General features: G+C 58.3%; 53 protein-coding genes, 2 tRNA genes and 1 riboswitch (1 of these 56 only partly in view). Of the genes, 23 read left to right on the top strand and 32 right to left on the bottom strand.

Annotated elements, in window-relative coordinates:
- Nucleotides 1-577: 577 nt before the first annotated feature.
- The 3 genes from gap to ACKXF9_RS07605 form a co-directional block, all read right to left on the bottom strand.
- Nucleotides 578-1,609, bottom strand: coding sequence for a type I glyceraldehyde-3-phosphate dehydrogenase (gene gap, locus ACKXF9_RS07615; protein ID WP_005945602.1), 1,032 nt, complete (start codon nt 1,607-1,609; stop codon nt 578-580).
- A gap of 198 nt (nt 1,610-1,807) precedes the next feature.
- Nucleotides 1,808-2,590 carry a hypothetical protein gene (locus ACKXF9_RS07610; protein ID WP_418265748.1) on the bottom strand — a complete coding sequence of 261 codons (783 nt, stop codon included), beginning with the start codon at nt 2,588-2,590 and terminating at the stop codon, nt 1,808-1,810.
- On the bottom strand, nt 2,590-3,960 hold the full coding sequence (locus ACKXF9_RS07605; protein ID WP_418265747.1) for a citrate synthase: 1,371 nt from the start codon (nt 3,958-3,960) through the stop codon (nt 2,590-2,592). The genes ACKXF9_RS07610 and ACKXF9_RS07605 overlap by 1 nt, the downstream gene beginning before the upstream one ends.
- Before the next feature lie 246 nt (nt 3,961-4,206).
- Between ACKXF9_RS07605 and ACKXF9_RS07600 the strand changes: the two genes are divergently transcribed.
- Nucleotides 4,207-5,220 carry a SpoIID/LytB domain-containing protein gene (locus ACKXF9_RS07600; RefSeq protein ID WP_418265746.1) on the top strand — a complete coding sequence of 338 codons (1,014 nt, stop codon included), beginning with the start codon at nt 4,207-4,209 and terminating at the stop codon, nt 5,218-5,220.
- 155 nt (nt 5,221-5,375) lie between these two features.
- Here ACKXF9_RS07600 and ACKXF9_RS07595 read toward each other — a convergent pair whose 3' ends face one another.
- On the bottom strand, nt 5,376-6,395 hold the full coding sequence (locus tag ACKXF9_RS07595; RefSeq protein ID WP_339395567.1) for an alpha-hydroxy-acid oxidizing protein: 1,020 nt from the start codon (nt 6,393-6,395) through the stop codon (nt 5,376-5,378).
- Nucleotides 6,396-6,642: 247 nt separating this feature from the next.
- Here ACKXF9_RS07595 and ACKXF9_RS07590 point away from each other — a divergent pair.
- The 3 genes from ACKXF9_RS07590 to ACKXF9_RS07580 all read left to right on the top strand — a co-directional run bounded on the left by ACKXF9_RS07590 (nt 6,643) and on the right by ACKXF9_RS07580 (nt 7,943).
- Nucleotides 6,643-6,734 (top strand) — tRNA-Ser (locus ACKXF9_RS07590).
- Between the two features lie 127 nt (nt 6,735-6,861).
- Nucleotides 6,862-6,953, top strand: a tRNA-Ser gene (locus tag ACKXF9_RS07585).
- 114 nt (nt 6,954-7,067) lie between these two features.
- On the top strand, nt 7,068-7,943 hold the full coding sequence (locus ACKXF9_RS07580) for a hypothetical protein (protein ID WP_418265745.1): 876 nt from the start codon (nt 7,068-7,070) through the stop codon (nt 7,941-7,943).
- Between the two features lie 118 nt (nt 7,944-8,061).
- Here ACKXF9_RS07580 and ACKXF9_RS07575 read toward each other — a convergent pair whose 3' ends face one another.
- The gene (locus ACKXF9_RS07575; protein WP_418265744.1) at nt 8,062-8,871 is read right to left on the bottom strand and encodes an RICIN domain-containing protein; all 810 of its coding nucleotides are present in this window, start codon (nt 8,869-8,871) and stop codon (nt 8,062-8,064) included.
- Between the two features lie 367 nt (nt 8,872-9,238).
- Here ACKXF9_RS07575 and ACKXF9_RS07570 point away from each other — a divergent pair, with 367 nt between their 5' ends.
- From ACKXF9_RS07570 to ACKXF9_RS07555, 4 genes are all read left to right on the top strand, one after another.
- A complete protein-coding gene (locus ACKXF9_RS07570) occupies nt 9,239-10,621 on the top strand; it encodes an MATE family efflux transporter (RefSeq protein WP_418265743.1) in 1,383 nt (460 codons plus the stop codon).
- Nucleotides 10,622-10,768: 147 nt separating this feature from the next.
- A complete protein-coding gene (locus ACKXF9_RS07565; RefSeq protein ID WP_418265742.1) occupies nt 10,769-12,388 on the top strand; it encodes a DUF5046 domain-containing protein in 1,620 nt (539 codons plus the stop codon).
- A 20-nt stretch (nt 12,389-12,408) separates the two neighbouring features.
- Nucleotides 12,409-13,410: a substrate-binding domain-containing protein gene (locus ACKXF9_RS07560; protein ID WP_418265741.1), complete on the top strand. Its 1,002-nt coding sequence runs from the start codon at nt 12,409-12,411 to the stop codon at nt 13,408-13,410.
- Nucleotides 13,411-13,495: 85 nt separating this feature from the next.
- Nucleotides 13,496-14,083: a transporter gene (locus ACKXF9_RS07555; RefSeq protein ID WP_418265740.1), complete on the top strand. Its 588-nt coding sequence runs from the start codon at nt 13,496-13,498 to the stop codon at nt 14,081-14,083.
- 65 nt (nt 14,084-14,148) lie between these two features.
- Here the strand turns inward: ACKXF9_RS07555 and plsY are convergent, their stop codons facing one another.
- The 8 genes from plsY to ACKXF9_RS07515 all read right to left on the bottom strand — a co-directional run bounded on the left by plsY (nt 14,149) and on the right by ACKXF9_RS07515 (nt 21,904).
- Nucleotides 14,149-14,811, bottom strand: coding sequence for a glycerol-3-phosphate 1-O-acyltransferase PlsY (gene plsY, locus ACKXF9_RS07550; protein WP_249238378.1), 663 nt, complete (start codon nt 14,809-14,811; stop codon nt 14,149-14,151).
- Nucleotides 14,812-14,838: 27 nt separating this feature from the next.
- A complete protein-coding gene (gene der / locus ACKXF9_RS07545; protein ID WP_249238377.1) occupies nt 14,839-16,182 on the bottom strand; it encodes a ribosome biogenesis GTPase Der in 1,344 nt (447 codons plus the stop codon).
- A 156-nt stretch (nt 16,183-16,338) separates the two neighbouring features.
- Nucleotides 16,339-17,664, bottom strand: coding sequence for a DUF512 domain-containing protein (locus tag ACKXF9_RS07540; RefSeq protein ID WP_418265873.1), 1,326 nt, complete (start codon nt 17,662-17,664; stop codon nt 16,339-16,341).
- A gap of 149 nt (nt 17,665-17,813) precedes the next feature.
- On the bottom strand, nt 17,814-17,993 hold the full coding sequence (gene rpmF / locus ACKXF9_RS07535; RefSeq protein ID WP_005920250.1) for a 50S ribosomal protein L32: 180 nt from the start codon (nt 17,991-17,993) through the stop codon (nt 17,814-17,816).
- Between the two features lie 26 nt (nt 17,994-18,019).
- Entirely contained in the window at nt 18,020-18,520 is a 501-nt protein-coding gene (locus tag ACKXF9_RS07530) for a YceD family protein (protein ID WP_339395576.1), read from the bottom strand.
- A gap of 144 nt (nt 18,521-18,664) precedes the next feature.
- Nucleotides 18,665-19,069, bottom strand: a complete 405-nt coding sequence (locus tag ACKXF9_RS07525) for an ATP-binding protein (RefSeq protein WP_249238374.1) — start codon at nt 19,067-19,069, stop codon at nt 18,665-18,667.
- A 51-nt stretch (nt 19,070-19,120) separates the two neighbouring features.
- Nucleotides 19,121-20,452, bottom strand: coding sequence for a glucose-6-phosphate isomerase (locus ACKXF9_RS07520; RefSeq protein ID WP_418265739.1), 1,332 nt, complete (start codon nt 20,450-20,452; stop codon nt 19,121-19,123).
- A 213-nt stretch (nt 20,453-20,665) separates the two neighbouring features.
- The gene (locus tag ACKXF9_RS07515) at nt 20,666-21,904 is read right to left on the bottom strand and encodes a D-alanyl-D-alanine carboxypeptidase family protein (RefSeq protein WP_418265738.1); all 1,239 of its coding nucleotides are present in this window, start codon (nt 21,902-21,904) and stop codon (nt 20,666-20,668) included.
- Between the two features lie 281 nt (nt 21,905-22,185).
- Between ACKXF9_RS07515 and ACKXF9_RS07510 the strand changes: the two genes are divergently transcribed.
- The 6 genes from ACKXF9_RS07510 to ACKXF9_RS07485 all read left to right on the top strand — a co-directional run bounded on the left by ACKXF9_RS07510 (nt 22,186) and on the right by ACKXF9_RS07485 (nt 27,680).
- Nucleotides 22,186-22,323 (top strand): hypothetical protein, encoded by a 138-nt coding sequence (locus ACKXF9_RS07510; protein ID WP_418265737.1) that lies wholly within the window; start codon nt 22,186-22,188, stop codon nt 22,321-22,323.
- 318 nt (nt 22,324-22,641) lie between these two features.
- Nucleotides 22,642-23,073, top strand: a complete 432-nt coding sequence (locus ACKXF9_RS07505) for a twin-arginine translocation signal domain-containing protein (RefSeq protein WP_418265736.1) — start codon at nt 22,642-22,644, stop codon at nt 23,071-23,073.
- Between the two features lie 187 nt (nt 23,074-23,260).
- The gene (locus ACKXF9_RS07500) at nt 23,261-23,686 is read left to right on the top strand and encodes a twin-arginine translocation signal domain-containing protein (RefSeq protein ID WP_418265735.1); all 426 of its coding nucleotides are present in this window, start codon (nt 23,261-23,263) and stop codon (nt 23,684-23,686) included.
- Nucleotides 23,687-23,842: 156 nt separating this feature from the next.
- Complete coding sequence (gene mtaB / locus ACKXF9_RS07495; protein ID WP_348583790.1) at nt 23,843-25,138, top strand: tRNA (N(6)-L-threonylcarbamoyladenosine(37)-C(2))-methylthiotransferase MtaB; 1,296 nt, start codon at nt 23,843-23,845, stop codon at nt 25,136-25,138.
- Nucleotides 25,139-25,388: 250 nt separating this feature from the next.
- Complete coding sequence (locus ACKXF9_RS07490; protein ID WP_418265734.1) at nt 25,389-26,942, top strand: 4Fe-4S dicluster domain-containing protein; 1,554 nt, start codon at nt 25,389-25,391, stop codon at nt 26,940-26,942.
- 264 nt (nt 26,943-27,206) lie between these two features.
- On the top strand, nt 27,207-27,680 hold the full coding sequence (locus ACKXF9_RS07485) for a pilin (RefSeq protein WP_339395584.1): 474 nt from the start codon (nt 27,207-27,209) through the stop codon (nt 27,678-27,680).
- A 51-nt stretch (nt 27,681-27,731) separates the two neighbouring features.
- Here ACKXF9_RS07485 and ACKXF9_RS07480 read toward each other — a convergent pair whose 3' ends face one another.
- Nucleotides 27,732-27,938: a hypothetical protein gene (locus ACKXF9_RS07480; RefSeq protein ID WP_339395585.1), complete on the bottom strand. Its 207-nt coding sequence runs from the start codon at nt 27,936-27,938 to the stop codon at nt 27,732-27,734.
- Nucleotides 27,939-28,124: 186 nt separating this feature from the next.
- Between ACKXF9_RS07480 and ACKXF9_RS07475 the strand changes: the two genes are divergently transcribed.
- From ACKXF9_RS07475 to ACKXF9_RS07445, 7 genes are all read left to right on the top strand, one after another.
- Entirely contained in the window at nt 28,125-28,961 is an 837-nt protein-coding gene (locus ACKXF9_RS07475; RefSeq protein ID WP_418265733.1) for a bifunctional hydroxymethylpyrimidine kinase/phosphomethylpyrimidine kinase, read from the top strand.
- A 12-nt stretch (nt 28,962-28,973) separates the two neighbouring features.
- Nucleotides 28,974-29,480 carry a tRNA (cytidine(34)-2'-O)-methyltransferase gene (locus ACKXF9_RS07470; protein ID WP_249238364.1) on the top strand — a complete coding sequence of 169 codons (507 nt, stop codon included), beginning with the start codon at nt 28,974-28,976 and terminating at the stop codon, nt 29,478-29,480.
- Nucleotides 29,471-30,361: a DegV family protein gene (locus tag ACKXF9_RS07465; RefSeq protein ID WP_418265732.1), complete on the top strand. Its 891-nt coding sequence runs from the start codon at nt 29,471-29,473 to the stop codon at nt 30,359-30,361. Before ACKXF9_RS07470 ends, ACKXF9_RS07465 begins: the two co-directional genes overlap by 10 nt.
- A gap of 328 nt (nt 30,362-30,689) precedes the next feature.
- Nucleotides 30,690-30,790: riboswitch (PreQ1-III riboswitch) on the top strand.
- Between the two features lie 9 nt (nt 30,791-30,799).
- Nucleotides 30,800-31,327 (top strand): QueT transporter family protein, encoded by a 528-nt coding sequence (locus ACKXF9_RS07460; RefSeq protein WP_249238362.1) that lies wholly within the window; start codon nt 30,800-30,802, stop codon nt 31,325-31,327.
- Nucleotides 31,328-31,392: 65 nt separating this feature from the next.
- Nucleotides 31,393-32,043, top strand: coding sequence for an HAD family hydrolase (locus tag ACKXF9_RS07455; protein ID WP_418265731.1), 651 nt, complete (start codon nt 31,393-31,395; stop codon nt 32,041-32,043).
- Nucleotides 32,044-32,252: 209 nt separating this feature from the next.
- On the top strand, nt 32,253-35,093 hold the full coding sequence (gene secA / locus ACKXF9_RS07450) for a preprotein translocase subunit SecA (RefSeq protein WP_249238360.1): 2,841 nt from the start codon (nt 32,253-32,255) through the stop codon (nt 35,091-35,093).
- A 77-nt stretch (nt 35,094-35,170) separates the two neighbouring features.
- Nucleotides 35,171-36,391 carry a M20 metallopeptidase family protein gene (locus ACKXF9_RS07445; RefSeq protein WP_418265730.1) on the top strand — a complete coding sequence of 407 codons (1,221 nt, stop codon included), beginning with the start codon at nt 35,171-35,173 and terminating at the stop codon, nt 36,389-36,391.
- A 159-nt stretch (nt 36,392-36,550) separates the two neighbouring features.
- Here the strand turns inward: ACKXF9_RS07445 and ACKXF9_RS07440 are convergent, their stop codons facing one another.
- The 4 genes from ACKXF9_RS07440 to ACKXF9_RS07425 all read right to left on the bottom strand — a co-directional run bounded on the left by ACKXF9_RS07440 (nt 36,551) and on the right by ACKXF9_RS07425 (nt 41,474).
- Nucleotides 36,551-37,474 carry a hypothetical protein gene (locus ACKXF9_RS07440; protein WP_418265729.1) on the bottom strand — a complete coding sequence of 308 codons (924 nt, stop codon included), beginning with the start codon at nt 37,472-37,474 and terminating at the stop codon, nt 36,551-36,553.
- Between the two features lie 24 nt (nt 37,475-37,498).
- A complete protein-coding gene (locus ACKXF9_RS07435; RefSeq protein WP_418265728.1) occupies nt 37,499-38,818 on the bottom strand; it encodes a competence/damage-inducible protein A in 1,320 nt (439 codons plus the stop codon).
- 7 nt (nt 38,819-38,825) lie between these two features.
- Nucleotides 38,826-40,025, bottom strand: a complete 1,200-nt coding sequence (gene thiI, locus ACKXF9_RS07430) for a tRNA uracil 4-sulfurtransferase ThiI (protein WP_207698639.1) — start codon at nt 40,023-40,025, stop codon at nt 38,826-38,828.
- 297 nt (nt 40,026-40,322) lie between these two features.
- Complete coding sequence (locus tag ACKXF9_RS07425; RefSeq protein ID WP_418265727.1) at nt 40,323-41,474, bottom strand: cysteine desulfurase family protein; 1,152 nt, start codon at nt 41,472-41,474, stop codon at nt 40,323-40,325.
- A gap of 432 nt (nt 41,475-41,906) precedes the next feature.
- Between ACKXF9_RS07425 and ACKXF9_RS07420 the strand changes: the two genes are divergently transcribed.
- Complete coding sequence (locus ACKXF9_RS07420) at nt 41,907-43,568, top strand: formate--tetrahydrofolate ligase (RefSeq protein WP_418265726.1); 1,662 nt, start codon at nt 41,907-41,909, stop codon at nt 43,566-43,568.
- A gap of 266 nt (nt 43,569-43,834) precedes the next feature.
- Here ACKXF9_RS07420 and ACKXF9_RS07415 read toward each other — a convergent pair whose 3' ends face one another.
- Nucleotides 43,835-44,749 carry a GDSL-type esterase/lipase family protein gene (locus tag ACKXF9_RS07415; protein ID WP_418265725.1) on the bottom strand — a complete coding sequence of 305 codons (915 nt, stop codon included), beginning with the start codon at nt 44,747-44,749 and terminating at the stop codon, nt 43,835-43,837.
- Between the two features lie 225 nt (nt 44,750-44,974).
- Here ACKXF9_RS07415 and ACKXF9_RS07410 point away from each other — a divergent pair, with 225 nt between their 5' ends.
- Nucleotides 44,975-45,259: a hypothetical protein gene (locus ACKXF9_RS07410; protein WP_118526302.1), complete on the top strand. Its 285-nt coding sequence runs from the start codon at nt 44,975-44,977 to the stop codon at nt 45,257-45,259.
- 63 nt (nt 45,260-45,322) lie between these two features.
- On the opposite strand, the gene ACKXF9_RS07405 is transcribed toward ACKXF9_RS07410, so the two are convergent.
- The 13 genes from ACKXF9_RS07405 to ftsY all read right to left on the bottom strand — a co-directional run.
- Complete coding sequence (locus ACKXF9_RS07405; RefSeq protein WP_418265724.1) at nt 45,323-45,910, bottom strand: CD1247 N-terminal domain-containing protein; 588 nt, start codon at nt 45,908-45,910, stop codon at nt 45,323-45,325.
- Between the two features lie 86 nt (nt 45,911-45,996).
- On the bottom strand, nt 45,997-46,554 hold the full coding sequence (gene efp / locus ACKXF9_RS07400) for an elongation factor P (RefSeq protein ID WP_005928281.1): 558 nt from the start codon (nt 46,552-46,554) through the stop codon (nt 45,997-45,999).
- A gap of 119 nt (nt 46,555-46,673) precedes the next feature.
- Nucleotides 46,674-47,540 carry a TIM barrel protein gene (locus tag ACKXF9_RS07395; RefSeq protein ID WP_418265723.1) on the bottom strand — a complete coding sequence of 289 codons (867 nt, stop codon included), beginning with the start codon at nt 47,538-47,540 and terminating at the stop codon, nt 46,674-46,676.
- Entirely contained in the window at nt 47,537-48,040 is a 504-nt protein-coding gene (locus tag ACKXF9_RS07390; protein WP_418265722.1) for a YqeG family HAD IIIA-type phosphatase, read from the bottom strand. Before ACKXF9_RS07390 ends, ACKXF9_RS07395 begins: the two co-directional genes overlap by 4 nt.
- Before the next feature lie 342 nt (nt 48,041-48,382).
- On the bottom strand, nt 48,383-48,559 hold the full coding sequence (gene rpsU, locus ACKXF9_RS07385; protein ID WP_005928271.1) for a 30S ribosomal protein S21: 177 nt from the start codon (nt 48,557-48,559) through the stop codon (nt 48,383-48,385).
- A 219-nt stretch (nt 48,560-48,778) separates the two neighbouring features.
- The gene (gene leuS / locus ACKXF9_RS07380) at nt 48,779-51,328 is read right to left on the bottom strand and encodes a leucine--tRNA ligase (protein WP_371290443.1); all 2,550 of its coding nucleotides are present in this window, start codon (nt 51,326-51,328) and stop codon (nt 48,779-48,781) included.
- A 248-nt stretch (nt 51,329-51,576) separates the two neighbouring features.
- The gene (gene rsfS / locus ACKXF9_RS07375) at nt 51,577-51,960 is read right to left on the bottom strand and encodes a ribosome silencing factor (RefSeq protein WP_005944348.1); all 384 of its coding nucleotides are present in this window, start codon (nt 51,958-51,960) and stop codon (nt 51,577-51,579) included.
- Between the two features lie 22 nt (nt 51,961-51,982).
- Nucleotides 51,983-53,356: an LCP family protein gene (locus ACKXF9_RS07370; protein WP_418265721.1), complete on the bottom strand. Its 1,374-nt coding sequence runs from the start codon at nt 53,354-53,356 to the stop codon at nt 51,983-51,985.
- 137 nt (nt 53,357-53,493) lie between these two features.
- Complete coding sequence (gene yqeK, locus ACKXF9_RS07365) at nt 53,494-54,072, bottom strand: bis(5'-nucleosyl)-tetraphosphatase (symmetrical) YqeK (protein ID WP_418265720.1); 579 nt, start codon at nt 54,070-54,072, stop codon at nt 53,494-53,496.
- Entirely contained in the window at nt 54,023-54,706 is a 684-nt protein-coding gene (gene nadD / locus ACKXF9_RS07360; RefSeq protein WP_418265719.1) for a nicotinate (nicotinamide) nucleotide adenylyltransferase, read from the bottom strand. The genes yqeK and nadD overlap by 50 nt, the downstream gene beginning before the upstream one ends.
- Before the next feature lie 2 nt (nt 54,707-54,708).
- Nucleotides 54,709-55,005 (bottom strand): YhbY family RNA-binding protein, encoded by a 297-nt coding sequence (locus ACKXF9_RS07355; protein WP_005944364.1) that lies wholly within the window; start codon nt 55,003-55,005, stop codon nt 54,709-54,711.
- A gap of 13 nt (nt 55,006-55,018) precedes the next feature.
- Nucleotides 55,019-55,651 carry an RdgB/HAM1 family non-canonical purine NTP pyrophosphatase gene (rdgB, locus tag ACKXF9_RS07350; protein WP_348583813.1) on the bottom strand — a complete coding sequence of 211 codons (633 nt, stop codon included), beginning with the start codon at nt 55,649-55,651 and terminating at the stop codon, nt 55,019-55,021.
- Nucleotides 55,652-55,664: 13 nt separating this feature from the next.
- Nucleotides 55,665-55,865, bottom strand: the final stretch of a protein-coding gene (gene ftsY / locus ACKXF9_RS07345) for a signal recognition particle-docking protein FtsY (RefSeq protein ID WP_418265718.1). 750 nt of this gene lie beyond the right edge of the window; 201 of the gene's 951 nt are visible here — the last part of the coding sequence; the start codon falls outside the window, past its right edge — the gene reads right to left on this strand; it ends in the stop codon at nt 55,665-55,667.

Below are 55,865 nucleotides of genomic sequence, written 5' to 3'. Positions count from 1 at the left end.
AACTCAGGAGATTTCGTTCTTTGAGTAACCTTTCGATACCAACTTTCCACCAATTTCAGCCTGTTGTTATCAGTATTATTTTAGCATGTTTTCTTCTTGCATACAATACTTCGTTGCACTATCGTTGCTCATTTTACGGATAAGATTTCAGTCTATTTTACGCATTTTCTTGCTAAAACCCCCAATTCGTCAAGAAATTTCCTTTTTCATCTATTGCCTGTTCCAATTTTTCAATAGAACCTCTTTCCCTTTGACTGAAAAATAACGTTATCACTCATTTTTTCATTCTTTATGTATTTGCCTTTTCACCGTCATTACTACGCGAATTTATCCATCCAGCCTGAAAAAATGCATATTTTCTCGCATAAACAAATCAACCATTGTCCAGACAAAAAAGCAGCAATCCAGAATTCCGCAAGCAAAAAAACACCCTTCCTCTCACGGAAACCCGCAAAAGGAAGGGTGTTGAACTCGTTATCCTGTTGTCGTACCAATCACAGCATGTTCGCACCAGCAAAGCCGGTGCCAGCCGTCATTCAGCACGGTACCTCAAGCACTTTTGAGCGTGGAGCTGTGATTAGCAGTTCTCAGCGAAGTACTTAATGGTACGGACCATCTGAGAGGTGTAGGAGTTCTCGTTGTCGTACCAAGACACGACCTGAACCTGATAGGTGTCGTCGTCGATCTTAGCGACCATGGTCTGGGTAGCATCGAACAGAGAGCCATAACGCATGCCGATGACATCAGAAGAAACGATCTGATCCTCGTTGTAGCCGAAGGACTCAGAGGTAGCAGCCTTCATAGCAGCATTGATGGACTCCTTGGTGACGTCCTTGCCCTTGACGACAGCAACCAGAATGGTGGTAGAGCCGGTAGGAACAGGCACACGCTGAGCAGAGCCGATCAGCTTGCCGTTCAGCTCGGGGATGACCAGGCCGATAGCCTTAGCAGCACCGGTGGTGTTGGGAACGATGTTCTGTGCGCCAGCACGAGCACGGCGCAGATCGCCCTTGCGCTGAGGACCATCCAGGATCATCTGGTCGCCGGTGTAAGCATGAACAGTGGTCATGATACCGGAGACGATGGGGTAGGTCTTGTTCAGGGTGTTAGCCATGGGAGCCAGGCAGTTGGTGGTGCAGGAAGCAGCAGAAATGACCTGATCCTCAGCGGTCAGGGTCTTCTCGTTGACGGAGAAGACAATAGTCTTCAGATCGTTGCCTGCGGGAGCAGAGATAACGACCTTCTTTGCGCCAGCCTGGATGTGAGCCATGCTCTTCTCCTTGCTGGTGTAGAAGCCGGTGCACTCCAGAACGACGTCAACGTTCAGTTCGCCCCAGGGAGCATCCTTTGCATCCTTAACAGCGTAGATCTTGATCTCCTTGCCGTCAACAATGATGGAGTCCTCAGTAGCCTCGACAGTGTGCTTGCCTTCGCCGATCTTGCCGCAGAAAGAACCCTGAGCAGTATCGTACTTCAGCAGGTGAGCCAGCATCTTGGGGCTGGTCAGGTCGTTGATTGCGACGACCTCGTAACCCTCAGCATCAAACATCTGACGGAAAGCCAGACGACCAATACGACCGAAACCATTGATAGCAACTCTAACAGCCATGTTAATAGTACCTCCTAATTATTTTACCCATAATCGGATAAATCACGGTATCTTTATTTTAGACCAAAACGCAGAAAGTTTCAAGTGTCTGCCAAAAAATTAACAAGACATTTCTATCATTTTTTGCTTTTGTACGATTTTGCTTCCTTTCACTCGCCAGTTTTAGGCAATTGCGCCAACAGCGTGCCAGCACTTTTGTCAGCTCTGTCTGTTCAGGCAGGCTGCAGCGCACACTCCTCCAATGCTGCCCACACAGCAAAGGCCCAGCCCTGCAAAAAAGTCAGGCATCACAGCAAGGCCCATACCATTGCCTGCCAGCAGCGCAAAGCACTGGGGCAGCTGCCAGCACAGGCCCAGCGCAAAGGCGGCAAGCCCGGCTGCGCACAGTGTTTTGCCATTGTCCGGCTGCGGGATATGCAGTGCCCGAGCCAGCGCCGCCAGAAACACCAGCACTGCCAGCACCTGCCACACTGCAGCTGTCGGCTGCACCCGGTGCCAGCTGGAGCTGTTCTCCATAAAGCGCATCAGTACGTTCCAATAGAACAGCAGGCTTCCTGCAACGGCAAGGTACAGCCCGCCAAAGGGCTTCTTCCACGCGTCAGGGCTCAGCCAGCAGCGGCCCATCGTACTGAGCCACACAGAGCACACGCATTCCAGAATACACCGCACAAAGCCGCCCAGACCGGAAGCTGCACCCAGCGCGATCTGTGCACCCGCTGCAGCCAGAAAGCATACTGCACCGGCAAACGCCAGCACACCGGCCAGCGGCCTGCGGCTGCGCACTGCCTCCGAGCGGGAAGGCTGTGTACGGCCCACGAGCACTGCAGCCAGCACCACAATGCCCAGTGCCAGATAGCGCCACCACACCGAGCCCACCAGACACAGGCCGGTAACGGCATCGGTGCCAAAGGCCAGATCTGCCGCGCGCAGCACGCCCAGCAGAGCACTCAAGATAAAAACGAACAAAACAGAAGGATTCATCAGCGTTCCTCGATCGGCTTATATTTCTGGCGCACGCCCAGATACTTGTAAGCGGGGCGAATGATGCGGTTGGCGAATACCACCTCTTCCACGCGGTGTGCACACCAGCCGGGCACACGGGCAATGGCAAACAGCGGGGTGTAGATATCCTCGGAAATGCCCAGCATGTTGTAGATCAGGCCGCTGAACAGGTCCACGTTGGCGCACACCGGCTTGGTGCTGCCCTTTTCCTCGGCAAAGATGCCGGGGGCCAGCCGCTCGATGCTGCACAGCATGTTGTACTCTTCCTCAAAGCCCTTCTCGTAAGCCAGATGGCGGGCACGCTGCTTCAGGACCACCTCACGGGGGTCGCTGATGGTATACACCGCGTGGCCCATGCCGTAGATCAGGCCGGAGCCATCGCCCGCCTGCTTGCGCAGGATGCGGCGCAGATACTCGCGAACTTCATCGTCGTCTTCGGGGTTTTCCACATGCTTGAGGATATCCTTCAGCTGACGGTTCACCATCAGGTTGGCACCGCCGTGCTTAGGGCCCTTCAGTGCGCCGATGGCCGCCGCGATCGCAGAGTAGGTATCGGTGCCGGAGGAGGACAGCACGCGGGTGGTAAAGGTGGAGCAGTTGCCGCCGCCGTGGTCGGCGTGCACCAGCAGGCACATATCCAGCAGCTTTGCTTCCTCGTGGGTGAACTTCTGATCCGGACGGTAGGTGCTCAGGATGTGCTCCGCCGTGCTCTGGCCGGGCTTGGGCAGATGGAAGAACATGCTCTGCTTATCGTAGTAGCGGCGCTTCATCTGGTATGCGTTCACCATCATGGTGGGCATGCTGGCGATCAGATTGATGCTCTGGTTCAGGATATTCTCCAGGCTCAGATCCTCGGCGTGCTCATCATAAGAGTAAAGGCCCAGCACGCAGCGCTGCAGCTTATTCATGATATTGGGCGAGGGGGCGTTCATGGTGTCCATGAAGCCTTCCGGCAGGGCGCGGTGCTCTGCCAGGATCTCACAGAAATCATCCAGCTGCTCCCGGTTGGGCAGGCTGCCGAACAGCAGCAGCCAGATCACCTCTTCAAACACAAAGCGGTCGTTGCGGTAGGCTTCGTCCACGATCTCGTTGATGTTGACGCCGCGGTAGATCAGCTTGCCGGGAGTGGGGATCACATGGCCTTCCTGATCCTTCTTATAACCCACAACGTCACAGACATTGGTCAGGCCAGCCAGAACGCCGGTGCCGTCCGGGTTGCGCAGGCCGCGCTTGACGCCCAGACGCTCACTCGTCTCCGGGTCGATGTAGTTATTGGCCACATATTCCTCACACAACGTCCGCATCGTGTTCTGGTCCAGTGCAGCCACTTCTGAATGTGCAAAATTCATAAGGGGATTCTCCTTTCATCCTATTTCTTATACTTTCCCGCCCATCCTCTGTGATGGGTATAATTCTATGATATCGCTTTTGAAGAGTAAATTCAAGCATCAAGTGCATCATCTGGCACACAAACTGCCCTCTCATCACCTTTTTTGGCTTGCGCTGCAAAAGACGTTCTCCCTGTTTCGCATCTTTTTTCAGGGTGTATCCGGTATTCTGATTTAAAAAACACCGCTGTCGGAGGGGCTTGGACTATGAAAAAGTTATTTCTGCTGATCTTTGCAGTCCTGCTGGTTCTGGGCAGTGCTCTGCCTCTGGCTGCCTACCGGGTCACGCGGGCTGTGCTGGGCCATACAGCGTCTCTGCCCGCAGCATCTTCTGTGCCTGAGTTGCCCACATCGCAGCCCAACGCCCTTTCTTCCGCAGACGCCGAGACCTTTCCGGTGGAGGATCAGTCCGCCGGAAAGGTAGTGCAGCTCTCCCGCCGGGAATACGTTCTGGGGGCTGTCGCCGCCGAAATGCCGGTCAGCTGGCCGGACGAAGCACTCAAGGCACAGGCTGTTGCCGCCCACACCTACGCGCTCTACTGCCGGGATCATGCCGCCCTGCAAAGCGGTGCATGGCTCACCGTTGATCCTGCCCGGCGTCAGGGCTGTCTGACCGAACCGGTGCTGCGCAGTTACTGGGGCACCGCCTACGAGCAGAACTATGCCCGGCTCTCGGCCCTTGTGGACGAGGTTCTGAACGATCTTCTTTTTTACGATAACGCCCCTGCCTGCACCAGCTACTTTGCCATTTCCAACGGCCGGACAGAGGCCAGCGAAAATGTGTGGGGCACCGCCCTGCCCTATCTGATCCCGGTGGACAGCAGCACCGACCTTTCCGCTGATAATTATCAGTATACTGCTGTATTTTCTGCCGCGCAGGTGCAGCAGGCTTTTTCCAGCCTTGGCATCACGGCCGATCTCGCCGCACCGGAAAGTTGGTTCGGCCCGGTCGAACAGACCTCCTCCGGTTACACAAAATCGCTCACCGTCTGCGGACAGACCGTTTCCGGCACAGCCCTGCGTCAGGCACTGGGTCTGCGCAGCACCTGCTTTACCGTGCAGTACCAGAGCGGAAACTTCAGCTTTACCACCCGGGGTTACGGCCATGGCGTGGGCCTGAGCCAGTGGGGTGCAAAGGCCATGGCAGAGCAGGACGCGGACTATGCAGATATTTTAGCTCATTACTACCCCGGGACACAGCTGCACAGGATGGGGTCGTAACGGGAAACTCCATTTTATGAAGCAGATGCTGCTTTCCGTTCCGACCCTTCCCGTGAAAAAGTAAATCGGCAAAGCCCGCAGGTTTTGCCGATTTACAAGTACAAAAATTTTTCCGCTGATATGCTCAGAGCGGAGAGCATTTTAAATGGTTCTGCTCAAACCCGCACCATATCCGGCGTGATCTCCGCCAGAGAATGTGCACCGCACATCTGCATGGTGTCAGCCAGCTCACCGGCCAGCTTGTCGATGTAGCACTTCACGCCCTCTTCGCCGCCGCCATACACAGCCGTGACGAACGGTCGGCAGATCAGCACGCCGTCTGCGCCCAGCGCCAGTGCCTTGAACACATCCACACCGGTGCGGATGCCGCCGTCCACCAGCACCTTCACGCCGGTACCCTTGAGGGCTGCTGCGATCTCGGGCAGCACCTCGGCAGTGGCAGGGCACTGGTCCAGCACACGGCCGCCGTGGTTGGATACCACGATGGCAGCAGCACCGGCTTCCTTTGCCTTTTGTGCGCCTTTGACCGTCATAACGCCCTTGACGATAAAGGGCCGCTCGGCCAGCTTGACGATCTCGGCAAGCTCTTCCACGCTCTTGCTGCCTGCCGGAGGGGTCATGTTCTTCAGGAAGGGCAGACCGGCGGCGTCCACGTCCATGGCCACGGCAAAGCAGCCGCTGGCCTTGGCCTGCGCCATCTTTTCCTTGATGGTGTCGATGTTCCAGGGCTTGATGGTGGGCACACCGCAGCCGCCTGCCGCGCCGATGGCCTTGGTGGCCATTTCCATCACGGTGGGGTTGGTGCCGTCACCGGTAAAGGCCGCGATGCCATTTTCTGCACAGGCGCGCACCAGAACATCGTTATAGGTCATATCGGTGTAGGCTTCAGAGTAGTGCAGGTTCACCGCACCCACCGGGCCTGCAAAGAAGGGGTACTTGAAGCTTTTGCCAAACAGCTCCACGTGGGTGTCCGGCGTGCCGCCCTCACACAGGGTGTCCATGTTCACACGGATCTCGGCCCACTTATTATAATTGCGGATGGCGGTATCGCCCACGCCCTTGGCACCGGGGCCCGGGATCTGGTTTTTGCAGGCCACGCCGTTGCACACCGGGCAGGCCTTGCAGTATTTGCCAATGCACTCACGGGCATTGGCCAGCACTTCAGGATAAGTCATAAGAAAGCATCCTCCTTTTTTATTCCACTCTGCGGCCGCAAAGATTTCCCGCCGCAGTACTCTCCTGCTTCATCATAGTCCGGTTCAACCGCTTCGTCAAGGGCTTTTGCTGCATCCCTGAATTTTTTGCCGTTTTTTGCCTGCACAGAGATGTCGTTTTGAAAAAAAACATTTTTTTCAAAAAATCCTTGACAAAAGCGGTTCTTTCAGGTATTATAGTGTGGCGCTGCGGCGCACAACCGAATGTGGAAAGATGGCTGAGTTGGTCTAAGGCGCACGACTGGAAATCGTGTAACGTGTCAAAAGCGTTCTGGGGTTCGAATCCCCATCTTTCCGCCAGAAATCCGGAACCTTTGGGTCCCGGATTTTTTGTTTTATCTTCTCATTTTTCATTTTAAAAAAAGTGCTTGACAAATGCGCACCTTTCAGGTATTATAGTAGAGCGCTGTGACGCACAACTGAATATGGAAAGATGGCTGAGTTGGTCTAAGGCGCACGACTGGAAATCGTGTAACGTGTCAAAAGCGTTCTGGGGTTCGAATCCCCATCTTTCCGCCAGAAGTCCGGAACTTTCATGGTTCCGGACTTTTTGTTTTGTCCGGCTTCGCTTGACTTTTGCCTGCCGTTCCGCTATGCTGAATAAAATATCTTCTCACCAAAGGAGGATTTCTTATGGCATCTTCCCGCAAAAAAAAGCGCGGTGTCGGCCGCGTGGTACTGATCCTGATCCTGTGCCTTGCCCTGATCGCAGTGATCGCCGTTACGGTCGGCTACAGTCTGGTGGCCCGCCGCGTGAAGGCCCTGCAGGCCGGCGCGGCATTCACCTTTGATTACGAGGCGGCATCCACCGCCGATTCCCCCGCCCTGTACACCATCCTGCAAAAAACCGGCTCCACAAAGGGCACAGTCAGCGGCCTGTACGCGCCGGACGCTCTGCAGCTGAGCATCACGGCCCCGGGCGCGGTCATTCCCGCCGACCCGCTCACCCGCGTGTACGTCAGCGGCAGCGAAACGTTATACGATGTGGGGCAGCTGTACAAGAACATCCGCTCCTCCATCACCGGCAGCTACCCGCTGGCAAGCTTTCTGATGCCGGACTGGACCCTTGGCAATTATGTCTCGCAGGCCCAGCTGGCCAGCCTTCTGGGCGTTGGCACCGAGGCCACCAGCCTGCAGGACATGACTGAATTTGAATTGCCGCAGAAAAAGCCGCAGCGCGTGCAGCCGGAAGGTGCGCTGGACGGCTACCTTTACTATCAACTGGACACCGGCGACACCAGTGCTTCTGCCCCGGTGCTGGTCATCGGCTTTGAAAAGAGCAAATTCTTTGAAGATCCCCTCCCGGTACACATCCTGCTGACCATCCCGGAGCATCAGGTCCGCATCCAGCTCACCGGCACCGTAAGTGCCCAGACTGTGGTGCTCACCGCGCCAACCTCCCGCATGAAGGATGAGGACATTCAGACTCTGGTGCAGATCCGTGATACCATCCAGAGCGTGCTGCAGTTTGTGCAGAGCACTGCTGACAGCATGCAAAAGGCAGGCTGACCATAGATCAGCACGCAGAACCCGGAACCTTTTCAGGGTCCCTTCCGGAATAACAGCAGCGCCCGCCGGGCTTGAACCTCCCGGCGGGCGCTGCTTTTATAGTTTTTGCCGTCCGCGATCAGACGGTCTCTTTTTTCTTGCGGGGTGCGCACTTGCGCTTGGGCTTCTCCGCAGCAGGCTTTTCCTCTGCAGCGGTCTCTGCCTTTGCAGGCTCAGCCTTTTCCGCTGCCTTGGCAGCAGTCTTTTTGGCTGCGGTCCTGCGGGCAGGCTTTTCTGCGGGTGCAGCTTCTGCCTTCACCGTTTCTTCTGCTTCGGCGGTCTTAGGCTCTTCTGCCTTGGCGGCAGCCGCCTTTTTGGTGGTCCGGGGCTTGCGGGCTGCAGGCTTCCTGGCCGGTGCCTTTTCCTCTGCCGGAGCTGCTGCAGCTTCCGCAGCGGGCTCTTCAGCCTTCTTGACGGCACGCTTTGCGCGTTCCTTTACCTCGGCAATGGTCCACAGCTGATCGTCTGCACCGGGCACTTCCTGCCAGATCTGCAGCACCGCGCCCACGTCAGCGCCTATGCCGACTGTATCCACGCACTTGCCGCCTGCCCAGGAAGAGCGCAGGCGCACCTTTCCTTCCGGGGTGGGCTGGACCGTCCACATCTGGGAGGTGCCGCCCACATCCTCCCACAGATGCAGCCATGTGCCGTTGGCAGTACCGGTCATGGTCAGGTCCAGCAGCTTGCCGGAAGCACGGTTGCGGATGCGGTAAACGCCGTCTCCCACACGGATGAAGCTCCACTCCTGCTCGGGCTTGTGCTCGTACTTGCCCAGGCGGACGGTGCCGGCTCCCTTGACGCCTTCCACAGCCTGAATGACATTGCCGGTGTGTGCGGCAATGGTATAGAAGTGATCCGCTCCGATCACAGTCTGTGCAACAGTTTTCATGATTTTTCCCTCCTATTGGAATTGCAGCAGCCGGGTCCTGCCTGCAGCCGCCTTTTGTTTACGCACAGCCCGCATAAAATACAGGCTTTTTTGTTCTCCTTATGGTAAATGATACCACATATCGTGATTTTCCACAAGCAAATCGACCATCCTTTAGCAAAACAGACAAAAAGAGACACTCTTTCCGCCTGTTTTTCTCCTGCTCGACCGTCTCTATGCGGCTCCTTTTGCGGTGCCGCACCTCTCGACTTTTTGCCGTACATGCGCTATACTATGTGCCAGCATCCCTTGCGCATCTGCCAAAGCTATCCGCCGCTCTGCTGCAGGGGCGGTTTTTTTCTCACCTTATACAGAGGGAGGCCCTTTCATGGCATCGAACGAGCTCAATATCCAGCAATACAAAAAAATGACCGAGACCCCCATCCCCAAGCTGATCCTGGGGCTTGCCGCTCCCACGATCTTAAGCATGCTGATCACCAGCATCTACAATCTGGCCGACACCTTTTTTGTGGGCCAGATCTCCACCAGTGCTTCCGGCGCGGTAGGCGTCGTTTCCAGCCTGATGGCCATTATTCAGGCTCTGGGCTTTACGCTGGGCCACGGCTCCGGCACCATCATCAGCCGCAGTCTGGGCAGCAGGAACACCAAAGCAGCCACCCGGTTCGCTTCCACCAGCTTTTTCACGGCGCTGGCCGTTGGTGTGGTGCTGGCCGTCATCGGCCTTGCCACGCTGCCCGGCTTCATGCTGCTGCTGGGCAGCACCGAGACCATCCTGCCCCACGCCTGCGCCTATGCGCGGCCCATCCTCATCGCGGCCCCGCTGATGATTTCCAGCCTCGTGATGAACAACATCCTGCGCTACGAGGGCAAGGCCAATTTTGCCATGATCGGCCTTGTGACCGGCGGCGTGCTGAACATCCTGCTGGACCCCGTTTTCATGTTCGTGCTGGGCCTTGGCACCGCCGGTGCAGGCATCGCCACGGCTCTCAGCCAGACGGTCAGCTTTTTCATCCTGCTGTCCATGTTCCTGCGGGGCAAGACGGTCAGCCAGTTCTGCATCCATTCCGTCACCCGCGAAGCACGGGAGTTTGGCATGATCCTGATCGGCGGTGCTCCCAGCTTTGGCCGTCAGGGTCTGAACAGCATCGGCGGCATGCTGCTGAACATCGCCGCCCGCAGCTATGGCGACGCTGCCGTGGCCGGTATGAGCATCGTTTCCCGCATCTTCATGTTCATCCTTTCGGTCGTCATCGGCGTAGGGCAGGGCCTGCAGCCGGTAGCCGCATTCAACTATGGTGCACACAAGTTCCGCCGGGTGCGGCAGGCGGCCATCTTCACCATGGGTGCCGCCTTCTGTATGCTGGTGGTTCTGGTCGCCCTGTGCTGGGTGGACAGCGATGCCCTCATCCGCCTGTTCCGCGACGACCCGGAGGTGACCGCTGTGGCCCTGCCTGCCTTCCACTACCAGTGTCTTGCTATCCTGTTACAGCCGGTGATCGTAGTGGCAAACATGACCTTCCAGAGCGTAGGCAAGGCCGGGCGCGCCACCTTTCTGGCCTGCTGCCGTCAGGGCGTGTTCTTTATCCCGCTTATCCTCATCCTGCCCCGCACGCTGGGACTCATGGGCGTGGAGACCTGCCAGCCCATTGCGGATGTGTTCACCTTTATCGTCTCCCTGCCCTTTCTGCTGGCGTTCCTGAACCAGCTGAGCCGGATGGACGACGCCGAAAAAGCCAGATCCGCTTCCTGAACCGCTGTCATAAAACTGTAACCAGCAGCCGTGTTTTCCTGCAATGGAAAGCACGGCTGTTTCGTATTATAATTGAACTGGGAAATCAAGGAAGCCCCTGCTTTCTTCTCTGTGTACTGTTTCAGGCCTTTCAAAGGAGTGATCTTTATGAAGTGTACCGTTTCCCGCATCGGCTGCGCTGCCGCCTGCATGGCGCTGTGCCTTGCCCTCGGCTGCAGCTGCAGCGTGTTGCCGCCCGCTTCCGGCAAGCCTGCTGCGGCGGCTCCCTCTGTCCCCACCGACAAAAATGGAAATCTGCTTTACGACAGTTCCCGCCTGGATGACGGCCGGCTGCGGATGCTTTACGGCTACGACAGTTCCGGCAACAGCTGCACGGTGCTCTGCGGCGGAAAAGTCCTGTACCAGTCCTTCCGCAGCGAGAACGTGAACCTTCTGCAGGACACCGTGACCGGTGAGACCAACTACTGGTTCCGCACCTGGGCCGACCCGGACGCTTATTGCGGACGGCGCAGCGGCCTGTTTGACAAAGACGGCAATGAAGTCATGACCTTTGAGGGGGAGCAGAACGCCTCCATGCAGAACAGTCTGCTGGTGCTGCAGGAAGTCCACGCCGTGAACGGCAGCTACGAAAACGGCTACGACGATTACGGCACCTGTCAGGTGATTGACCTTTCCACCGGCGAACGTCTGCCCGTGCCGGAAGGCGCTTACAGCTGCATCGTCTGCGGGGACTATCTGGTGTTCAACTGCTACGCCCGCCCGGCAGACCTCTCCGAAGATGCGTGGGATGACGAGCCCGCCCTGCACAGCTGGGTCATTGCCCAGACACGGGATGGCACGCAGGTCTATCGTGCCGACACCACTACTGCCATGAGCATTTCCTATGCACCGGACGTTCTGAACGACTGGGTGGAGCTGGATACCTGCCACGCCAGCGGCGAGCCAACGGATGAAACGCTCTATAACCCCGCCACCGGGGAGTTCTTCACCGGCTTCCGGCAGGTGTGCGGCAGCGGCACCGCCTGCTTCGAGACCAGCGATGGCCGCTATGAGCTGCGGGACCTCACCACCGTGGACTGCACCCTCATCGGCACCTTCGATGACCAGCCCAGCAGCTATTTCCCGGGCTATGTGGTCACGTGGCGCACGAGCGGCGACTTTGGCTATGACCTGCACGACCTTGTTACCGGTGAGGTGACACCGCTGTACGCTTCCAGCGTCATGGGTGACACCATCGCCCTTTACTACGAGGACGGCCGCCTGAAGGTGTTCAGCACCGCCACTGGCGACCTGATCACCGACACCGCCGTGGAGCCAGTGGAGGGCCAGCAAAGCGTGATGATGGATAACAAGGGTGACGGCTACGTCTGGCTGGAGCTGCGGGATAACGATAACTTTGAGACCACCGCCACCCGCGTGTACGGCCCCGAGGGCCTTGTCTCCGACCTGACCCATCTGCAGGACAAGTATTATTCCCTGAACTATCTCATCACCACACCGGAGGGCAGGCCGCTGTACTGTGGCAACGCCAATGCGCCCAGCAGCAACGGCTCAATGTGTGACGTGCTGGATGAAAACGGCAACATTGTGTTCTATGGCCTTGGCAGCTGCTACAGCTACTACGACAACAGCCTGAACCAGCTGCCAGAACATGTGTTCGTTGCAAAACGCGGCTTTTACTACGGCTGGATGGATACCGACGGCAAATGGCTTTACTGCCGCAGCATTTTCTCTTCCATCAATGCCGACGACGAAACGGGCTACTGACCCAATAGGAGGAACGCCTTATGAAAAATGCTAAAATTTCCCGCCGAAGCTTTCTGCTGGGCCTTGCCGCCTGCTCTGCCGCAGGCATCCTGACCGCCTGCAAGGGGGCTGACACCCCCGCCAGCAGCGCTTCCACCTCGCCGGAAGCCCCCGCTTCTTCCGTGAGCGAGCTTGAACCCATCGGGCTGTTCTCGCCGGAAGAGTTTCCCAAGCTGGACGGCAGCACGGCCTGCATCCCACTGATGGCGCAGATGATGGCCGACACCACCGGCATCGATCTGGAAGTAGCCCAGAGCGGCATTTCGGTCAGCACCACGGCCTATGCGTGGGAAAACTTCGGCCTGTATCCGGATGAGGATTACACCGCCCGGATGCTGGTGGTGTACGAAGCACCGGACTACGTGAAGGAAGAGCTGCAGGAGGCCGGTGCCCAGCTGGAACAAAAGCCCATTGGCCGGGACGCACTGGTGTTCATTGTGAATGAGAACAATCCGGTCCAGAGCCTGACCCGGCAGCAGCTGAAGGATATCTACGCCGGTAAGATCACCAACTGGAAGGATGTGGGCGGTGACGATCTTGCCATCGTGCCCTTCCAGCGGGGCGAGGACTCCGGCAGCCAGACTCTGTTCCGCAAGCTGCTCATTCAGGGCGGCGAACTGATGGACCCGCCCACCGAGCTGGCTCCCGCTGCCATGGGTGAGCTGGTGGACAGCATTGCCGCCTACAACAACAGCGCCAACGCCATCGGCTTCTCGGTGTATTACTACATCGACCAGATGTACTCCCAGCCCGGCCTGCGTCTGCTGGCCGTGGACGGTGTCACCCCTTCCAACGACACCATCGCCAGCGAAAGCTACCCGCTGTGCAACGAGTTCTATGCCGTTCTCCATGCGGACGCTGCCGCCGACAGCCCGGAGCGTCAGCTTTACGACTGGCTGGATACCGCCGCCGGGCAGGACTGCATCAAAAAATCCGGTTATGTAGCGGTGGCACCCACCACTGCAGCGAACAGTGCCGTCTGATCTTCCAGCAATTGACAGCTTTCTGCATTTCTGTTACAATATTACACATAAATGTTGAAACTTTTTTTGCAAAGGAAGGCTCAATATGGACAATTCCTCCTCTCATGTGGAAAGCCGCTGGCGCACCCAGCTGCGCAACCGCATCATTCAGGCCTCCAGTCTGCTGGAAATTCTGCTCTCCGGCCTTGTGCTCATCGGTCTGCTGCTCAGCGCTGTGCCGCTCATCAAGTGGATGCCCGGCCTGCTGTTTGACGGCAACGAAGTGGAGATCCGCATTTTTCTGGAGCGGAGCCTTGACATCGTGATCGGCATTGAGTTCATCAAAATGCTGGCCAAGCACAGCCCCGGCAGCAGTCTGGAAGTGCTGCTTTACGCCATTGCCCGCCATCTGGTGGTAGGCCATGACTCGGCAGTAGAAAACCTGCTCAGTGTGGGAGCCATCGCACTGATCTTCATTGTGCGCAAGTTCTTCTTTGTCCCGGCTTTCGGTGCCCACCTGCCGGACGGTCACCCGGCACCGGATCTTTCGCCCCGCCAGAGCGGCATCCCTGCCGATGAGGTTTTCTCCCGCCTGAAGGAGCGCGTCAGAACGGAGGTCTCCGAGGCCATTCCCGTCGAAGAAGAGACTTTTGACGAGTACGATTTTGAGCAGGCCGGCCCGGAGCCGAAATAACATAAGCAAAAATGCCCCGCAGCACTGCCGGAAAACCAGCAGGCTGCGGGGCATTTTATGATGCTTTATTTTTTATTGTGCTTTCCGAAGCGGTACTCTTTGCCCTCGCGGATGCGCTGGATATTGGCGCGGTGCATATAGATCACCATACCGGACATAAAACCGGAGCCAATGGCGCACACCAGCATATCACCGGCGGCATAGCCCTGCAGGGAGCCGTAAATGATCGTCAGCACCGGGTAGAGTGCTGCCATGGTCACGCTGCCCAGCGACACCATACCGGTGGGGATCAGGCACACCAGAAAGATGATGGCCAGAAAAGGCAGCAGCACCGGCTGGATGGCCAGAATGGCACCCGCTGCCACCAGTACGCCCTTGCCGCCTTTGAAGCCAAAGTACAGCGGGTATAGATGGCCCAGCACTGCAAAGATAGCGGCCAGATAGACGCCCAGATACGGCGACACTCCGGCGTCGGCAGGCAGAAGCTGGAACAGCCACCGGCCGATGCACACGGCCAGCACGCCCTTGAGCACATCGCCTGTCGCGGTCATGGCGGCAGCCTTCTTGCCAAAGGTGCGCAGCATGTTGGTCATGCCGGCTGCACCGCTGCCATGATTGCGCACGTCGTCATGATATACGAATTTGCTGACAAGGATGCCGGTATCCACACTGCCCAGCAGGTACGCCTGCAGGATGGTGGCTGCGGCGATCAGGATCGTTTTCATCATTAAGACAGATGCCTCCTTTGCGGGCGCTTACACGTCCTTTGCGCCCACTTCGCCGGAGCCGCGCTCGCGCACGACCAGACGGATGGGAGTGTGCTCCAGACCAAAGTTCTCGCGGATCTGGTTGATGATATACCGCTGATAGCTGAAGTGGAACAGCTGTTTCGAGTTCACAAAAGCCACGAACGTCGGCGGGCGGGTGGATGCCTGCGTCAGGTAGAAGATCTTCAGGCGGCGGCCCTTGTCGCTGGGCGGCTGCATCCGGGCAGTTGCACGGGCCAGCATCTCGTTCAGCACACCGGTGGGCACGCGGGCACCGTTCTGGCTGTCCACATCCCGGATGAGCTGCATGAGCTTGTTCACATTGTAGCCGGTCTGAGCGGAAATGAAGATGATGGGTGCATAGCCCATAAAGCTGAAGCACTCGGCATAGCCGCGGCGCTGCAGCTCCATGGTATTGGTCTCCTTGCCTTCCACAGCATCCCACTTGTTCACAACGATGATGCATGCCTTGCCCTGATCGTGGGCGTAACCGGCCACCTTGCTGTCCTGCTCGGTAAAACCAACGGTGGCATCCACCAGGATCAGCGCCACACGGCTGCGCTCCACGGCAGCCAGTGCGCGCACCACCATATAGCGCTCCAGTCCATCGGTGATGTTGCTGCGCTTGCGCAGACCGGCGGTATCGGTAAAGATGAACTTGCCGTAAGCGTTATCCACCGGGGTATCGATCGCATCCCGGGTGGTGCCCGCCTCGTTTGCCACGATCATGCGGTTCTCGCCCAGAATGCGGTTGGTCAGGCTGGACTTGCCCACGTTGGGACGGCCGATGATGGCCACCGGGATACGATCCTCTTCCACCACGGTCTCGCTGAAATCGAGGTGGGCACACACGGCATCCAGCAGGTCGCCGGTGCCGTGGCCGTGCACGGACGAAATGGGCATCACCTCATCAAAGCCGAGGTTGTAGAACTCGTACATCTCCATGGGGGCCTCGCCCACCTTATCGCACTTGTTCACGGCCAGAATGATGGGCTTGTGGCTGCGGCGCAGCATGTGGGCCACGTCCTCGTCGGCTGCGGTCAGGCCGTCGCGCACATCCACTACCATAATGATGCAGTCTGCGGTGTCAATGGCGATCTCGGCCTGCTCCCGCATGTGGGCCAGAATGCCCTCGGTGGCCTTGGGCTCGATGCCGCCGGTATCCACCAGCAGAAATTCGTGGCCGTTCCACTCGCAGTTGGCAAAAATGCGGTCGCGGGTAATGCCCGGCGTGTCCTCCACGATGGCAAGGCGCTGGCCGCATAATTTATTGAACAGGGTGGACTTGCCCACGTTGGGGCGGCCCACCACCGCTACGATCGGTTTGCTCATAGGGGTTCCTCCTTTCTTACAACCCTCTCAGGCACAGCTTACGCCGCGCCAGCTCCCCTGAAAGGGGGAGCTTTTATCATTCCTGCCGAAAGATGCATAAAACCTCGTCCTTCGGGAGAGGTGGCATCGCGCAGCGATGACGGAGAGGGTTTTCTTTTATGCTCTTCTTCTCCTTGCAATGTGCAGGCCGCTGCGCAGCAGGGCACGGGCTTCGTCGCCGCCGGCTGTGGGCAGCACCTCCACCTTCACGCCAAGGCGCTGGGCCAGCTGGTCGGTGGTGATGTCGTCCAGAAAGGTGTCTTTTTCCTCCCGCAGCATCACGGCAGGTACACCCAGCGTACCGCTGGTCAATCTACCCTCGCACTGGGCAATGATATCGGTCGCCGTCACAAGACCGGCCACCCCCACATTGCCGCCGAAGAATTTGTTCTTGATGGTGTGCACCGTTACCTCCACCATGGGATACTGGCGGTGCAGCTCGTCCATCATCTGGTGGATGAGCGGCGACGCCATTTCGCCCGTGACCACGTCCATCTTTTTGGTGCCGTAAATGCGGTGGGGCTTTTCCAGCTCGGCCAGAAATTCCGAGGCGTACAGGCGCATCATTCCCACGCCGTTTTCCAGCTGGTCAAAGTCCTCGTAGAACTCCTCCGGCGGGATGGGCCTGCCTGCCTTGAGATACCATTCATCGCTGGGATAGATGATGCGCTTGCCATGGCGGCGCTTGCACTCATCGCCGAATTCTTCCATGATGTCGATGACCTCGGCACTGGTGGCTGCGTCGTATGGCGTCTGCCGGAACAGCTTCTCGCGGTAGTCCGTCACGCCGCAGGGCACCGCAGCGATGCTCTGCACCATGGGGGTCAGCTCCAACAGGTCGCTCAGGGTACGGCGCAGCTCGTCGCCGTCGTTGATGCCGCGGCAGAGCACCAGCTGACAGTTGACGGCGATGCCGCCCTCCACCAGACGGGGCAGGTACTTGAGCACCTCGCCGCCGCGCTTGTTGGCCAGCATCCGCACACGGAGCTGCGGGTTCGTGGTGTGCACCGAAATGTTGATGGGCGAAATGTGCATCTTGATGATGCGGTCGATCTCGTGGTCCTGCATGTTCGTCATGGTGATATAGTTGCCGAACAAAAAGGAAAGCCGCTCGTCGTCGTCCTTGAAATAAAGGCTCTCCCGCATTCCGGGAGGCAGCTGGTCGATGAAGCAGAACATGCAGTGGTTGGAGCAGGAGTGCTTCTGGTCGCCCAGATAGGTCTGGAAATCGCAGCCAAAGGGGCCGCGCTCCGTGCGCTGCACGTCCCACTCGCGGATGCCGTCTGCCACCCTTGCTTTCAGGTGGAAGCTTTTGCTGTCGGTGTAGAAATCGTAGTCCAGACTGTCGTTCAGCTCGTTCTCATCCACGCTCAGAAGTTCATCGCCTGCAGCAAGGCCCAGCGCTTCCGCTTCGCTGCCGGGGTCCACCCGTGCGATCTTCATTGCCACCGCATCCACCTCCTTTTTCTTTATAAAAGGTCTCTTTTCCGCACAAACGGTCAAGCGTTCGTTCTTTTTACAGAACAAGAAGGGGAAGGCATGCGCCCTCCCCTTCTGTACATAACACCATTATGCCACCAATTACGCGCAAATTAGGCCTTCTTGATGACTTCCTCGCCCTTGTAGTAACCGCAGTTGCCACATGCCTGGTGGGGGAGCTTCAGAGAGCCACAGTTGCTGCACTTGACCAGTGCGGGGGCCTCCAGCTTCCAAACATTGCTGCGACGCTTGTCGCGGCGGGCCTTGGAAAGATGTCTCTTAGGTACTGCCATATTTTTGCACCTCCTTGATGGGTTTATCAGTTCAGCAGTGATTTAAGGATTGCGAGCCTTGTGTCTACGGGAGCTTCGGCCTGCTCTGTCGGCTGACAGGTGCATTCCGCCTTCTTTTTGCCACACACGGGGCAAAGCCCGGCGCAGTCGGCACTGCAAAGCAGCACCGTGGGGATCTGAAACATAAATTCCTGGCTGAGCCATTCATCCACATCCAGATGGCCTTTTTCGTCCAGCGGAAGATCGAAATCCGGATCATCCAGATCCCGTTCCTTGACTGTCCACTCCGTATCGACCGTCTCTTCCCGAACGACCGGGTCGAGGCAGCGGGCGCACTCTCCGTGCACCGATGCGTTTGCCCGCAGTGTCATCCGGATCTCTTCGCCATCCGTCTCTGCGTTGAACACGGCAGTGACAGGCTCCGGGATCCTTGCCCCGGCATAATCATGAGCAGATAAATCACACTGAAACTCTGCATGATAGGGTTGTCTGCCGGTGGCGATAAACTTTCTCAGGTCAAATTGCATAGTACACCTCTAAAAGGCTGCTTTGTTAGTATAGCGCCAAAGCACCCCTTTGTCAACACCAAAACAGGCAGAAAACCGAAAAAATTTATTTTTTCTTCGGTCTTCTGCCTGTTGCATAGAGTTCAGATTCCGAAATTCAACAGATCACTGGTATTTCTTCACGTTGTGGGGCAGAGCAGCCTCGTCAGCGCTGACCGTCACAGTCACCTTGACGCTGTCGCCTGCAATGGCAGCGATCTCGTCCAGCACGACACCCAGACGGTTCAGATCGTGATCCAGCACCTTCAGGATGCCGTCGATGTACAGGTCGGTGATATCGTAGTTGCTTGCCATCAGGCCAGCAATGAAGCCGTACAGCATTTCGCCGCCGGAGATCTTGTACTCGTCCAGATCGATCAGACGTGCAGAAGAAGAGATGTCGTAGGTGAGCTTCATGCCCTTTTCAACGACGACCACGTTGCCCTTGGAGGTCTTGACCGCATCATTGATCTGGTCGATCATAGCCTTGGTCTTGCCGGAGCCCTTGGTACCAACAATCAGTTTAATCATAGTTCAGTCCTCCTGTATTTTCCACGCCTTGCGGCGGGAGATCATTGTCATTTACTTCAGCTTTGCTTCCAGCTCGGCAGTCAGGCCCTCGTAGCCCGGCTTGCCCAGCAGTGCAAACATGTTCTTCTTGTAGCTCTCAACACCCGGCTGGTTGAAGGGGTTGACGCTGAGCAGGTAGCCGCTGCATGCACATGCACGCCAGAAGAAGTAGATCAGGTAGCCCACATTGTAGGCAGTCAGGTCGTCCACCTCGATCAGCACCTCGGGCACGCCGCCGTCGGTGTGTGCCAGAATGGTGCCTTCCATGGCCTTGCGGTTGACAACGCTCATGTTCTGGTTTGCCAGGAAGTTCAGGCCGTCAAAGTTGCCTTCCAGCGGGTCGATGAACAGATCCTGTGCAGGCTTCTTCACATCCACGATGGTCTCGAACATGGTGCGGGAGCCTTCCTGAATGAACTGGCCCATGGAGTGCAGGTCGGTGGAGAAGATGCAGCTTGCGGGGAACAGGCCCTTGTTGTCCTTACCCTCGCTCTCGCCGAACAGCTGCTTGTACCACTCGTTCATCAGGGCGAAGTCCGGCTCGTAGCACTCCAGGATCTCCACGCTCTTGCCCTTGCGGTACAGGATGTTGCGGATAGCAGCATACTTGTAGGCATCGTTGTCCTTGCCCAGCACGGAGAAGCGCTCCATGGAGTCGGCAGCGCCCTTCATCAGGTCGTCGATGCTGATGCCGGCGGCGGCAATGGGCAGCAGGCCCACAGCGCTCAGCACGGAGTAACGGCCGCCCACGTCATCGGGGACCACGAAGGTGGGCCAGCCCTGTGCGTCGGCCAGCTGCTTCAGAGTGCCCTTGGCACGGTCGGTGGTGGCGTAGATGCGCTTGTTGGCTTCTTCCACGCCCATTTCCTTTTCCAGCAGCTCACGCAGCACGCGGAAGGCCAGAGAGGTCTCGGTGGTGGTGCCGGACTTGGAGATGACATTGATGGAGAAGCGCTTGCCCTTGCACAGGCTGATGATGTTGTTCAGGTAAGTGGGGCTGATACTGTTGCCGCAGAAGTAGATCTTGGGGCCGTTCTCCAGTTCATTGTGGAACTGGCCCTTGACGGCCTCGATCACAGCGCGGGCACCCAGATAGCTGCCGCCGATGCCGGCAACCACCAGCACATCGGAATCCTCGCGGATCTTGGCAGCTGCTTCCTTGATGCGGGCAAACTCTTCCTTATCATAATCGCGGGGCAGGTACATCCAGCCAAGGAAATCATTGCCCGGGCCGGTCTTTGCTTCCAGCTGGTTATGCGCGGCCTCTACCTGCGGGTAGATGGCTTCATATTCCTCTTCACTGATAAAGTTGGAGAGGTGCTTGGTGTTCAACGTGACACTCATTTTATTATAACCTCCAAACGATTTGCAGGTCCTCAGCCCTGCGAGGAAATATCTTGGTATAAGTGTACCGTTCCCTCCGGGCAAAGTCAAGGTCAAAATCCTTGGATTTCATACAATTTTAATAGTGTTTTTTTGTTTCTTCATCCAGAATTGTTCACCCAGACAGTTCCATGCAGCCTGCCGCCGCGCACTTTTGTACGCTGAAGCGTGCATTCAGTCATCCCGGCCGGTCAGCGCGTCCCACAGAAGGCCGAAAGCCGTGCCAAAATCCATTTTTGGTGCATCCGCCGCCGCGCGGATCTCGTATTCGCCCAGCAGCGTTTCCCCGCTCAGGACACGCACCGTGCCCACCGCCTGCCCCTGCTGCACCGGTGCGTCCAGCGCATCCGGCAGATCGGCCCGGGCGGTCAGGGCAGTGCTGCTCTTCTTGGGCATCAGCAGGGTCTCGGGCAGGGCGGAGTAATCCAGCGGCACGCTCTCCTCCGCGCTGCCTTTTACCTTTATAAGCAGCGGCTGTTCTTCCACTGTCGGCAGCGGCGCGGCCCGGTAGGCCGCAAAGCCGTAGTCCAGCAGGGTGGTGGCTGCGTCGAACCGGTCGGAGCTGGAAGGTGCGCCCAGCACCACCGCGATCAGATTCAGCCCGTCCCGGGTGGCGCTGGCGCTGATGCACACCCCCGCGCCGCTGGTGGTGCCGGTCTTGAGGCCGGTGATGCCGTTATACCGCCGCAGCAGCTTGTTGGTGTTCACCAGCTGGGTGGCACCGCCCCGCAGGGTGTCGGTCCAGATGCCGGTGTAGTGCAGCACCTCCGAGCAGGTGTTCAGGATGTACCGGCTCATCACCGCCACATCCCGGGCCGTGGAAAGGTGGCCCTCGGCGTCCAGCCCGCAGGCATTGTGAAAGACCGTGTTCGTCATGCCCAGCTCTGCGGCGCGGGCGTTCATGCTTTGCACAAAGCCCTGCTCGCTGCCGCCCACCAGCTCCGCTACCGCCACAGCGGCGTCGTTGGCAGAGGACACGCAGATCGCTTTTATCATCTCGTCCAGCGTGAACTGCTCGCCGGGCTCCAGCCAGATCTGACTGCCACCCATGTGGTAGGCGTGCTCGCTCACCGGCACCGGCGTGTCCATGGTCAGCTGTCCGTTGTGCACTGCTTCAAAGGTAAGCAGCAGGGTCATCACCTTGGTGATGGACGCAATGGGCATCTGCTGGTCGGCGTTCTTTTCGTACAGCACCGTACCGGTCTGCTGGTCGATGAGACAGGCAGCGCGGCAGGGCAGTTCCAGCGCAGGCGGCTCTGCGGTAAGCTGCACCGGCCCCTGCGGCTGCACCGCCGTCTGCACTGCCGGGCTCTGCCGACGCAGGCCGCTGCCCTGTGCCGTGCCAAAGGCCAGCGCAAACAGCCAGAAGCACACCACCCCCGCGCACAAAAGCGCCAAGTTTTTTCGCTCCATTCCGGTCCCTCCCTGCGCAATGTCTCTTGGTGAGAGAGTATGCGGGCAGCGGGTGCTTTAGAAGCCGCCGAAAATGTTGCGCTTTAGCGAAAAGTATGATAAACTGAAAACGCCGCCCACAAGGGCGGCGTTAAGGCACTGTCTGCATAGACGGTGGTCATGCTTCCTGCCCGTTATCGCTGATTCTTCTACTTAGTCAGAATGAAGCAGAGGTTCCGGGAGTGGAACTTTTTTTGTGAATGAAGCTTCCCGGAGCCTTGAAGGCGAAGGGAGGGATATCAATGAGCCTGATGGAGATTTTGACCCTGCTGACAGTCATTCTCATGCTGTTGAGTCTAATTCTTGATGCAGTCCGCCTGACCGTTGAGGTCATGGAAAAATTTTCTCAGTGCAAAAATGATGGTAACAAAAAAGATTGACCGCCACAGTTTCCCCAAACCAACGGTCAATCTTGATTGTTGAGCAGGGAGCTGACCATTGCGGACAGCGCCTTTTCTATTTGTAGTATAGTGATTTTTTATTCTTTTGTCAAGGGAACAGCTGTCTTTCTGACAGGTAAGGTGTGTTTTCTTTTCCGGGCACAGTGCATACGATCACGCTTTGTATTTCCATGCGTTTATTTTGCCTTTTTCCCCAAAAAGACTTGACTTTCGCCCCTCTTATCGTGTAAATTGTAGATGAACCCAAAAGGGTCATTGCTTTAAAACTTGTGGAATCATTGTAGGAGGATACTACCAATGAACATTTCTCGTCGTTCTTTCCTGAAGCTCGCCGCTCTGTCCACTGCCGCTGTTGCAGTTTCCGCTTCCATGACTGGCTGCGCTACTCCCTGGACCCCCAACCTGACCATTGTTTATCAGGAGGAAAAGACCGGTGAATCTTACGCCTTTACCGGCAACGCCAACAACCTGATCAACGCCACTGATCATAAGATTTGGGAGAATGGTAAAAAGACCGTCCAGTCCAAGGATCAGTTCTTCCTTGATCTGCTGAAGGATCTCAAGAACTGGTCTGACAACGATGAAGTTGCAAAGAAGATCACTGCCGAGCTGGCAAAGGACTACACCATGACTAGCAAAAAGGTCACCATCGTCGACAAACCCAAGGTTGAGAGCAAGACCACTGCACACACCATCACCTTTATCTTTAAGGTCGAAGAAAAAGCATAAACTGTATTTCTTCAGGAGACAGGCTTCGCGGCCTGTCTCTTTTTGTTTGTGCTTAACTTCGGTCGTCTTTGGCAAAAACGCTTGACTATTTTTACCAGAAACGCTACACTAAAGGTGGAATAGCCCCATTCCGGGCTGTATTGCTTCAATTTGTGGAATGATTTTTATTTATTAGGAGGATACTACCATGATTCTGTCTCGTCGTTCTTTCCTGAAGGTCGCAGGTCTGTCCGCTGTTGCTGTTGCAGGTGCTTCCATGTTCACCGGCTGCAACGTCAACAATTTCTTCTCCACCGGTGTTGTCTATTCTGCTAAGGCAGGCTCCGGCATCACTGAGGACACCATCAATAAGCTGAACGAGAGCAAGTACACCAACGCTGTTCCCGGCCATTCCGATCTGTACTCCAACAACGACGGTAAGTGCAAGGAGGCTGTTCAGAACCAGCTGAACGGTGCTGCTAAGCTGAATGTTGAAGCCGCCAAGGGTGTTGAAGTCGACACCGCTACTATCGTTCATAAGCTGAACGACAAGGGCGAGATCGTCAAAGAGAACGGTAAGGAAGTCTACGTCATCAAGGCCGTGCTGAAGAAGACCGAGTCCACCAACAAGTAATTCAACTGCGTTTTCTCATGAGAGACGGGCATCTGCCCGTCTCTTTTTGTTTTGCCCCGCCTGCGCACATCCGCTCTTGCACTGCATGGCCGCTGTGATATATAATAAAGAGTATTGCAAGCATCACCCCGTTTTTAGTCGAAAGGATACCCTCTCATGCGAGTTTGTTTTTATACCCTTGGCTGCAAGGTCAACCTGAACGAGACCGGCGCACTGGAACAGCTGTTCCGCGCCAACGGCTTCACCATCGCGCAGGAAGGTGAACCGGCCGATGTGTTCATTGTGAACAGCTGCACCGTGACCAACTTTGGCGACCAGAAAAGCCGCAAGTGGCTGCGCCGCAAAAAGCGCGAGAACCCCGGTGCGGTCACGGTGCTCACCGGCTGCTATCCGCAGGCCTTTCCGGAGGAAGCCGCCCAGTTCACCGAGGCCGACCTTGTGTGCGGCAATGGCGACCGCAAAGCCATTCTGGACAATGTGCAAAAGCTGCTGGACGGCCACGAGCGCATCGTTGCCATCCAGCCCCACCAGCGCGGCGAAAAATTTGAGGAACTGCCCGTAGAGCGGTTCGAGACCCACACCCGCGCCTTTATCAAGGTAGAGGACGGCTGCAACCGCCAGTGCGCCTACTGCGTCATCCCCCGGGCCCGCGGCCCGGTGCGCAGCCGCAGCGAAGCCAGCATCCTTGCCGAGCTGCGCCAGCTGGCCGCTTCCGGCTACCGCGAGGTGGTGCTCAGCGCCATCTCCCTGCCCAGCTACGGTCTGGACACCGGCACCAACCTCGTGGAGCTGGTGGAGCACTGCGCTCAGGTGGAGGGCATCCAGCGCATCCGTCTGGGCAGTCTGGACCCGGATATGCTCACGCCGGAGTTCATCACCCGCCTTGCCGCCGTGGAAAAGCTCTGCCCGCAGTTCCACCTGAGCCTGCAGAGCGGCTGCACTGCCACCCTGCGCCGGATGCGCCGTGTGTACACCGCCGAGCAGTACGCACAGGTGGTGGACCAGATCCGCGCCGCCTACGGTGCGCGCCCGGTCAGCTTTACCACCGACTGCATCTGCGGCTTCCCCGGCGAGACGCAGGCCGACTTTGAAGAGAGCTGCAGATTTTTGAAAAAGATCGGCTTTCTCAAGGTGCATGTGTTCCCCTACTCCCGCCGCAGCGGCACCCCGGCCTACGATTTCCCGGAGCAGGTGCACGAGCGGGAAAAGCAGGAGCGCAGCCGCGTGATGAACGGCATCGCCGAGGAGGTGCGCCGCGAGGTGCTGGCCGCCCATGTGGGCACCGAGGACGATGTGCTGCTGGAGACTCCCCTCTCCGGCACCCTGTTCACCGGCTACACCCGGCTGTACATCCCGGTGGTGGTGTCCGCCCCCGGCCATGTCAGCGGCGAGATCGTGCATGTACGCTTGGGCGAATACGACGGCGAGCGCGTCCGTGCAGCACTTTGCTGAGTTTACGCGCTTAAAATTGTTGATTCTGTACACGAGGACGAATACAACAAATTTTTAACAAATTTTGCGTTTTATCCCTTTTCATACGGCACGCTTTATGCTAAAATGAAAGTGAACCATCCCGGGCACAGCGCTGTTTGCAGCAGTGCGTTACCAATGTGCCCTGTAACACGCCCGCCCTGCGCGGCAGAACGCTGCCGGCAGCCGGGTGCAGCCCGTTTGTTTTTAGCAAAGCAAGGAGAGAATTGGAATGAGTTTCAGAGGAATCAATACCACGGTCATCCAGATCCGCCGTCAGGTGTTCACCGAGGTGGCACGCATGGCTTACGCCAACGTCAAGGGCGAGCAGGCCAACCACCTGATGCGCAAGATCCCCTACACCATCATCCCCGGTGAGGAAGGCAAGCTGCGCAAGGACATCTTCTTGGAGCGCGCCATCGTTGAGGAGCGTGTGCGTCTGGCCATGGGTCTGCCCACCCGCCGCATGGACGAGCACAACAGTGTCGTCTCCGGTCTGGAGGATGCATCCATCGCCGATAAGTATTACGATCCCCCGCTGGTGAACGTGATCAAGTTTGCCTGCAACCGCTGCCCGGAAAAGCTGGTCAAGGTCTCCGACCTGTGTCAGGGCTGCCTTGCCCACCCCTGTATGGAAGTGTGCCCCAAGAAGGCCATCACATGGGAGAGCGGCCGTTCCACCATCGATCAGGACAAGTGCATCAAGTGCGGCCGCTGCGTTGGCGTGTGCCCCTACAACGCCATCGTCAAGACCGAGCGTCCCTGCGCCGCTGCCTGCGGCATGGGTGCCATCCACTCCGATGAGCTGGGCCGTGCCGAGATCGATTACAGCAAGTGCGTTTCCTGCGGCCAGTGTCTGGTCAACTGCCCCTTCGGCGCCATTGCGGACAAGGGCCAGATCTATCAGCTGATCCAGGGCTTCAATCGCGGTGACCGCATCTATGCACTGGTGGCTCCCGCCTTTGTCAACCAGTTCCCGGGTCTGGCTTCCACCGGCAAGCTCAAGGCTGCGCTGAAGGCCGTCGGCTTCTGCGATGTGGTGGAGGTGGCCATCGGTGCCGACCTGTGCACCGTGGACGAGGCCCACGACTTCCTGGAGGAAGTGCCCGAAAAGCTGAACTTCATGGCTACTTCCTGCTGCCCGGCATGGAGCATGATGGCAAAGACCGCATTCCCGGATCTGGCCAAGAACATCTCCATGACCATGACCCCCATGGTGTTCACCGCACGCATGATGAAGAAGGCCGACCCCGAAGCCCGTATGTGCTTCATCGGACCCTGCGCCGCCAAGAAGCTGGAAGCTTCCCGCCGCACCGTCCGCTCGGATGTGGACTTCGTGCTCACCTTTGAGGAGCTGGCCGGCATCATTGAGGCAAAGGACATCGATGTGGCAGATCTGGAAATCGATCCCACCGAGCAGGATCTGATCCACGCTTCCGCTGCAGGCCGCGGCTTTGCACAGTCCGGCGGCGTGGCAAAGGCCGTTGCTGATAAGATCAAGGAATGGCACCCGGATATGGATGTGAAGATCGCATCCGCACAGGGTCTGGCCGAGTGCAAGAAGCTGCTGATGCTGGCAAAGGCCGGCAAGTACAACGGCTACCTGCTGGAAGGCATGGGCTGCCCGGGCGGCTGCATCGGCGGCGCAGGCACCATTGCCGACCCCGCACGCACGGCCATCCAGTTGAACAAGTACGTCAAGGAAGCTCCCTTCACTGACCCGGAGCAGAGCGCCTTTATGACCAACATCCATGTGCTGAAGGACGACCCCAACTTTGAGGTCTAAGCCGAACTAGTTTTTCCATTTTCAACACCGGACGGCCTGCGGGCTGTCCGGTGTTGTGTTTTCCCGGTAAAAGTCCGTCTGCCTGCGGCATAGGAGCCAGCAGGTCAAAAGCATCTGTTTTTTGTTTCTGATGTGCAACGTTTTTGTGAAAGGTTCACGAAGCAGATTGACATTTTTATGCGCGCATGCTATTTTAGCATTGAAAATTCCGGTATTTCGTGTGCCGGACAAGGCCGCCTTTGCGGCAAAGAAAGGCAGATATCCATGACTAAGACCTGTCAGCGCGTAAGCGCCGCCCTGCTTTCGGTACTGCTGCTGTGCATGTTCACCTTTGGTGCCAGCGCTGCTGCTACCCTGAACGTGGGCGTTAAATTCTGGAAGGAAAGATCCGATAAGGAATCCATGGCCAACTCCGGCATCGACACGGACCGCGATGCCAGCCTTACCCGCCAGTCCAACGGCACCTATACCCTTACCCTGCCCATCCGGCAGGTAAGCAAGATGAGCGTCACCGGTTACCTGACCGGCCTGACCATCGGCGATGTGAACTATACCGGCGCTGTGACCGGCGAGGTGTCCAAGGGCACCGGCGTGCTCACCATCAAGAACCTGCCCGCCTCGGTGCTGACCGGTGACGATGTCAACAAGTCCCTTACCGTGACCTGCAACATCCAGATGGATCTGAGCGTTCTGGGCGAGATCAACACCTCAGCCCGCATGTGCATCTGGAACAAATGAGCTTTTCAAAGCAAAGAACGGCGTCCCGTCCGGAACGCCGTTCTTTGTTTTTTACCCTTCCATGTGCTTTTCCACAAAGTCCCCCACCATTTTGTCCAGCTGCAAAACGGCGTTTTCCGCGCCCTTCACCACCTTGCGGGTGGTGCGGCGCAGCTGGCGCTGGTTCTGGGTGGCAGCCATCACGCCCACGGCACCCAGTGCCGCGCCGGCCGCCATCCCCAGCAGCATCCCGGAAGAACTGTTCGTTTCGTGTCTCATCTTCAAAGCTCCTTTCGGTGAAAAGATCCGGTCTCCGGCGTTATTATTTCCAATAAAGTATCTGGTATCCGCTTTTTTTATGCAGAAATTTGTGGTATACTGTGTCGTGAAATTTATTATGGGTCTGTGTGCCCGGCCCAAACCGGCCGCAGCCCGTACTGCATACTGGCAAGGAGGTCCCCTTATTTGATACACCCTGTTGAACCCAAAAAAGTTCTCTGCATCCACGATCTTTCCGGCATGGGCCGCTGCAGTCTGGCGGTCATCCTGCCGGTGCTGTCGGTCATGGGCGTGCAGCCGGTGGCCCTGCCCACGGTAGTGCTTTCCACCCACACGGGCGGTCTGGGCACCCCTGCACGGCTGGACGGCTCTGCCTACGGCCAGCAGGCGCTGGAGCATTATCACGCTCTGGGTGTGGAGTTTGACTGCATCTATACCGGCTATCTGGGCGGCGAGGCACAGGTAGCACTGGCTGAAAAAGCATTTGCGTACTGGCCCGCTGCCAAAAAGGTGGTGGACCCGGTGATGGGCGACAACGGCAAGGCCTATTCCACCGTCACCTCTGCCCTCATCGACCGCATCCGCGCGCTGTGCCAGTCCGCAGACCTGATCCTGCCCAACTACACCGAGGCGCAGCTGCTTTTGCAGCGTGAGCCGTGCACCGATCCGCTCACCGACGAGGCCGCACAGGCTCTGGCCGACGAGCTGACCACTCTGGCCCCGGGGGCTGTCGTCACCGGCCTGCCGCTGGGCAAGTACATCGGCTGCGCAGGCAGCGGCAGAGACCGCTTTCTGGTCAAAAAGCTGCACATCAGCCGCAGCTTTCCCGGCACCGGCGATCTATACGGTGCCGTGCTCATCGGCTCGCTGCTGCAGGGCAACGCCCTGAGTGCCGCCGCCGACAACGCCGCCGAGTTCGTGGCGCTTTCCATCCAGAGCACTCCCGCCGCACAGGATACCCGCTTTGGCGTCTGGTTCGAGCCGCTGCTGCCGCGCCTGTGCCCTGTGTCCGTGACCGAATAAGGAGACCGACCCATGAACGAAAAACCGACTCTGAACATCGTTCTTGTGGAGCCGCGCATCCCGCAGAACACCGGCAACGTGGCCCGCACCTGTGCCTGCACGGCCTGCCGCCTGCATCTGGTGGGCCCCATGGGCTTTGCCATCGATGACAAAAAGCTCAAGCACGCGGGGCTGGACTACTGGCATTACCTCGACATCAGCTATTACGACAGTCTGGATGAGTTCTTCGCCAAAAACAGCGGCCCCTATTACTATTTTACCACCAAGGCACCCCAGCGCTACACCGATGTGAGCTACCCGGACGGCAGCTATCTCGTGTTCGGGCGCGAGGACGCCGGCCTGCCGGAAGCACTGCTTGCGGCCAATCAGGAGCACTGTATCCGGATGCCCATGCGGGACACCTGCCGCAGCCTGAACCTTTCCAACAGCGTGGCTGTGGGCGTATACGAGGTGCTGCGCCAATGGGACTTTCCGGAGCTTCTGGACCACGGACATTTACGAGATTACCAATGGAAATGAGGGAAATTATGAGCAAGATCGCGATCCTGACCGATTCCTCCTGCGATATCCCGCAGGAGATGGCCGAAAAATACGGCATTGACATCATGAGCTTCCACATCCTGCTGGATGATGTGGATTATATTGAGCGTGAGAGCTGCACCAACACCGAATTCTATGATAAGATGCGTGCCGCTAAGGGCGTGCCTTCCACTGCCGCCATCACCCCCATCCAGTTCTGTGAAAAATACTGCCAGTACGTGGATGAGGGCTATACCGACGTCATCCATGTTCCCATCAACAAATCCGGCTCTTCCACCTATAACAACGCACTCATGGCGCAGGGGATGCTGCGGGAAGAGCGCCCGGAGCACCACTTGAAGATCCATCTGCTGGACCCCCACACCTATTCCATGGTGTTCGGCTGGTATCTGTGCGAAATGGCCCGCAAGTTGAAGAACGGCGCAGAGATCAGCCATGTGATCTATGAGTTCGAGACCCAGATGGACTGCATGGAGATCGTTCTGGGACCCTACAGCCTGAAGCAGATGAAAAAGAGCGGACGCATCTCTGCCGCTGCCGCCGTCATGGGCGAGCTGATGGGCATTCGTCCCATCATTACGCTGATCGACGGCAAGACCAGGGTGGAAGCCAAGGTGCGCGGCGATGACAAGGTGGTGCCCGCCATGGTGGAGCTGTGCAAGCAGCGCTGCGAGGGCGTAGAGGACTTTGATTATATGATCGGTCACACGAACATCCCGCAGGCAGCAGATCTGGAAAAGGCCTGCCGCCGGGCCTTTGGCAAGCCGCCGCTGCTGGTGTTTGAGCTGGGCGGCGTCGTTTCCGCCAACACCGGCCCCGACACGGTGGCTCTGGTGTATACCGGCCATCCCAGAGGGTAAAACCATCTGAAATGGCCGCCGCTGCGCTCCGGCCACATTCAGAGGAATCATCATTTAAAATTTTGGGGTTCAGGAAAGTCTGCGGACTTTCCTGAACCCCATTTTCACAGCAGGGGTCGCAAAGGCAATCGGCAGTTTTCAGCACCTGTTCACCGTTGCTGCCTTTCCCGTGAAAAGGCAGTTTCGAAACTGCAAATAAAAAATTTCTTTCCGCTGAATATGCCCAAAACAATGCGGAGGGCATTTTCAATCGTCCTCTTCCCATTGCATTCCGTCTGATTTTATGCTATACTGCCTTCTGCTGTGCTTTTTGCGCGGTATCCTTTCAGAGCAACTTAGGATTTTAGGCTCCCCGGTGTGTCTCGAACCATGCCGGGCCAAACCCACAGGGGCTGGCGGCCCTGTACGGTCAAAATCATCCCGCTGGAGTATTATATCATGAATCAGAATCCTTCCATCCGTAAACTGGTGCGCTGCGGCGTAGTCGCGGCCATTTATGTTGTGCTCTGCATGGCCCTGCAGCCGCTCTCCTATGGTGCGGTACAGGTGCGTGTGGCTGAGGCACTCTGCCTGCTGCCGGTGTTCGGTGCCGAGTACATTGCCGGTGTGGTGCTGGGCTGCTTTTTGGCAAACCTGCTGGGCTCCACCATCGTGGATGTCATCTTCGGCACCCTTGCCACCCTGCTGGCCTGCCTTGTCACCTACAAGCTGCGGAACATCCGCTTCAAGGGTCTGGCTGTGGCGGCTTCCCTGCCGCCGGTGCTGTTCAATGCGGTGATCATCGGCATTGAGATCGCCGTCATGTTCCCGGACCCCACCTCCAGCGCCCCCATCTGGCTGGCCTGCATCACCAACGGCATCTCCGTGGGCATCGGCGAGCTCATCAGCTGCACCGTTCTGGGTGTGCTGCTGGTGAAGATCATCGAGAGCAGCAAGGCCCTGAACGAGCTCTTTGCAGCAGAATAAGCCGCTGTTTTCGCAGCGCGCTGATCCGTTCGCGGAAAACGGCTTTTTAAAAATCGGAGGTTTCCATGCAGGCAAACGGTATGATCTTCTGGGACTGGAACGGCACCCTGATGGATGATCTGGACTTCACCCACGGCTGTCTCAACTGGATGCTGGAGACCCACGGCTATCCGCAGCGGTACGATCTTGCCGCCTACCGGGAAATTTTCGGTTTTCCCATTGAGGAATACTACATCCGCGCCGGCTTCGACTTTGCCAGACATCCCTATCCGGAGCTGGCCGAGTGCTTTATGGCGCACTACAACGCAGGCGTGGATGCCTGTCCCCCCTCTGCACACGCTGCCGAGACGCTGGCCGAGCTTTCGCGCCAGGGCTGGCGACAGAGCGTGCTGTCTGCCTCCCGCCGGGACTACCTGATCGAGCAGGTGGCCGCGCGGGGCCTGCAGGGCTATTTTACCGAGTTGCTCGGCCTTGCAGACATCTATGGCGTCAGCAAGGTGCAGGTGGGCCGGAACTGGCTTGCCCAAAGCGGCATCGACCCTGCCGCCTGCGTAATGGTCGGCGATACTCAGCACGACGCCGAGGTTGCCGCTGCACTGGGCACAGGGTGTGTGCTCTACACCGGCGGGCATCAGTCCCGCAAACGGCTGGAAGCGGTATGCCCCCACGTCATCGACGATCTGGCCCAGCTGCCACAGCTGCTGGAAACACTGTAAATCAAAACGGACCACCTGCTGATGAAGCGGGTGGTCTTTTCCGTTTATGAACCTCCTGCCAGCGCAAATTTACAGAAAATTCATTCAAAAACCGGCTAAAATAACCTTGCAGGTTTGACGCGTCTGCCGCTTTGGTGTATCATATAGTAGTATTGTTATGTCTATCTCCGGGAAGCCTTTTCCCGAATTTGATCTATGAGGTGTTACCAATGTCCCTTGTTGAAAAACTCTTTGGCAGCTTCTCCGACCGGGAGCTGAAAAAGATCAACCCCATTGCCAAGCAGGTGCTTGCATTGGAAGGCAAATATGCTGCCCTGTCCGATGCTGAGCTGCAGGCCCAGACGGCCGCTTTCAAACAGCAGCTGGCCGACGGCAAGACCACCGACGATATTCTGCCCGATGCATTTGCCGTCTGCCGCGAAGCCGCATGGCGCGTGCTGGGCATGAAGCACTTCCCCGTGCAGATCATCGGCGGCATCGCCCTGCACCGCGGTGATATTTCCGAAATGCAGACCGGTGAAGGCAAGACCCTTGTGGCCACCCTGCCCGCCTACCTGAATGCCCTTACCGGCGAGGGCGTGCATGTTGTCACCGTCAACGATTACCTTGCCAAGCGCGACAGCGAGTGGATGGGCAAGCTCTATCGCTGGCTGGGCCTGAGCGTCGGCCTGATCGCACAGGGCATGGACGGCGATGCACGCCGCGCCGCCTACGCCGCCGACATCACCTACGGCACCAACAACGAGTTCGGCTTTGACTACCTGCGCGACAACATGGTGACCTATAAAGCCAATATGGTGCAGCGCGGCCACGCCTTCGCCATCGTCGATGAGGTGGACTCCATCCTGATTGATGAAGCCCGTACTCCTCTGATCATTTCCGGACGCGGCGAGGATTCCTCCAGCCTGTACACGCAGGTGGACCGCTTTGTGCGCACCCTGCGCAAGAGCGTAGTGGTGGAGCTGGAAGATAAGGTGTCCACCGATGAACAGGCAGACGGCGATTACGTTGTGGACGAAAAGCACAAGACCTGTACCCTGACTGCCAGCGGCATCAAGAAAGCGGAAGCCTACTTCAAGGTCGAGAACCTTGCTGCCGCCGAGAACATGACCCTTGCCCATCACATCGATCAGGCCATCAAGGCCTACGGCGTGATGCAGCGGGACATCGACTACGTGGTCAAGGATGGTCAGGTCATCATCGTGGATGAGTTCACCGGCCGTCTGATGATCGGCCGCCGCTACAACGAGGGTCTGCATCAGGCCATCGAGGCCAAGGAGGGCGTAAAGATCGCCGCTGAGAGCAAAACGCTGGCCACCATCACCTTCCAGAACTACTTCCGCATGTACAAAAAGCTGTCCGGCATGACCGGTACCGCCAAGACCGAGGCCACCGAATTCACCGAGATCTACGGCCTGAACATCGTCACGGTGCCCACCAACCGTCCCCGTCAGCGCATCGATTATCCGGACGCCATCTACAAGACGGTCAACGGCAAATACAATGCCGTTATCCAGCAGGTGCTGGAATGCCACCAGAAGGGCCAGCCCGTGCTGGTGGGTACGGTCAGCGTGGAAAAGAGCGAAACGCTGGCAAAAATGCTGCAGAAGTACACCCGCAGCTTCAATGTGCTGAACGCCAAGAACCACGAGCGCGAGGCCGAGATCGTGGCGCAGGCCGGTAAAAAGGGTGCCATCACCATCGCCACCAACATGGCAGGCCGTGGTACCGATATCATGCTGGGCGGCAATGCCGAGTTCATGGCCAAGGCCCAGATGCGCAAGGAGCACTTCTGTGAGAACCTGCTGAATCCCGAAAAGCCCGAGGATGCCGACCCGGCAGCGGTGGAGATGCTGCTGACCGAAGCAAACGGCCACGGCGACACCGAGGACGCCAACATCCTTGCGGCCCGCAGGCGCTTTGATGAGCTGTACGCCCAGTGCAAGCCCCAGATCGATGCCGAGGCCGAGGAAGTACGTGCTGCAGGCGGTTTGTTCATCATCGGCACCGAACGTCACGAGAGCCGCCGCATCGACAACCAGCTGCGCGGCCGTGCCGGCCGTCAGGGCGACCCGGGTGCTTCCCGCTTCTACCTGAGCCTGGAAGATGACCTGATGCGCCTGTTCGGCGGTGACCGCGTCTCCAGCCTGATGGACACCCTCAAGATCGACGAGGACACGCCCATCGAGAACCGCATGATCACCAACACGCTGGAAAGCGCCCAGAAAAAGCTGGAAGGCCGCAACTTCGAGATCCGCAAGAACGTGCTGAAGTACGACGACGTGATGAACCAGCAGCGCGAGATCATCTATGGCCAGCGCCGCAAGGTGCTGGACGGCGAGGACATCAGCACCGAGATGCACAAGATGCTGCGGGAGAACATCGATTCCAGCTGCGCCCAGTTCCTGGCCGGTGATGTGAAGGACGACTGGGACTTTGGTGCCCTGCGCCGCCACTATCTGGGCTGGCTGACCACCGACGCCGACCTGCACTATGATGTGGCCGACTTTGAGGATATCTCCCGTCAGAGCATTGCCGATATGCTGTATGACCGCGGCATGAAGATCCTTGCCGACAAGGAGCAGCGCTACGGTGCCCCGGTCATGCGCGAGCTGGAACGCATCTGCCTGCTCAAGTGCGTGGACCGCATGTGGATGGATCACATCGACAACATGGATCAGCTGCGTCAGGGCATCGCGTTGCGCGGCTACGGCCAGAAGGATCCTGTCGTGGAGTACCGCATCGAAGGGTTTGACATGTTCGACCAGATGGTGGATTCCATCCGTGAGTCCAGTGTGAAGATGCTGCTGTCCATCGAGATCCGTCAGGCCGGTGCCGCCCCCAAGCGTGAACAGGTGGCAAAGCCCACCGGCGAAGGCTTTGTGCCCGGTAACGGCGCTCCCGGTGCCAAGGGTGCACCCCACGGCCAGCCTGTGCGGGTGATCAAGATCGGCCGCAACGACCCCTGCCCCTGCGGCAGCGGCCTGAAGTGGAAAAAGTGCACCTGTGCCAAGTATCATCCGGAAGGCACCCCGACGGACGAGAACTAAGGAATAAAGAGCCCTCTCCGTCACGGCCAATGCCCGAGAGGGTTTTCTTTATAAAATAAGAGGGAGTTGATTTTGAAATGATCACACCGGAAGAACTGCTCAGCGCCGCAAAAGAGCTGGAACCCCAGCTGCGCGAATGGCGGCGCACCCTGCACCGCCACCCCGAGGTGGGCTTTGATCTGCCGCAGACCAAAGCGCTGGTGAAAAAGGCCCTGACCGAAATGGGCTATGCCCCGCAGGACTGCGGCAGATGCGGCGTTCTCGCGCTGGCAGGCGGCAAGCGCCCCGGCAAGACCATCCTGCTGCGCGGCGACATGGACGCCCTGCCCATTCAGGAAGAATCCGGTGAGGAGTTTGCTTCCGAGATCCCGGGCAGGATGCACGGCTGCGGCCACGATATGCACACCGCCATGATGCTGGGCGCGGCAAAGCTGCTCAAAGAACATGAGGACGAGATCGAAGGCACCGTGAAGCTGGAATTCCAGCCTGCCGAGGAAATTTTTCAGGGCTCGCTGGACATGCTGAAAAACGGCCTGCTGGAAAACCCGAAGGTGGATGCCGCGGTGATGTTCCACGTTCTGGCCGGGATGCCCCTGCCGGTGGGTACGGTGCTGGTGCCGGGCGGCGGCATCACCATGGCAAGCTGCGAGCAGTACCACATCACCGTCCACGGCAAGGGCGGCCACGGCTCCATGCCCAACGCCTGCATCGACCCCATCACTGCAGCGGCCCACATCCACATTGCCCTGCAGGAGATCAACAGCCGTGAGCTGGACCCCGCCAAGTTCGGCGTGTTCACTACGGGCCGGTTCGAGGCGGGCAAGGCCTCCAACGTCATCCCGGATACAGCCGACATGTGGGGCACCATCCGCACGGTGGACCCCGAGGGCGCAGTCAGTGAGCAGATCCACCAGCGCATGACCGAGATCTCACAGGGCGTGGCGGCAGCCTATCGCTGCACCGCTGAGGTGGAATTCAGCGACCACTGCCCCTGCATGGTGGTGGATACGCCTCTTGCCAAGAATGCCCTGACCTATATGACCGAACTGCTGGGCCGTGGTGCCATGGACATGACCGCCCTCACCGGCGGCAAGCCCGGCGGCGGCAGCGAGGACTTTGCCTTTGTCAGTCATGAAGTGCCTACCGTGAGCATGTTCCTCTCCTCCGGAAATGCCAAGGAGGGCTATGTTTACGGTCAGCACCACCCCAAGGTGCGCTTTGACGACAGCGTGCTGTACAAAGGCTCTGCGGCCTATGTTTATATGGCTCTGCGGTGGCTGAGCGACCACAAGGCATAACCATCCGGAAAATTTATTATTTATTTGAACCTCCGAAAAATCCGCGGATTTTCCGGAGGTTCTTTTTCACGGATGGGTTCGGAGCAGCACACTGCATCTCTTAAAAAATCGCCCTTATAAACAAAAAATCCCGGAAGGTTCGCACCCTCCGGGGTCTTTTTATATCAATTTTGCCCCCGCGTGGGGCAGGCTGTCGGCGCCAAGGCTCTGCAACCTCTGGGGCAGGGCGGTCAGGTCGCCGCCGGTGTAATACCACGCAGCGGCAAACGCGGCCAGTGCCAGAACCAGCAGAAAAATCAGGGCATTCCGTGCCCTGTGCCGTTTGCGGGGCGGCTTTGCCGGAGCAGTGTTTTCCGGCTTGTCCGGCAGAGTCTGCGCCGTCAGCACATCTGCCGGGACTACCCTGCCGTATTTTTGCCAGCTTGTCCCCGCCGCCTGCGGCAGACCGGATGCAGCACGACGGATCATGTCCAGCAGCCAGAGGGCCGGTGCGTCCGTGTTCGCCACTGTGCGCACCCAGCAGCCCCTGCGGCTGCCCAGAAACAGCACGGTGTCCTCGGCGCGCTCCACACACCCGGCGGCAAGATCTGCGCCCACAAAGCGCTGTGCCGCCTGCACACGGGCCAGTTTTGCCGGAATGGGCCCGCCTTTCACGCGGCAGGTCCTGGCGCTCAGCTTTTCCCGGATCTTTGCGTCCGCATAACTCAAAGCCCCAAAATCGAACACCTTTTCCGCACCCGGCACCGTTTCCAGCCGGGCTTCCAGCAGGGTGCCTGCGTCCGCATCACAGCATACCAGCAGCCTGCGGTGCGTTTCCAGCGCCTGCACCGCTGCATGAACAAGGGTCATCTCCCCTTCCCCATAGAGCTCTGCCGCAAAGCGGCCGTTCAGGGCCTTGCGGGCCTTTTCCAGCCCGGCAGGCGTTTCGGCCTGCAGGGCCGCAAGCACCTCCGCCCCACGGCCACGGCATCGGGCTGCAATGTCTGCCTGTTGTGCTGCCTGCTGCACCGTCCACAGCGGTGCGCCAAACAGACGCAGCACACAGGCGGTCTGCGTTTTTTCTTCGTGTATCAACTGCTTCACCCCCGCGGCCCGGGGCCGCTCGTATTAACCCTTGAGGAAGGTGCTGTCCAGTGCCGTCAGAGCCGCAGCATCATGCCGGGCGCTTTTTGCCAGTGCCTGTGTATCTGCAGGAACCTTGCCCTGAGCCAGACGCAGCGCCAGTTCCAGTGCCGTCTGTGCCGCGCGGGCACGCACCAGCGCACGGTCGGGGCGGGAGACGAAGAGCTTTTTCACATATACGGTCTCACCGCAGGCCGCACCCAGATACACCGTGCCCACCGGACGGACGGCATCGCCGCCGTTGGGGCCTGCCAGACCGGTGACGCTGACAGCGATATCGGCCCCGGCAGCTTCTGCCGCGCCAAGTGCCATCTGTGCCGCCACAGGAGCAGACACCACATTGTATTTTGCAATGACTGCCGGTTCCACACCTACCATTTTTGCCTTGGCCTGTTCCCAGTAGGTGACAAAGCCGAAACCGAACACCTCACTTGCACCCGACACATTGGTCAGCCGCTGGGCGATCATGCCGCCTGTGCAGCTTTCTGCCGTGGCAATGGTGAGCCCCTTTTCCTTCAGGGTGTGCACCAGAGTCTCTTCCAGACCGGTCACATCCTCATCATACACCGCATCACCCAGCAGATCATAGAACTTTGTGGCGTATGCGCGGCACATTTTTTCGGCTGAACTGTCGTTTTCAGCCCGGGCCGTGATGCGGATCTCGCATTCGCCGGTCTTGCAGTAGATGGCGGCGGTGGGGTTTGCATTTTCCAGCAGATGCCGCACACGGTATTCGATGTCGCTTTCGCCGCCCAGCACCCGCAGCGTTATGGAATGCAGGGTGCAGTTCTGGCGGGCCAGCAGCAGCGGGCGCACGCTCTCCTCCCACATGGCTTTCATTTCGTGAGGCACGCCGGGCATCAGCACGGCGCAATGTCCATCCTGCTCGAACCACGCCCCGGGGGCAGTGCCGTGGTTATTGATGATCTTGTGGCCGTGCACCGGCACCATGGCCTGCTTGCGGTTGTTGGGGGTAGTCTTGCGCCCGGTGCGCGTGAAGAAATCCACGATCTTCTGCCATTCTTCCGGGTCAAAGGCCAGCGTGTCGCCGTAGCAGCCGGCAACCGTTTCCTTGGTCAGGTCGTCTGCGGTGGGGCCAAGCCCGCCGGTAAACACCAGCAGGTCGCACCGCTGCTTTGCCTCGTTGACAAAATCTGCCAGACGGTCGTGGTTGTCGCCAATGGTGCTCTCGCGCTGGACCGTAATGCCCAGTGCCGCCAGCTCGCGGCTCAGATACTGGGCGTTGGTGTTCAAAATGTTGCCGAGCAGCAGCTCGGTACCCACACTGATGATCTCTGCTGTCATGGATAAATCAACCCTCAAATTCTACCTGATCGGTGATACGGATGCGGATGCGCTCGGCGTTCTCTGCTGCTTCGGCTTCCAGCGCGGCAAGGCCGGGCATGGCGGCTTCGGCTTCCAGAATTTCGGCCAGCTCCGGGCGGATCTTCGGATGCGGCGGGGTGAAGATGGTGCAGCAGTCCTCATAGGGCAGGATGCTCGTCTCAAACGTATTGATGTGGCGGGCCGTCTCCACGATCTCGGTCTTGTCCATGCCGATAAGCGGGCGCAGGATGGGCAGATCCTGCGCAGCATCGGTGCACTGCAGGGCCTTGACGGTCTGGCTGGCCACCTGAGCCAGACTCTCGCCGGTAACAAGGGCTTCACAGCCCTGCTTTTTGGCAATGACGTTGGCAATGCGCATCATGCTGCGGCGCATCAGCACCGTGAACAGCACATCCGGAGCATTATCCCGGATGTACTCCTGCGGCTTGGTGTAGGGCACGACGAACAGATTGGAGCTGCCCGTATAGATGCTGGTAAGCTGCGCCAGTGCCTTCACCTTGAGCTTTGCGCGCTCCGAAGTGTACGGCGGAGACGCAAAATGGATGTGGTCCAGTGCCAGACCGCGCTTAGCCATGCGGTAAGCCGCCACCGGGCTGTCGATGCCGCCGGACAGCATGTTCAGTGCACGGCCGCTGGTGCCCACAGGCAGGCCGCCCTCACCGGGCACCTTGGGGCCGTGGATGTAGGCACCGTAATCCCGAATTTCTACGATCACCTTAAAATCCGGGTTATGCACATCCACCTTGAGGTAGTTGTGTTTGCCCAGCAGATAGGCACCCAGCTCCCGCATCAGTTCAGGGCTGGTCATGGGGTAGGTCTTGTCGGAGCGGCGCGCCTCCACCTTGAAGGTGCGGATGCCGTGCAGGCTGGCGCCGAGGTAATCCTCAGCGGTCTGGCAGATGGTGTCAAAGTCCTTGTCGCAGACCACGGCGCGGCTGAGTGCCGCAAGGCCGAACACCTTGCTCACCCGGTCAAAGGCAAGATCCATGTCCACATCCTCTTCCTCGGGTTCCATGTAAAAGGTGGACTGGGTGCAGTAGACCTTGAACTTGCCCACGGTCTTGAGCCGGTAGCGCAGGATCTTCATCATCGCCGACTCGAACTGGTTGCGGTTGAGGCCTTTCAGGGACATCTCACCCTGATAGCCCATAATGATTTCATGCATAAATGTTGTATCTCCTAGGTTACGATTTAACATGGCCTCCGCTTGCGCTCTGGCCATTCTCAGCGGAAAATTTATTTTTTATTTCGCGTTTGTCGCGGCCTGCGGGCCGCTCCAAACGCATTTTCACGAAAGGGGACGCAATGGAAAGCTGCATCTTATCAGGCCGGTGGGTCGGGAGTTTCTCTGAGGACCGTCCGCTGGGGTGGGACCCTGTTGCCGAAGGCAATAGGGCGGGCGATGGAATGGCCCGATTCGTGTCCGAGGAGAAAGCTACCGACACGCTGGCCGTTAATCAGTTTACTTCCGGATCTTCTGCAGATGCTTCATGCCGTCCTCAAAGCGGTCAAGGAAGGCATCCACATCCTCGGGGGTGTTGTCGCCGCAGAAGGACACCCGGATCGCTGTATCGATGGCCAGCGGATCTTTGCCCATGGCCGCCAGCGTATGGCTGGGCTGGCCCCGGCCGCAGGCGCTGGCCGACGAAACGTAAATTTGTGCTTCGGCCAGCCATGCCAGCATGGTCTCGCTCTTGATGCAGTTCTCGCTGAAGTTCAGCACCTCGGGCACGGCGTTTTCCGGGCTGTTGATCTCCACCTCCGGGAAAGCCTTCAGCCCTTCCTGCAGGCGCTGGTTCAGCGCCCGCATGGCGGTGTCACGGCTCTTCATGGTCTTTGCCAGACGGGTGGCGGCTGCCGCCAGACCCATGGCATAGGGCAGGTTCTCGGTGCCGGGGCGCAGGCCGCGCTCCTGCTCACCGCCCAGATAGGGCGGCCGGAACGCCTGCACCAGACGGTCGGACAGGTACAGCGCACCAATGCCCTTGGGGGCATGGATCTTGTGACCGCTCACCGACAGGGTGTCGATGTTGTCCAGCTTGATGGGCACGCGCATCCACGCCTGCACCGCATCCACATGGACGATGGTGCGGCTGTTGCGGCGCTTGACCTCGGCGGCAAGGCGTTCCACATCGTTGCGGGTGCCTACCTCGTTGTTCACCATCATGCAGGCCACAAGGATGGTGTTTTTGTCCACATGCTCCAGCATCCGATCCATGTCCAGTGTGCCGTCCGGGCGGGGTTTGACCACCGTGACATCATAGCCCTGCTTCGCCAGCTCTTCCAGCGGACGCTGGACACTGGGGTGCTCAAAGCCGGACACCACGATGCCCTTGCCAAAGGTGCGGGTGCGCACCGCGCCCAGCAGAGCCAGATTGTTGCTCTCACTGCCGCAGGAGGTAAAATACAGCTCCCGGCTCTTGCAGCCCAGTGTGCGGGCCACAGCGGCACGGGCGGTGTTCAGTGCTTCCTCGCTGCGGGCACCGGGGCCGTACAGGCTGGACGGGTTTGCCCAGTGTTCCCGCATGGCCTTGTCGATCACATCCGCCACCTCGGGAGCAACCATCGTGGTGGCGGCGTTATCCAGATAATGCAATTCAGGGTTTTGCAGCATAAAAGGGATTCCTGCTTTCTAAAATTTCAGAATAAACCATGATAAGTATACCACAACCCATCTTATAACGCAAAATATTTAACACTGTTTTTCCTTGACAAACACCCCGGTGATGTGCTATCTTTACAGCATAGAGACCGCGTTTCCGCTGACGGAACCTTGTGGAGCACCACAGTGCGGATGCGCAGGAGAGTCAATGCCGACCGTCTGGGCAGCCTTGCGCAATTGCTGCGCAAAGCTGCCTTTTTTGTTGTCGGAAGTTGTTTTTATAAGCAGAGTGCGCTGAATGGCGAGATTTTTTGCCCGCAGACAAGGCGATTTTCCGCAGCGATCCTGACGGATCGCAAGGGAAAGCAACGCAGGATGCGAGCAAAAAGGCCGTTCAGACGGCGTGCAATGCTTGTGAAAACGACTTTCAAAGGAGGATGTCTGATGAAAACCGATATCGAGATCGCACAGGAAGCAAAGATGAGACCCATCACCGAGATCGCCGCCCAGCTGGGCCTTTCCGATGAGCACGTGATCCCCTATGGCCGCTACAAGGCCAAGATCGATCACCGCCTGATCCACGATGCCAAAAAGCAGGGCAAGCTGATCCTTGTCACTGCCATCAGCCCCACCCCGGCGGGCGAGGGCAAAACCACCACCAGCGTGGGTCTGGCCGATGCCATGAACGCTCTGGGCAAAAAGACTATGCTCTGCCTGCGTGAACCCAGCCTTGGCCCGGTGTTCGGCGTCAAGGGCGGTGCTGCCGGCGGCGGCTACGCACAGGTGGTGCCCATGGAGGACATCAACCTGCACTTTACCGGCGATCTGCACGCCATCGGCACAGCCAACAACCTGCTGGCTGCCATGATCGACAACAGCATCCAGCAGGGCAACCCGCTGAACATCGACCCCCGCCGCATCACATGGAAGCGCTGCATGGACATGAATGACCGTCAGCTGCGGTTCATCGTGGACGGTCTGGGCGGCAAGGTGAACGGCACCCCCCGCGAGGACGGCTTTGATATCACCGTTGCCAGCGAGGTGATGGCGATCTTCTGCCTTGCCACCAGCATTTCCGACCTGAAGGAGCGTCTTTCCAAGATCGTGTGCGCCTACACCTACGACGGCAAGCCTGTCACTGCCGGTGAGATCGGTGCTGCCGGTGCCATGACCGCCCTGCTGAAGGACGCACTGGACCCGAACCTTGTGCAGACGCTGGAAAACAATCCCGCCATCATCCACGGTGGCCCCTTTGCCAACATCGCCCACGGCTGCAACAGCGTGCTGGCCACCAAGCTGAGCCTTTCTCTGGCCGACTACACCATCACTGAGGCCGGTTTCGGTGCCGATCTGGGTGCAGAGAAGTTTTTGGATATCAAGTGCCACTATGCAGGCATCGCACCCAGCGCCTGCGTGCTGGTGGCCACCGTGCGTGCCCTCAAGAGCCACGGCGGCGTGGCAAAGGCCGACCTGAGCCAGCCCAACCTCGAAGCCGTCAAGGCCGGTGTCTCCAACCTGATCCGCCACATCGACAACCTGAAAAACGGCTTCGGACTGCCGGTGGTGGTCGCCATCAATGCCTTCCCCACCGATACCGCCGAAGAGCAGGCCTATGTGGAGCAGGTGTGCGCCGAGCAGGGCGTTCCCTGCGTGCTGAGCGAGGTGTTCGCCAAGGGCGGCGAGGGCGGCAAGGCTCTGGCCGAAAAGGTGCTGGAGGTTCTGGAGGATCGTCCCATCCAGTACACCTACCCGCTGGAGATGCCGCTGAAGGATAAGATCAGCGCCATCGCCACCAAGATCTACCGCGCCGACGGCGTGAACTACAGCGCCGCCGCCAGCAAGACACTGGCTGAGCTCACCGACATGGGCTACGGGAATCTGCCTGTCTGCATCGCCAAGACCCAGTACAGCTTCAGCGACAACGCAAAGCTCATCGGTGCCCCCACCGGCTTTACCATGGAGGTACGCGAGGTGCGCCTTGCTGCCGGTGCCGGCTTCGTGGTGGTCATCTGCGGCAATATCATGACCATGCCGGGCCTGCCCAAAAAGCCCGCCGCTGTGGGCATCGATGTGGATGCCAACGGCAAGATCACCGGTCTGTTTTGACCTGAAGCTTTCAGTCTTTTAAACAGTAAAACGATTTGAATGGTCTCCGCTTTGCTCTGACCATTTTTCAGTGGAACCTCTATTGATATTTCGCGTTTGTCGCGGCCTGCGGGCCGCGACAAACGCATTTTCACAGAAGGGGCCGCTTCCGTTAGCAGCTTTTCTCTGTGAAAACGTGGCTCAGAGCAACGCGGAGGGCATTTCAAATCGTCCCACACAACAAGGGGCTGCTGCACCAAACTCAGTGCAGCAGCCCCTTGTTCTTTTTACTCTGCAGTGTGGCTCCGCAGGTAGTCCACCCATGCCGCATAACCGGCGGGTCTCAGGTGGTAGCCGTCCGGCTGAGCATAGCTCTCGATCAGATCGCCGTTTTCGTCTGCCAGCACTTCCCACAGGTTGAGGAAATAGCAGTCCTTTTCCAATGCGATGGCTGCCAGCTCATTGTTGATCTGGTACAGCCTGTCACGGTTCAGTCCCTCGTGGCCGGACTTCTGGCTCACCTCCGGACGCACCGGCGTGATCGACTGCACGTAAATTTTGGTGTTCGGCAATGTCTGGTTCAGCATGTCCAGCATCAGCCGGTAGTAGGTCAGAAAGCTGGAATAGTCCGTATCGCGGCCCAGTACATTGGTCCCCAGCAGCAGATACACCGCCCTTGGGTTCTGAGCGGTCAGGGCTTCCAGCGGCACCTCGGTCGTGCCATCGGCACGCTTGCAGGTGGTGCCATTGACGATCACATTCGGGCCCACACCCTTGTAGGCGCAGAACATGGCATTCTGCATTCCCTCCTCGTACAGCTGCATCCCCTGCGTCAGGCTGTCGCCCAAAAAGCTCACATCGTTGAACCAGCTTTTTTCCACAGCCGTGCTCTGCGGCACAGCCGCCATGCGGAAATCCAGTGCCGTGGCCGTGCTGCCTGCAAGCGCCTGCACCGTGAGCGGCCGCGCCACTGCATAGGAAACCGTGTTCCATGTGTCGTCCTGTGTCACTTCCTGCAGGATGGTGTTCTGCCCCATGCCGGAGGGGCTCGTTTCGCGGTGCAGGCTTTTCCACAGCATCCCGATGGCTCCCACCATCAAGAGCAGCAGCAAAAGCCCTGTCGCCATGAACCGCCTGCGCCAGCGCCTGCGCAGCACCCGCCGCCGGTATTCCTGATAGTCTGCCATGGTGTTTTCCCTCACTTTTCCGCACCGGTCCGCCCGGGCTTTTTCTGCTTTTAGTATACCATATCTGTGCGCCGCTACAAGCCCTGTTTTCTGCCAGAGTGCCTAAAATTGCAGATTTTTTTGCACGCAGGCATGCCATTGTGTGCAAAAAGCCTGCCTTTTGCGGGTACAAAAGCTTGCATCCTGCACCACAGATGTGTTATACTGAATTGAACTACTATTGATAGGGAGGCTTTCACGATGGCATTCACTCCAAAACTGACTTATAAAGGCAAGCCCCTCGTCCGCAAGGACAATGAGCTGTACTACGGCAATATGACCGACCCATACGTGCTTTATCTGCAGATCATGACCACCAAGCCTGTGGGCGATCAGCAGGTTGCAGACAAGGTCCACCTGATGCTGCTCTCTACCGACACCACCAAGGCTCCGCAGGAGCGCGTGATGCGTCAGACGACCAAGATCGGTCTGTACAATGCTTTGGACATCGGCAGCATCTGGCTGCAGAAGGCAAACGCACAGTAAGCAAAAAGCTGCTGCACAGCAAATGTGCAGCAGCTTTTTTGTTTGTCTTCCACGGCAGGATTTTTACTCTTCGGTCACTTCAAAGTCGAGGGGCTTGCCACAGTTGGGGCACTTGGGTGCACCGTCCAGCAGCTCGTCCTCTTCAAACACAGAGGTCGTGCCGCACTCCGGGCAGGTCACTTCGTACTGCACGGGGCCGTCCTCGGCGTCATCTTCGCCGTCCCCTTCCAGAGCGACCTCAAAGGTCACGCCGCAGTGCGCACAGTTGGCTTCGCCTGCATCCAGATCATCCTCGCTGACATAAACGGTCTCGCCGCAGTTGGGGCAGGCCACCTCGTAGAACGGCTCGCTGGCGATGTCATCATCCTTGGCATCGTCATCGTCATCGGTGTCCTCGTCCTCAGCGTCCTCGCTTTCGCCGTCTTCGTCCTCCTCGTACAGATCTGCTTCCAGATCTTCCAGCTCATCGTTCAGGTCGTTGATCTGGTCGTAGGCGCGGGAAAGATCTTCGTCCACGCTCTCGATGACCTCAGCCATTTCACCCAGCAGTGCGCTCATGGCCTTGATGATCTTGCCCTCTTTGGTGGTATCATCAATGCCCAGACCATCGACCAGACCCTGCAGATAAGCTGCCTTTTTGTTCAGTTCCATACGAATGCCCTCCTTAAAATGAGAAAATCGGAGTTTTAAAAAACCGGGCAGACGGTTGCCCGCAGCCCGGTTTGGCGTTAAAAGGATCAGACGCGCTCCATATACTCGCCGGTGCGGGTATCGATGCGGATGTGGTCGCCCTCGTTGATGAACAGAGGCACACGAATCTCAGCACCGGTCTCGACGGTAGCGGGCTTCAGGGTGTTGGTGGCAGTGTTGCCCTTGACACCCGGCTCGGTCTGGGTAACTTCCAGCTCGATGAAGTTGGGGATCTCGACGCTGAACACCTTGCCCTTGTAGCTCAGCAGCTTGCACAGCTCGTTCTCCTTGCAGAACTTGAAGTTATCGGGCACATCGGCTGCGTTGACAGGGATGTCATCGTAGGTCTCGTTGTCCATGAAGTGGTACAGATCGCCATCCTCGTAGCTATAGGTCACGTCCTTGCGCTCGATGAAAGCCTGCGGGAACTTTGCGGTCGGGTTGTAGCTGGTCTCAACCACAGAGCCGGTGATCACGTTCTTGGTCTTGGTACGGACAAAGGCAGCGCCCTTACCGGGCTTCACGTGCTGGAACTCAACGACCTGAAGAACCTGGCCGTCCTGCTCAAAGGTCACGCCATTGCGAAACTCGCCTGCAGAAATCATAGGAATTCCTCCATTAGTTTAATCTCAAATGCTTAACGCATATCTCTATTTATTTTACCCAATCCTCTTGCATTTGGCAAGGGGTTTCGGCAAAAAAGACGATGAAAACAGAAAATTTTTTACATTTTGCACGCTGCATAGTACATCTGCTGCATAGCCCCGGCATCCTCAGCCTGCGTACCTGCACTCTCGCAGATGATGACTGGCTGCAGCTTCCGCTGGGCCAGCAGTTCCATTAGCGGCTCCGGCTCCGGGCCGAACTGGGTCTCGGCAAAGGTCCAGTGGCGCTTTTCGCCGCCTGCCGAATACTCGATACGGGAAAAATGCACGTGGAACTGCTCTGCCCGTTGGTCCCCCAGCTTTTCTGCCATGCGGTCAAGGATGGCAGCGTAGTCCTCTTTCGAGCGGATACCGCCCAGAGTGCGGGCATTCAGGTGGCCGAAGTCGATGCAGGGCGTGATGCGCCTGTCCACCGCACACAGCGCCAGCACCTCGTCCAGTGTGCCCAGCTGGCCGATCTTGCCCATGGTCTCCGGGCAGAGAGTCATATCGGCAAAGCCCGCTTCATCCAGCGCTTCCACGGCACGGCGCATGGTATCCAGCGCTTTTTCAAGGGCCGCTTCCCGGCTCTGCTTGCCGCAGCTGCCGGAGTGGAAAATAATTCGCCTGCCGCCCAGTGCCCTGCACACCGCCGCGCTCTGCAGCAGATACTGGATGCTGTTGAGCCGCTTGTCCTCTTCCAGACTGGACATGCTGATATAATAAGGTGCGTGCACACTGAACAGAATATCCTTCGGCCCGGCCAGTGCGGCCATTTTTGCGGCCTTGTCCAGTCCCAGGCGCACACCCCGTCCGCACTGGTACTCGAAGGCGTTCAGCCCCATCTTTGCGGTGTACTCCGGCACGTCCAGACTGCTCTTGTACCCTTGGGCTGCAAAGCTGTCGCTGGTGCCTGCAGTGCCGAACCGGATCTTCCAATCACTCACAGGGTCCTGCCTCCCCGGTCATAGTATTTCTGCCAGTGTTTTTTCTCCCACTTGCGTTTGAGGATGACCTGCGCACCGAGGTCCGGGCCGCGGGGCACCACCATCAGGCCCGGAATGCCGTACAGCGCTGCCGCCATGCGGTCGGCATAGAGCTGGTCGCCCACCATCGCCATCTGACGGCGCTTCACGCCCATGCGGTGCTGTGCCGCTATCAGCGCAAAGGGCAGCGGTTTTGCGGAACGGTACAGGTACGCAAGGCCCAGTTTCTGGGCAAAGGGCCGCACTCGCTTTTCCGCGCCGTTGGACACGATGGTGAGCTTGACACCCGCCTTGCGCATGATGTCCAGCCACCCGGCCACCTCTTCCGGCAGCTCCTGACTGCGGTCGGCGGTGAGGGTGTTATCGATATCCAGCACCAGCGCAGTGATGCCTTTTGCCGCCAGCCATTCCGGCGTGATGTGGGTGACATCCTTGAAAACATATTCGGGGGTAACTAACATAGGTAAAACCCTCTCAGTCTCGCATTCGCTCGACAGCTCCCCCGACAGGGGGAGCTTTTTACGGCTTTTGCAAAAGTATATTCTTCTCCGAAAAGATAAAACCTTTTCTCTTCAGCACAGAAAGCTCGCCCTCTCAGTCCGCTTCGCGTCCAGCAGCTTACGCCCCTTTTTGTCACCTGCGGCGACAGAGTGGGGAATGTGGCGTTGCGCAGCAATGACGGGGAGGGCGAGGATGTTTATCTTTTTCATAAATGAAAATAGGAGAGCCTGAAATCAGGCTCTCCTACATCGGCGTTAGCAACGCGTATGAAATCTAAAGCAACAGCGATTTCAAGCGATCAATTACTTGAACTTGCGCTTGCGGGCTGCTTCGGACTTCTTCTTGCGCTTGACAGACGGCTTCTCGTAAGCCTCGCGCTTACGGACCTCTGCGAGCACACCGCTGCGAGCAGTGCTGCGCTTGAAGCGACGCAGTGCGCTTTCCAGCGACTCGCCCTCTTTAACACGAATTTCCGACATCTTATTCCCTCCCTTGGACCGTGAGGCAGGAATTTCGTTGTTACATGGTAACTAACAGTAGACAGTATAGCGCATTTTCTCTGGTTCGTCAACCTTTTTTTGAAAGTTTTTTGCCCAAAATCTTTGAAAAGATTTTGAACAGACGCTCCCGGGTGTTTTATGCGTTCGTCCGCCTCTGCGGGTAGTTGTATATCCAGCCGTACGGCAGGGTATCGGGGTTTAGCCCTTGACGGCCAGATTGACCAGACGTCCCTTGACGTAGATCTCCTTCACCAGCTGCTTGCCTTCCAGAGCGGCGGCAACAGCGGGGTCAGCCTTGGCGGCGGCAATGGCGGCGGCAGCGTCGATGTCGGCTGCCACCTTCAGGCGGGCCTTCACCTTGCCGTTCACCTGCACAGCGATCTCCACCGTGCTCTCCACGCACTTGGCCTCTTCGTACTTGGGCCAGGGATAGTAAGCCAGCTGCTCATCGTGGCTGTGGCCCAGCTTCTCCCACAGCTCTTCGGTCATGTGGGGAGCAAACGGGTTCAGCAGCTGAACAACGGTCTCCAGCTCGGCCTTGGTCGCGCCGCCGTTGTCGTACAGGGCGTTCACCAGCGTCATGAGCTGGGCAATGGCGGTGTTCATCTTCAGGGTCTCGATGTCAGCGCCCACCTTCTTGATGGTCTGGTGCATCAGAGTCTCCACCTGCGGACGATAGCCCTCGCCCTCCACCAGCTTGTCGGACAGTGCCCACACGCGGTCCAGGAAGCGGTTGCAGCCTGCGATGGCAGAGGTCTGCCACGGTGCAGCCTGCTCGAAGTCGCCCATGAACATCTCGTACAGACGCATGGTGTCGGCACCGTACTGGTCCACCACCTCGTCCGGGTTGATGACGTTGCCCAGAGACTTGGACATCTTCACGATGGGGTGGCGTGCCATTTCGCCGTACTTTTCTTCCAGAGCCTTTTCAGCGGCCTTCTGGCTGCCGTACTCCTTCAGCAGCTTTTCCTGCTCCTCAGCGGGCAGGTTGACAAAGCTGTGGGGGTTCAGGCCCAGGATCATGCCGTGAGCGGTGCGCTTCTGGTAGGGTTCCGGAGAAGGCACAGCGCCGATATCGTACAGGAACTTATGCCAGAAACGGCTGTACAGCAGATGCAGGGTGGTGTGCTCCATGCCGCCGTTGTACCAGTCCACCGGAGACCAGTATTCCAGAGCCTCCTTGGACGCAATGGCATCCTTGCAGTGGGGGTCCATGTAGCGCAGGAAGTACCAGGAAGAACCGGCCCACTGGGGCATGGTATCGGTCTCACGGGTAGCAGGGCCGCCGCAGCAGGGGCAGGTGGTCTTGACCCAATCCTTGTGGCGGGCCAGCGGAGATTCGCCGTCCGGGCCCGGCTCAAAATCGGTGATGTCCGGCAGGGTCAGGGGCAGGCTGCTCTCGGGCAGGGGCTGCCAGCCGCACTTTTCACACTTGACCATGGGGATGGGCTCGCCCCAGTAGCGCTGACGGCTGAACACCCAGTCGCGCAGCTTGTAGTTGACCTTATCGCAGCCCTTGCCGTTTGCCTCCAGCCAGTCGATCATCTTTTTCTTTGCATCGGTGACAGACAGGCCGTTCAGGAAGCCGGAGTTGACCAGCGTGCCGGTGGCCACATCGGTGAAAGCGGCTTCGTCCAGATTGGACGGGGTATTGCCCTTGACCACCTCGATGATGGGCAGGCCGAACTTCTTGGCAAACTCCCAGTCACGGGTGTCGTGAGCGGGCACAGCCATGATGGCACCGGTGCCGTAGGTGGACAGAACGTAGTCCGAGATAAAGATGGGGATCTCGGTATCATTGACCGGGTTGATGCCCATGACGCCTTCCAGCTTGACGCCGGTCTTTTCCTTGTTCAGCTCGCTGCGCTCAAAGTCGCTCTTGCGGGCTGCCTCGGCCTGATAGGCCTTGACGGCATCGGCATTCTTGAGGATGCCCTTGTCCAGCCACTCCTTGACCATAGCGTGCTCCGGAGAAACGACCATGTAGGTGGCACCGAACAGGGTGTCGCAGCGGGTGGTGTACACGGTCAGGGTATCGCCTGCGGTGGTGCCGAAGTTGACCTCTGCGCCGTGGCTGCGGCCGATCCAGTTCTTCTGCTGGGTGGCAACGCGCTCAATGTAATCCAGACCGTCCAGACCATCGATCAGCTTATCGGCATAAGCGGTGATCTTGAGCATCCACTGGCTCTTGACACGGTGAACGACCTCGCTGCCGCAGCGCTCGCACACGCCGTTGACAACTTCCTCGTTGGCCAGCACGCACTTGCAGCCGGTGCACCAGTTGACGTTCATTTCCTTCTTGTAAGCCAGGCCATGCTTATACAGCTGCAGGAAGATCCACTGGGTCCACTTATAATACTCCGGATCGGTGGTGTTGATCTCGCGGTCCCAGTCAAAGGAGAAGCCCAGAGCCTTCAGCTGGCTGCGGAAGTGGTCCACATTGTTCTTGGTGACAATGGCCGGGTGGATGTGGTTCTTCATGGCAAAGTTCTCAGTGGGCAGGCCAAAAGCGTCCCAGCCCATGGGATACAGCACATTGTAGCCGTTCTGACGGCGCTTGCGGCTGACCACGTCCAGCGCGGTGTAGCTGCGGGGATGGCCTACATGCAGGCCGGCACCCGACGGATACGGGAACTCGACCAGTGCATAGAACTTGGGTTTTTTGTGGTCGATCTCGACATGGAAGGTCTTTTCGTCCTCCCACACCTTCTGCCACTTGGCTTCAACTGCCTTGTAATCGTACTTCATGTTGTTAATCAGCTCCAGACTTTATCCAAAATACCGTTGCTTGGGGGCGTATGCTTTCAAGCTATCTGCCTTTGCCAGAAAACCCTCTCCGTCATCGCTGCGCGATGCCACCTCTCCCGAAGGGGAGAGGTTTTGTGCAGACCGCAGCCTTCCCTCTTTTGCGCAAGCTCCCCCTTTCGGGGGAGCTGTCAGGGCGGACGCCCTGACTGAGAGGGTTCTTTTTTCAGGTAGACAGCTGTTTGCCTGAATCATTCAAGGGTGCTGTCGGGGGTGAGGTACTCGGAGATATCAATGGGCTCACCATCTGCCCACAGGTGCTCCAGATCGTAATAGGTGCGGGTGTTGGGCACGAATACGTGCACGATGACGTTGGAATAATCCAGCAGCACCCAGTTCTTGGAGTCGTAGCCCTCCGTGCTGTAGGGCTCCAGACCCTTCTGGGAAAGCTCGTACTCCACCTCGTCGGCCAGAGACGCCACCTGCGTGGTGGAAGTGCCGGAGGCAATGACAAAGTAATCGGTGAGCACGGTCAGGCTTTCCACCTTGAGCACGCGCACATCGTGGGCCTTTTTCTTATCCAGGATCTTTGCGATCTCAATGGCAAGCGCCTTGCTGTCGTTGAAGTTCTCCATATGTTTTTCCTTTCTGTCAGTTTCAGTTTGCGGAGCCTGCGGCCTGACCGTCGGTGGTAACAGCGCCATCAAGGTCTGTATCGCCGTTCAGGATGGCATCGTCCGACTCCTTATCGATGCGGCCCATATACTGCACGTTGGCATCGGTGGATGCACTGCCGTGGGGCCACTCGTCGGTGACAAGGTTCATTTCGCTCACATCAATGGGGCCGGTGTAGGTGCAGAAATACTGGTTGAGCAGGTTTGCAATGGAACCCGCATCCGGCACCACGCAGGAGTAACCGGCAAAGGTGTCGGTCTTGCCCACGTTGGGCACGCCCATGAACACCGGTGTCTGCGCCAGAATGATGTTGGAGCTGTCGAGCTTAAGGAAGGACACCACCAGCTTTGCAATGGTGGAAATGTCCATATCCGTCTTGATATAGTTCTTGAACACCAGCGGCAGCTGGTTCAGGATATCGGTAACGCCCATGGCGCGGGCACGCTTGAACAGGCCGGCATAGAAATAGCGCTGCATGTTCAGGCGGTCGATATCGGAATTGGCGTAGCCGTCGCCATGGCGGCAGCGCACAAAGAACTCTGCCGATGCACCGTTCAGATTGCGGTAGCCCTTGAGCAGCTTGCTGCCGCCGTAGGACATATCATGAGGGATATACACCTCAATGCCGCCAAAGTTATCCACCATATCCACCAGTGCCTGCATATCCACCGTCACATAGTAATCGATGGGCAGTCGGAACTGATCGTAGATGACATCGGCCAGAGCGGCGATGCTGCCGCCGTTGGAGATTGCCACCGAGTTGATCTGATAATTCGTGGCGGCGTAGGTCTTGCCATTGGAAAGGGTGATCTTTTTGTTCTTGGTGGTGACAAGGCTGTTGCGGGGGATCTGCAGCATCCGCAGTGCACCGTTCTTGATGTCGAACTGCACGTACAGGATCATATCGGTCATGCCGTCGTTAGAGGTGGGGTCGTTGGAATAATTGCGGCCCTCTTCATAGTCGATGCCGCAGACCAGAATGTTCACCACATCGCCCTTGTATTCCTCGTCTGTCTTCACCTCTTCCTCAATGGTAGGGGTGCTGTCGTCCGGGCGGATGCTGTCCTCCACCTTGTTTACAAGGCTGACTCCGTACACCACCACACCGGAGATCACCGCGATGATGGCCATGACCACTGCAAAAGGCAGCCAGAGGGGCATTTTCTTTTTCTTTTTGCGGCGGCGCGGCGGCTTCTGCCCTGCTCCCTGTGCCGGGCGGCGCGGCGGCTCATTGTGTGCACCGCCTGTGCTCTGCTTTGCATCCGTGCTGGACGCGGCGTGACGCGGTGCATCTGCCGCCCGCTCCGGGCGCTTCAGCGAACGATCGGTATTGATATGGCGTGGCGTCTGGCTCATGCTTTTTTGTATCCTCCAGATTTTCACAGTCGTGCAAAAGGTTCTCTGCAAGACCTGTCATAGTCTTTAGTATAGCATTATCCGACGAAATCTGCAATCCGTTTTCTGTTTCCGCTTGTTTCAGAGCAGCTGTGCTCTCACCGTTCATTCTTCCCGCTGCGGGCGAGGATATCCTCATAGGCAGCCTTGGACATCGGGTCAAGGGGCTTGCCCTGCGAGAGCACAAAATCGTTGGTCTGCTTCAGCGCGGCCAGCATAGCGGCATCCAGATCCTTTTTTTCCAGCTTGCGCAGCTTTTCCACGCCGGGCCAATCCCGCTCCGCGCTGGTCATATCGGCCAGATACAAAATTTTGTCAAGCCGGGTCATGCCGGGTTTGCCCGCCGTGTGGCAGGCAATAGCGCTAAGCACCGCTTCGTCGGTCACACCCCACTGGGTGCGGGCCAGAATGGCGGCGCACACGCCGTGCCACACCGGGGCCGGGCGCTCTTCACCGCCCTCGGCATACTGGGGGTAAGCGCGCAGGATCTCGCGCATCTCATCCTTGCTGATCTCCTTGGCCGAGTCGTGCAGCAGGGCTGCCAGCGCGGCCCGCTCCTCGTCCTCACCGTAGATCTTTGCCAGCTTGACGGCCATTTTTTTCACATTCAAGGTATGCTCATAGCGCTTATCGCTCAAGCGGCTGCGCACAAGCTCCTTTGCCTGTTTGAGGTTCATTGGCTGATACTTCCTTTTTGTAGAGTTTCTCCCGGCGGATGACCGCCCGCACCGCCTCCGGCAGCTCAACTTCACACCCTTCGCCTGCAGTCAGACGGGTGCGGATGTCGCTGCTGGCCATGGGCAGCGCCTGTACCGGTGCAAACAGGATGCGTGCCCCGGTGGGGTCCAGCCGGAGAGCCTTTGCGTGCAGCTCGGGGTCGTCGCCCACATGGCGGCTGGTGACTACCAGATGGGCAAGGCGCAGGATATCCTGCCAGCGGTGCCAGCCGTCAAAGCTTAGCAGCATATCGCTGCCAATGGCAAGGTACAGCTGTGCACCGGGATTTTCCCGGGCCAGTTTTTCCACCGTGAGCACCGTATAGTTGCGGTTTCCGGCAGCGGCCTGCTCGATCTCCCAGCCGCTGACTTCCAGCTGCGGGATCGTGTCCGCATCCTCTTCCAGTGCATGGAAGCAGCTGCACATTTCCAGCCGCAGTGCGCCCGGCGCAGAGGTCTTCTGCTTGAAGGGCGAAAGCCCGGCAGGCATCACCACCACCTTATCCGGCTGCACGCGGGCAGCGGCAGCGCGCAGATTGTTCAGGTGGCCGTTATGGGGCGGGTCAAATGTACCGCCGTAGAGAAGAACTTTCATTTTTACTTCAGCAGATCAGCGTAGGCGCTGTCCTTTTTCTTCTGCAGGTACAGCACGAACTTGGAGCCGATCACCTGTACGCAGTCGGCACCGGTGGCCTCAGCCAGCTTGACCGAAGCCTCGCGGGCGTTGTACATGCTGTTTTCCAGCACCTTGAGCTTGATGAGCTCACGGGCGTCGAGGCAGTCCTTCACGCCCTGGATCATGGTCTCGTCGATCTCGCCCTTGCCCACGATGAAAACGGGGTCCATGGTGTTTGCCTTGCCGCGCAGGATGGCGCGCTGTTTGCTTGTCAGCATAGTTTTTCTCCTTTTATTTCAAAAAATCAGGTAGTTCTTTTTCCAATTCCGCCAGCGCGTTGCCGCGGTGGCTGATGGCGTCCTTTTCATCCGGGGTCAGCTGGGCATAGCTGCGGCCCTCGGTGTTGGGGCGCTTCTCGTGCTTTCCCACGCCGCAGTCGGCGGGGATGAACAGCGGGTCGTAGCCAAAGCCGTAGTCCCCGCACAGCCGTTCAAAGGCGATGCTGCCCGGGCACTCGCCCATGCAGGTCAGATGCCGCCCATCCGGCAGGATGAAGCACACCGCTGAGACGAACTTTGCACCGCGCTGCCCGGCAGGCACAGCCTGCATGGCGTCCAGCAGCTTGTCGTTGTTGGCTTCGTCGTCGCCGTGGCGGCCGCAGTAGCGGGCACTGTAGACGCCGGGCGCACCGCCCAGCGCATCCACGCACAGGCCGGAGTCATCGGCGATGGTGGGCAGGCCGCTTGCCCTGCAGATGGTCTCGGCCTTGATGAGGGCATTCTCGGCAAAGGTGGTGCCGGTCTCTTCCGGCTCGATGGTGATGCCCAGCTCCTTCTGGCTGACCACCTCGTGGCCCTGCGCTTCCAGAATGCGGCGCAGTTCGCGGAGCTTTCCGGCGTTGCCGGTGGCTGCACAAATCTTCATGCTGCGGCCCTCCTTAGTGCTTCCACTGGCGCGGGAGCAGCTCTTCCACAAAGCCCTCCGGGGTAAAGGGCAGCAGGTCGTCGATGCCCTCGCCCACGCCGATGAAGCGCACCGGCAGGCCCAGACGCTGCTTGACCGCTACCACGCAGCCGCCCTTGGCGGTGCCGTCCAGCTTGGTCAGGATGATGCCGGTAGCATCTGCAGCCTTGCAGAA

Origin of the sequence: Faecalibacterium sp. 9, assembly GCF_048320955.1 — a bacterium.
GTDB lineage: Bacteria > Bacillota > Clostridia > Oscillospirales > Ruminococcaceae > Faecalibacterium > Faecalibacterium wellingii.
The sequence above is the reverse complement of the archived record's forward strand: the minus strand, read 5'-3'. Positions and strand labels throughout refer to the sequence as shown.

Excerpts from the sequence above, each read along its gene's own strand:
- ACKXF9_RS07565 (WP_418265742.1), top strand. The coding sequence starts at position 10,769 with ATGAAGTGTACCGTTTCCCGCATCGGCTGCGCTGCCGCCTGCATGGCG.
- ACKXF9_RS07605 (WP_418265747.1), bottom strand. The coding sequence starts at position 3,960 with ATGAATTTTGCACATTCAGAAGTGGCTGCACTGGACCAGAACACGATG.
- ACKXF9_RS07435 (WP_418265728.1), bottom strand. The coding sequence starts at position 38,818 with ATGACAGCAGAGATCATCAGTGTGGGTACCGAGCTGCTGCTCGGCAAC.
- ACKXF9_RS07610 (WP_418265748.1), bottom strand. The coding sequence starts at position 2,590 with ATGAATCCTTCTGTTTTGTTCGTTTTTATCTTGAGTGCTCTGCTGGGC.
- leuS (WP_371290443.1), bottom strand. The coding sequence starts at position 51,328 with ATGAAGTACGATTACAAGGCAGTTGAAGCCAAGTGGCAGAAGGTGTGG.
- ACKXF9_RS07595 (WP_339395567.1), bottom strand. The coding sequence starts at position 6,395 with ATGACTTATCCTGAAGTGCTGGCCAATGCCCGTGAGTGCATTGGCAAA.
- yqeK (WP_418265720.1), bottom strand. The coding sequence starts at position 54,072 with ATGAACCTCAAACAGGCAAAGGAGCTTGTGCGCAGCCGCTTGAGCGAT.
- ACKXF9_RS07465 (WP_418265732.1), top strand. The coding sequence starts at position 29,471 with ATGGAAATGAGGGAAATTATGAGCAAGATCGCGATCCTGACCGATTCC.
- plsY (WP_249238378.1), bottom strand. The coding sequence starts at position 14,811 with ATGATGAAAACGATCCTGATCGCCGCAGCCACCATCCTGCAGGCGTAC.
- ACKXF9_RS07600 (WP_418265746.1), top strand. The coding sequence starts at position 4,207 with ATGAAAAAGTTATTTCTGCTGATCTTTGCAGTCCTGCTGGTTCTGGGC.
- efp (WP_005928281.1), bottom strand. The coding sequence starts at position 46,554 with ATGATTTCTGCAGGCGAGTTTCGCAATGGCGTGACCTTTGAGCAGGAC.
- ACKXF9_RS07405 (WP_418265724.1), bottom strand. The coding sequence starts at position 45,910 with ATGGAACTGAACAAAAAGGCAGCTTATCTGCAGGGTCTGGTCGATGGT.
- secA (WP_249238360.1), top strand. The coding sequence starts at position 32,253 with ATGTCCCTTGTTGAAAAACTCTTTGGCAGCTTCTCCGACCGGGAGCTG.
- gap (WP_005945602.1), bottom strand. The coding sequence starts at position 1,609 with ATGGCTGTTAGAGTTGCTATCAATGGTTTCGGTCGTATTGGTCGTCTG.
- thiI (WP_207698639.1), bottom strand. The coding sequence starts at position 40,025 with ATGCATGAAATCATTATGGGCTATCAGGGTGAGATGTCCCTGAAAGGC.
- ACKXF9_RS07570 (WP_418265743.1), top strand. The coding sequence starts at position 9,239 with ATGGCATCGAACGAGCTCAATATCCAGCAATACAAAAAAATGACCGAG.
- ACKXF9_RS07525 (WP_249238374.1), bottom strand. The coding sequence starts at position 19,069 with ATGATTAAACTGATTGTTGGTACCAAGGGCTCCGGCAAGACCAAGGCT.
- ACKXF9_RS07555 (WP_418265740.1), top strand. The coding sequence starts at position 13,496 with ATGGACAATTCCTCCTCTCATGTGGAAAGCCGCTGGCGCACCCAGCTG.
- rpmF (WP_005920250.1), bottom strand. The coding sequence starts at position 17,993 with ATGGCAGTACCTAAGAGACATCTTTCCAAGGCCCGCCGCGACAAGCGT.
- ACKXF9_RS07520 (WP_418265739.1), bottom strand. The coding sequence starts at position 20,452 with ATGAGTGTCACGTTGAACACCAAGCACCTCTCCAACTTTATCAGTGAA.
- rpsU (WP_005928271.1), bottom strand. The coding sequence starts at position 48,559 with ATGTCGGAAATTCGTGTTAAAGAGGGCGAGTCGCTGGAAAGCGCACTG.
- ACKXF9_RS07420 (WP_418265726.1), top strand. The coding sequence starts at position 41,907 with ATGAAAACCGATATCGAGATCGCACAGGAAGCAAAGATGAGACCCATC.
- ACKXF9_RS07515 (WP_418265738.1), bottom strand. The coding sequence starts at position 21,904 with ATGGAGCGAAAAAACTTGGCGCTTTTGTGCGCGGGGGTGGTGTGCTTC.
- ACKXF9_RS07575 (WP_418265744.1), bottom strand. The coding sequence starts at position 8,871 with ATGAAAACTGTTGCACAGACTGTGATCGGAGCGGATCACTTCTATACC.
- der (WP_249238377.1), bottom strand. The coding sequence starts at position 16,182 with ATGAGCAAACCGATCGTAGCGGTGGTGGGCCGCCCCAACGTGGGCAAG.
- ACKXF9_RS07560 (WP_418265741.1), top strand. The coding sequence starts at position 12,409 with ATGAAAAATGCTAAAATTTCCCGCCGAAGCTTTCTGCTGGGCCTTGCC.
- ACKXF9_RS07500 (WP_418265735.1), top strand. The coding sequence starts at position 23,261 with ATGATTCTGTCTCGTCGTTCTTTCCTGAAGGTCGCAGGTCTGTCCGCT.
- ACKXF9_RS07580 (WP_418265745.1), top strand. The coding sequence starts at position 7,068 with ATGGCATCTTCCCGCAAAAAAAAGCGCGGTGTCGGCCGCGTGGTACTG.
- ACKXF9_RS07485 (WP_339395584.1), top strand. The coding sequence starts at position 27,207 with ATGACTAAGACCTGTCAGCGCGTAAGCGCCGCCCTGCTTTCGGTACTG.
- rdgB (WP_348583813.1), bottom strand. The coding sequence starts at position 55,651 with ATGAAGATTTGTGCAGCCACCGGCAACGCCGGAAAGCTCCGCGAACTG.
- ACKXF9_RS07390 (WP_418265722.1), bottom strand. The coding sequence starts at position 48,040 with ATGTTAGTTACCCCCGAATATGTTTTCAAGGATGTCACCCACATCACG.
- mtaB (WP_348583790.1), top strand. The coding sequence starts at position 23,843 with ATGCGAGTTTGTTTTTATACCCTTGGCTGCAAGGTCAACCTGAACGAG.
- ACKXF9_RS07510 (WP_418265737.1), top strand. The coding sequence starts at position 22,186 with ATGAGCCTGATGGAGATTTTGACCCTGCTGACAGTCATTCTCATGCTG.
- ACKXF9_RS07460 (WP_249238362.1), top strand. The coding sequence starts at position 30,800 with ATGAATCAGAATCCTTCCATCCGTAAACTGGTGCGCTGCGGCGTAGTC.
- nadD (WP_418265719.1), bottom strand. The coding sequence starts at position 54,706 with ATGAAAGTTCTTCTCTACGGCGGTACATTTGACCCGCCCCATAACGGC.
- ACKXF9_RS07445 (WP_418265730.1), top strand. The coding sequence starts at position 35,171 with ATGATCACACCGGAAGAACTGCTCAGCGCCGCAAAAGAGCTGGAACCC.
- ACKXF9_RS07505 (WP_418265736.1), top strand. The coding sequence starts at position 22,642 with ATGAACATTTCTCGTCGTTCTTTCCTGAAGCTCGCCGCTCTGTCCACT.
- rsfS (WP_005944348.1), bottom strand. The coding sequence starts at position 51,960 with ATGGAGAACTTCAACGACAGCAAGGCGCTTGCCATTGAGATCGCAAAG.
- ACKXF9_RS07425 (WP_418265727.1), bottom strand. The coding sequence starts at position 41,474 with ATGCTGCAAAACCCTGAATTGCATTATCTGGATAACGCCGCCACCACG.
- ACKXF9_RS07490 (WP_418265734.1), top strand. The coding sequence starts at position 25,389 with ATGAGTTTCAGAGGAATCAATACCACGGTCATCCAGATCCGCCGTCAG.
- ACKXF9_RS07480 (WP_339395585.1), bottom strand. The coding sequence starts at position 27,938 with ATGAGACACGAAACGAACAGTTCTTCCGGGATGCTGCTGGGGATGGCG.
- ACKXF9_RS07410 (WP_118526302.1), top strand. The coding sequence starts at position 44,975 with ATGGCATTCACTCCAAAACTGACTTATAAAGGCAAGCCCCTCGTCCGC.
- ACKXF9_RS07370 (WP_418265721.1), bottom strand. The coding sequence starts at position 53,356 with ATGAGCCAGACGCCACGCCATATCAATACCGATCGTTCGCTGAAGCGC.
- ACKXF9_RS07470 (WP_249238364.1), top strand. The coding sequence starts at position 28,974 with ATGAACGAAAAACCGACTCTGAACATCGTTCTTGTGGAGCCGCGCATC.
- ACKXF9_RS07455 (WP_418265731.1), top strand. The coding sequence starts at position 31,393 with ATGCAGGCAAACGGTATGATCTTCTGGGACTGGAACGGCACCCTGATG.
- ACKXF9_RS07355 (WP_005944364.1), bottom strand. The coding sequence starts at position 55,005 with ATGCTGACAAGCAAACAGCGCGCCATCCTGCGCGGCAAGGCAAACACC.
- ACKXF9_RS07530 (WP_339395576.1), bottom strand. The coding sequence starts at position 18,520 with ATGCAATTTGACCTGAGAAAGTTTATCGCCACCGGCAGACAACCCTAT.
- ACKXF9_RS07540 (WP_418265873.1), bottom strand. The coding sequence starts at position 17,664 with ATGAAGATCGCACGGGTGGACCCCGGCAGCGAAGCGGAAGCGCTGGGC.